At 68.1% G+C, this 57,671-nt stretch carries 46 protein-coding genes (2 of these 46 only partly in view); 14 read left to right on the top strand and 32 right to left on the bottom strand.

Annotated features, from left to right (window positions below):
• The 6 genes from BLS85_RS05890 to otnI form a co-directional block, all read right to left on the bottom strand.
• Nucleotides 1-570, bottom strand: partial view of a sulfite exporter TauE/SafE family protein gene (locus BLS85_RS05890; RefSeq protein ID WP_092783655.1) — the 5' portion only. It extends 198 nt beyond the left edge of the window; only the first 570 of its 768 coding nucleotides appear in the window; its start codon is at nt 568-570; the stop codon falls past the left edge of the window.
• Between the two features lie 61 nt (nt 571-631).
• A complete protein-coding gene (locus BLS85_RS05885) occupies nt 632-1,567 on the bottom strand; it encodes a 4-(cytidine 5'-diphospho)-2-C-methyl-D-erythritol kinase (RefSeq protein ID WP_245699098.1) in 936 nt (311 codons plus the stop codon).
• A complete protein-coding gene (locus BLS85_RS05880) occupies nt 1,564-3,465 on the bottom strand; it encodes a tetratricopeptide repeat protein (RefSeq protein WP_092783652.1) in 1,902 nt (633 codons plus the stop codon). Before BLS85_RS05880 ends, BLS85_RS05885 begins: the two co-directional genes overlap by 4 nt.
• A 57-nt stretch (nt 3,466-3,522) precedes the next feature.
• Nucleotides 3,523-5,154, bottom strand: a complete 1,632-nt coding sequence (locus BLS85_RS05875) for an electron transfer flavoprotein-ubiquinone oxidoreductase (RefSeq protein WP_092783649.1) — start codon at nt 5,152-5,154, stop codon at nt 3,523-3,525.
• A 183-nt stretch (nt 5,155-5,337) separates the two neighbouring features.
• Entirely contained in the window at nt 5,338-5,664 is a 327-nt protein-coding gene (locus tag BLS85_RS05870) for a hypothetical protein (RefSeq protein ID WP_143027100.1), read from the bottom strand.
• Between the two features lie 129 nt (nt 5,665-5,793).
• Nucleotides 5,794-6,579 carry a 2-oxo-tetronate isomerase gene (otnI, locus tag BLS85_RS05865; protein WP_092783643.1) on the bottom strand — a complete coding sequence of 262 codons (786 nt, stop codon included), beginning with the start codon at nt 6,577-6,579 and terminating at the stop codon, nt 5,794-5,796.
• Nucleotides 6,580-6,718: 139 nt separating this feature from the next.
• Between otnI and hemN the strand changes: the two genes are divergently transcribed.
• Nucleotides 6,719-8,071 (top strand): oxygen-independent coproporphyrinogen III oxidase, encoded by a 1,353-nt coding sequence (hemN, locus tag BLS85_RS05860; protein ID WP_092783640.1) that lies wholly within the window; start codon nt 6,719-6,721, stop codon nt 8,069-8,071.
• Nucleotides 8,072-8,120: 49 nt separating this feature from the next.
• Complete coding sequence (locus BLS85_RS05855) at nt 8,121-9,011, top strand: restriction endonuclease (protein ID WP_092783637.1); 891 nt, start codon at nt 8,121-8,123, stop codon at nt 9,009-9,011.
• Nucleotides 9,012-9,035: 24 nt separating this feature from the next.
• Here the strand turns inward: BLS85_RS05855 and BLS85_RS19610 are convergent, their stop codons facing one another.
• Together BLS85_RS19610 and BLS85_RS05845 are read right to left on the bottom strand one after the other, a co-directional pair.
• A complete protein-coding gene (locus BLS85_RS19610) occupies nt 9,036-9,251 on the bottom strand; it encodes a type II toxin-antitoxin system HicA family toxin (protein ID WP_092783634.1) in 216 nt (71 codons plus the stop codon).
• Nucleotides 9,248-9,448: a type II toxin-antitoxin system HicB family antitoxin gene (locus tag BLS85_RS05845; protein ID WP_218128311.1), complete on the bottom strand. Its 201-nt coding sequence runs from the start codon at nt 9,446-9,448 to the stop codon at nt 9,248-9,250. Before BLS85_RS05845 ends, BLS85_RS19610 begins: the two co-directional genes overlap by 4 nt.
• A gap of 189 nt (nt 9,449-9,637) precedes the next feature.
• On the opposite strand from BLS85_RS05845, the gene BLS85_RS05840 reads away from it, so the two are divergent.
• Both BLS85_RS05840 and BLS85_RS05835 read left to right on the top strand, forming a co-directional pair.
• A complete protein-coding gene (locus tag BLS85_RS05840; RefSeq protein WP_092783628.1) occupies nt 9,638-12,493 on the top strand; it encodes a class I SAM-dependent DNA methyltransferase in 2,856 nt (951 codons plus the stop codon).
• 245 nt (nt 12,494-12,738) lie between these two features.
• The gene (locus BLS85_RS05835) at nt 12,739-13,674 is read left to right on the top strand and encodes a tyrosine-type recombinase/integrase (protein WP_092783625.1); all 936 of its coding nucleotides are present in this window, start codon (nt 12,739-12,741) and stop codon (nt 13,672-13,674) included.
• Between the two features lie 4 nt (nt 13,675-13,678).
• Here BLS85_RS05835 and BLS85_RS05830 read toward each other — a convergent pair whose 3' ends face one another.
• Complete coding sequence (locus BLS85_RS05830; RefSeq protein ID WP_092783622.1) at nt 13,679-15,238, bottom strand: pyridoxal-phosphate dependent enzyme; 1,560 nt, start codon at nt 15,236-15,238, stop codon at nt 13,679-13,681.
• 188 nt (nt 15,239-15,426) lie between these two features.
• On the opposite strand from BLS85_RS05830, the gene BLS85_RS05825 reads away from it, so the two are divergent.
• On the top strand, nt 15,427-17,589 hold the full coding sequence (locus tag BLS85_RS05825; protein ID WP_092783619.1) for a tetratricopeptide repeat protein: 2,163 nt from the start codon (nt 15,427-15,429) through the stop codon (nt 17,587-17,589).
• A 193-nt stretch (nt 17,590-17,782) separates the two neighbouring features.
• Here the strand turns inward: BLS85_RS05825 and BLS85_RS05820 are convergent, their stop codons facing one another.
• Nucleotides 17,783-18,151 (bottom strand): hypothetical protein, encoded by a 369-nt coding sequence (locus tag BLS85_RS05820; protein ID WP_092783616.1) that lies wholly within the window; start codon nt 18,149-18,151, stop codon nt 17,783-17,785.
• Between the two features lie 233 nt (nt 18,152-18,384).
• Nucleotides 18,385-18,762: a YrhK family protein gene (locus BLS85_RS05815; protein WP_092783613.1), complete on the bottom strand. Its 378-nt coding sequence runs from the start codon at nt 18,760-18,762 to the stop codon at nt 18,385-18,387.
• A gap of 265 nt (nt 18,763-19,027) precedes the next feature.
• Here BLS85_RS05815 and pgi point away from each other — a divergent pair, with 265 nt between their 5' ends.
• Both pgi and mutL read left to right on the top strand, forming a co-directional pair.
• Nucleotides 19,028-20,704, top strand: a complete 1,677-nt coding sequence (gene pgi / locus BLS85_RS05810; RefSeq protein WP_092783611.1) for a glucose-6-phosphate isomerase — start codon at nt 19,028-19,030, stop codon at nt 20,702-20,704.
• 5 nt (nt 20,705-20,709) lie between these two features.
• A complete protein-coding gene (gene mutL / locus BLS85_RS05805; protein WP_092784039.1) occupies nt 20,710-22,542 on the top strand; it encodes a DNA mismatch repair endonuclease MutL in 1,833 nt (610 codons plus the stop codon).
• Nucleotides 22,543-22,556: 14 nt separating this feature from the next.
• Here the strand turns inward: mutL and BLS85_RS05800 are convergent, their stop codons facing one another.
• Both BLS85_RS05800 and BLS85_RS05795 read right to left on the bottom strand, forming a co-directional pair.
• Nucleotides 22,557-25,739, bottom strand: a complete 3,183-nt coding sequence (locus BLS85_RS05800) for a DUF4062 domain-containing protein (RefSeq protein WP_176793407.1) — start codon at nt 25,737-25,739, stop codon at nt 22,557-22,559.
• A 325-nt stretch (nt 25,740-26,064) separates the two neighbouring features.
• A complete protein-coding gene (locus BLS85_RS05795; RefSeq protein ID WP_092783605.1) occupies nt 26,065-31,233 on the bottom strand; it encodes a diguanylate cyclase in 5,169 nt (1,722 codons plus the stop codon).
• 571 nt (nt 31,234-31,804) lie between these two features.
• On the opposite strand from BLS85_RS05795, the gene gltX (BLS85_RS05790) reads away from it, so the two are divergent.
• Nucleotides 31,805-33,190: a glutamate--tRNA ligase gene (gltX, locus tag BLS85_RS05790; RefSeq protein WP_092783601.1), complete on the top strand. Its 1,386-nt coding sequence runs from the start codon at nt 31,805-31,807 to the stop codon at nt 33,188-33,190.
• Nucleotides 33,191-33,330: 140 nt separating this feature from the next.
• On the opposite strand, the gene BLS85_RS05785 is transcribed toward gltX (BLS85_RS05790), so the two are convergent.
• The 13 genes from BLS85_RS05785 to BLS85_RS05725 all read right to left on the bottom strand — a co-directional run bounded on the left by BLS85_RS05785 (nt 33,331) and on the right by BLS85_RS05725 (nt 43,803).
• A complete protein-coding gene (locus BLS85_RS05785; RefSeq protein WP_143027099.1) occupies nt 33,331-33,582 on the bottom strand; it encodes an XRE family transcriptional regulator in 252 nt (83 codons plus the stop codon).
• A 101-nt stretch (nt 33,583-33,683) separates the two neighbouring features.
• Nucleotides 33,684-35,366, bottom strand: a complete 1,683-nt coding sequence (locus BLS85_RS05780) for a Na(+)/H(+) antiporter subunit D (RefSeq protein WP_092783595.1) — start codon at nt 35,364-35,366, stop codon at nt 33,684-33,686.
• Nucleotides 35,356-35,694 carry a hypothetical protein gene (locus BLS85_RS19415; protein WP_245699097.1) on the bottom strand — a complete coding sequence of 113 codons (339 nt, stop codon included), beginning with the start codon at nt 35,692-35,694 and terminating at the stop codon, nt 35,356-35,358. The genes BLS85_RS05780 and BLS85_RS19415 overlap by 11 nt, the downstream gene beginning before the upstream one ends.
• Nucleotides 35,691-37,154, bottom strand: a complete 1,464-nt coding sequence (locus tag BLS85_RS05770; protein WP_092784033.1) for a proton-conducting transporter transmembrane domain-containing protein — start codon at nt 37,152-37,154, stop codon at nt 35,691-35,693. Before BLS85_RS05770 ends, BLS85_RS19415 begins: the two co-directional genes overlap by 4 nt.
• Before the next feature lie 14 nt (nt 37,155-37,168).
• Complete coding sequence (locus BLS85_RS05765; RefSeq protein ID WP_092783592.1) at nt 37,169-38,803, bottom strand: monovalent cation/H+ antiporter subunit D family protein; 1,635 nt, start codon at nt 38,801-38,803, stop codon at nt 37,169-37,171.
• A gap of 7 nt (nt 38,804-38,810) precedes the next feature.
• Nucleotides 38,811-39,182 carry a cation:proton antiporter subunit C gene (locus BLS85_RS05760; RefSeq protein ID WP_092783589.1) on the bottom strand — a complete coding sequence of 124 codons (372 nt, stop codon included), beginning with the start codon at nt 39,180-39,182 and terminating at the stop codon, nt 38,811-38,813.
• Nucleotides 39,175-39,639: a Na(+)/H(+) antiporter subunit B gene (locus BLS85_RS05755; RefSeq protein ID WP_092783586.1), complete on the bottom strand. Its 465-nt coding sequence runs from the start codon at nt 39,637-39,639 to the stop codon at nt 39,175-39,177. The genes BLS85_RS05760 and BLS85_RS05755 overlap by 8 nt, the downstream gene beginning before the upstream one ends.
• The gene (locus BLS85_RS05750) at nt 39,636-40,223 is read right to left on the bottom strand and encodes a DUF4040 domain-containing protein (protein ID WP_092783583.1); all 588 of its coding nucleotides are present in this window, start codon (nt 40,221-40,223) and stop codon (nt 39,636-39,638) included. Before BLS85_RS05750 ends, BLS85_RS05755 begins: the two co-directional genes overlap by 4 nt.
• 5 nt (nt 40,224-40,228) lie before the next feature.
• Entirely contained in the window at nt 40,229-40,627 is a 399-nt protein-coding gene (mnhG, locus tag BLS85_RS05745) for a monovalent cation/H(+) antiporter subunit G (RefSeq protein ID WP_092783580.1), read from the bottom strand.
• Entirely contained in the window at nt 40,624-40,926 is a 303-nt protein-coding gene (locus tag BLS85_RS05740; RefSeq protein ID WP_092783577.1) for an MrpF/PhaF family protein, read from the bottom strand. The genes mnhG and BLS85_RS05740 overlap by 4 nt, the downstream gene beginning before the upstream one ends.
• The gene (locus tag BLS85_RS05735) at nt 40,926-41,453 is read right to left on the bottom strand and encodes a Na+/H+ antiporter subunit E (protein WP_092783573.1); all 528 of its coding nucleotides are present in this window, start codon (nt 41,451-41,453) and stop codon (nt 40,926-40,928) included. The genes BLS85_RS05740 and BLS85_RS05735 overlap by 1 nt, the downstream gene beginning before the upstream one ends.
• Nucleotides 41,454-41,585: 132 nt before the next feature.
• The gene (locus tag BLS85_RS05730) at nt 41,586-41,825 is read right to left on the bottom strand and encodes a hypothetical protein (protein ID WP_092783570.1); all 240 of its coding nucleotides are present in this window, start codon (nt 41,823-41,825) and stop codon (nt 41,586-41,588) included.
• A gap of 175 nt (nt 41,826-42,000) precedes the next feature.
• Nucleotides 42,001-43,803 (bottom strand): O-acetylhomoserine aminocarboxypropyltransferase, encoded by a 1,803-nt coding sequence (locus tag BLS85_RS05725; RefSeq protein ID WP_092783568.1) that lies wholly within the window; start codon nt 43,801-43,803, stop codon nt 42,001-42,003.
• Between the two features lie 321 nt (nt 43,804-44,124).
• Here BLS85_RS05725 and lexA point away from each other — a divergent pair, with 321 nt between their 5' ends.
• Entirely contained in the window at nt 44,125-44,853 is a 729-nt protein-coding gene (gene lexA, locus BLS85_RS05720; protein WP_092783565.1) for a transcriptional repressor LexA, read from the top strand.
• Nucleotides 44,854-45,283: 430 nt separating this feature from the next.
• On the opposite strand, the gene BLS85_RS05715 is transcribed toward lexA, so the two are convergent.
• The gene (locus tag BLS85_RS05715) at nt 45,284-47,290 is read right to left on the bottom strand and encodes a HAMP domain-containing methyl-accepting chemotaxis protein (RefSeq protein WP_092783562.1); all 2,007 of its coding nucleotides are present in this window, start codon (nt 47,288-47,290) and stop codon (nt 45,284-45,286) included.
• Nucleotides 47,291-47,668: 378 nt separating this feature from the next.
• On the opposite strand from BLS85_RS05715, the gene BLS85_RS05710 reads away from it, so the two are divergent.
• On the top strand, nt 47,669-48,730 hold the full coding sequence (locus BLS85_RS05710) for a TRAP transporter substrate-binding protein (protein ID WP_092783559.1): 1,062 nt from the start codon (nt 47,669-47,671) through the stop codon (nt 48,728-48,730).
• A gap of 44 nt (nt 48,731-48,774) precedes the next feature.
• Complete coding sequence (locus BLS85_RS18630) at nt 48,775-48,996, top strand: hypothetical protein (RefSeq protein ID WP_143027098.1); 222 nt, start codon at nt 48,775-48,777, stop codon at nt 48,994-48,996.
• 69 nt (nt 48,997-49,065) lie between these two features.
• Here the strand turns inward: BLS85_RS18630 and bcp are convergent, their stop codons facing one another.
• The 3 genes from bcp to gltX (BLS85_RS05695) all read right to left on the bottom strand — a co-directional run bounded on the left by bcp (nt 49,066) and on the right by gltX (BLS85_RS05695) (nt 52,521).
• On the bottom strand, nt 49,066-49,533 hold the full coding sequence (gene bcp / locus BLS85_RS05705) for a thioredoxin-dependent thiol peroxidase (RefSeq protein WP_092783556.1): 468 nt from the start codon (nt 49,531-49,533) through the stop codon (nt 49,066-49,068).
• Between the two features lie 92 nt (nt 49,534-49,625).
• Nucleotides 49,626-50,921, bottom strand: a complete 1,296-nt coding sequence (locus tag BLS85_RS05700; RefSeq protein WP_092783554.1) for a citrate synthase — start codon at nt 50,919-50,921, stop codon at nt 49,626-49,628.
• Nucleotides 50,922-51,117: 196 nt separating this feature from the next.
• Complete coding sequence (gene gltX, locus BLS85_RS05695; RefSeq protein ID WP_092783551.1) at nt 51,118-52,521, bottom strand: glutamate--tRNA ligase; 1,404 nt, start codon at nt 52,519-52,521, stop codon at nt 51,118-51,120.
• Between the two features lie 619 nt (nt 52,522-53,140).
• Between gltX (BLS85_RS05695) and BLS85_RS05690 the strand changes: the two genes are divergently transcribed.
• From BLS85_RS05690 to BLS85_RS05680, 3 genes are all read left to right on the top strand, one after another.
• Complete coding sequence (locus tag BLS85_RS05690; RefSeq protein ID WP_092783548.1) at nt 53,141-54,406, top strand: DEAD/DEAH box helicase; 1,266 nt, start codon at nt 53,141-53,143, stop codon at nt 54,404-54,406.
• Between the two features lie 96 nt (nt 54,407-54,502).
• Nucleotides 54,503-54,712 (top strand): cold-shock protein, encoded by a 210-nt coding sequence (locus BLS85_RS05685; protein ID WP_092783545.1) that lies wholly within the window; start codon nt 54,503-54,505, stop codon nt 54,710-54,712.
• Between the two features lie 236 nt (nt 54,713-54,948).
• Nucleotides 54,949-57,135 carry a ComEC/Rec2 family competence protein gene (locus BLS85_RS05680; protein ID WP_176793405.1) on the top strand — a complete coding sequence of 729 codons (2,187 nt, stop codon included), beginning with the start codon at nt 54,949-54,951 and terminating at the stop codon, nt 57,133-57,135.
• A 149-nt stretch (nt 57,136-57,284) separates the two neighbouring features.
• Here the strand turns inward: BLS85_RS05680 and BLS85_RS05675 are convergent, their stop codons facing one another.
• Nucleotides 57,285-57,482: a light-harvesting protein gene (locus tag BLS85_RS05675; protein ID WP_092783540.1), complete on the bottom strand. Its 198-nt coding sequence runs from the start codon at nt 57,480-57,482 to the stop codon at nt 57,285-57,287.
• Between the two features lie 72 nt (nt 57,483-57,554).
• A protein-coding gene (locus BLS85_RS05670) for a light-harvesting protein (protein WP_092783537.1) crosses the window boundary here: on the bottom strand, nt 57,555-57,671 show its 3' portion. The gene runs 87 nt beyond the window's last position; only the last 117 of its 204 coding nucleotides appear in the window; its start codon lies beyond the right edge, outside the window; its stop codon occupies nt 57,555-57,557.

The following is a 57,671-nucleotide window of genomic DNA, read 5'->3' as shown; positions in this document are numbered from 1 at the left end:
CGCCGCCGCCGCCAAGGCTCCGTACAGCAGTCCGCACGGGATGAACCCCAGCATCACGCCCAGTCCGTAGCCGCGCCAGCCCACCGGGTCGCGCATCAGGGGGCGGGCCCGTCGCCCCACATGGTCCGACCACCAAGCCTCTGCCTTGGCGCCGCCGGGCACGCTCACCCGCAGGCGCGGCAGCGCGTAGCCGATGAACAGCAGGGCCGCCACCAGCAGCAGCGCGGCCGAGATCCAATCCAGCAGTCCGGAGCGGTTGATCGCCCCGGCGAGCCCGGCCAGGGCCGCGCCGAGCACCGCATACGTGGTCGTCCGCCCCAGGTGGTAAGGCACCAGCGCCGCGCCGGTCAGACGGTGGAGTTCGCGCATGCGGTTAGCGGGAATGGCCTCCAGGCGCGCCGTCACCTGGGCCAGCACGAACGGTCCGCACATGCCGGCGCAGTGGGTGAAGCCGCCGGCCAGTCCGGCCAGCGCCAGACTGGATAGCAGCCCGCCCTCGTCGCTGATGACCACATGACAATGCGCCAGCCCGGAGGCCAGGACATCCATCAGTTCGGCTTGCGGGTCCATGCCGGGTCAGGTCTCCCGCGTGGGGTCCGTTGCTTTCTTCAGGTGGCGAGATCGGTGCGGGTCAGGCGACCTCCGCGTCGACCCGCGCGTCCAGCGCCCGCGCGTCCGAGACAAGGTGTGTGTGCGCCACCCACCAGTCGGGCTGTTCGCAGGCGATCCGGGCGTGGGCGACCTCCGCTTCCGCGTCCTGCGAGAACAGGGCAAAACAGGTCCCGCCGCTGCCCGACATCCGGGTCAGCAACGCGCCGTCCTGGTCGGCGAGCAGGGCCAGCGTCTCGCCGACCTCGTCGCACAGCGAGCGGGCTGGTGCCTCCAGATCATTCCGGCGGCCGGCCAGCTCGTTGGCCAACGCCACCGCGTTGACCGGCCCGTCACGCAAGGGATACGGCCGGGAAAACTCGCCCGTGCGCTGGCGGAACACCTCCGGCGTCGAAACCGGAACGCCGGGATTGACCAACAGCATCGGCACCGGCGGCAGCGGCGGGGCCGGATCCAGGGTTTCGCCGATGCCGCCGACGTTGGCCGCGCGGCCGAAAAGACAGATCGGCACATCGGCACCGAGCCGCAGCGCGAGACGGAGCATCGTCCTGTCGTTCAGGTCCAGGCCCCACATCCGGTAAAGGCCCCGCAGGGCGGCGGCCGCGTCGGCGGAGCCTCCACCGATGCCGCCGGCCACCGGCAGCCGCTTGGTCAGGGTCAGGCGGGCGTACGGCTCCAGCCCGGCGGCCTCGGCCAGGCGGCGGGCGGCCCGCATCATCAGGTTGTCCTCGGGATCCATGCCCGCCAGCGCGGACGCATGCGGCCCGTCGATGTGCAGCGACAGGTCCTCGGCCGGCGCCACCGTGACAATGTCAAAGACGCCGGCGAAGGCCATCAGGCTGTCGAGCAAGTGATAACCGTCGTCCCGCCGGCCGGTGACGTGAAGATGCAGGTTGACCTTGGCCGGCGCCGCCAGACGGATCGGCGCGGCATCGGGCACGGGGTCGGCGCCGGTCAATGGGCGACCTCCCGCACGACGGTCTCCGCCGGGGGCAGGCCCTCGTCGATCTTGGTCTCAATGGCCTCGATCTTGTCCTCGTTCGGCTCCAGGCTGAGTGCCCGTTCCCACTGGAAGCGGGCTTCCAGGCGCCGGTCGACGCGCCAGTAGGCGTCGCCAAGGTGGTCGTTGATGGTCCAGTCCTGGGGGCGGAGTTCGACGGCGCGTTCCAACTCCCGCACCGCTTCCTCGTAACGCCCCAACAGGTAGAACCCCCATCCCAGGCTGTCGACGATGTACCCGTCGTTGGGCCGCTGGCGCACGGCGTCCTTGATCATGGCCACGGCGCGCTCGATGTGCAGGCCCTGGTCGAGCCAGGAATAGCCCAAGTAGTTCAGCACTTCCGGCTGATCCGGCTCCAACTCCAGCGCGCGCAGGAAGTCCGCTTCGGCGGGATCCCACTGTTTGGCCCGCTCATAGGCGATGCCCCGGCGGTACAGTACGGCCCAGAGCGTCGGATCGCCGTCGGCCATCCGGTCGATGGCCGCACCGTACGCGGTGGCGGCCTCGTCGTACCGTTCCGCGCGGCGCAACAGGTCGCCTTTGTCCACCAGCGGCTCGACCTGATCGGGATGTCCCTCGGCCAGCGCGTCGTAGCGGGCCAGCGCCTCGTCGATGCGCTCCAGGTGTTCCAGGTTTTCGGCCTTATACAACTGGACCACGTAGTCCAGCCCGGGCTGTCCGGAGGCGTCCAGGTCCCCCAGGACCTCGTTGGCGGCCTCGAAACGTTCCATCCGGCGCAGGGTCTCGGCGATGGCCAGCGTGGCGCGCGGGAAGTCCGGCTTGACCGCCAGGGCCAGACGCATCAGCACGATGCCCGTCTCCGACCCCTGACCCTGACCGAGCATCAGCCCAGTGTGGTACAGGGCCTCGGCGAACCCGTCGGTGGCATCGTTCACCAGCATCGGCATGGCTTCGGCGCCGTCCGTTTCCAGTCCGTCGGCGAGACTGGAAATGGCCAGCGGCACCGGCCCCGCCGCCACGAACTCGGACACCATGTCACGGGCCTGGTCCAGCCGGCCCAGGCGGACCAGCATCATGGCCACCAGTTCCAGGGGACGCGCGTTCTCGGGCGGGCCGTCCTCCAGATAGGCGTCGAGGCGCTCCAGCGCCTGCTCGGCGTCCCCGGCCCTTTCCGCCAGCAACGCGGCGTGAAGATCCACCAATCGCCGCGCCGACATCAGGCCGCGCGCCGGGTCCAGGGCCTTCAGCGCGGCCTCCAGGTCGCCGGCGCCCAGGTGCGCCCAGGCGGCCAGGAGGGGCTGCAGAAAGCCATTCAGACCGCGCGGGGGCAGGCCGTCCAGAATGGCGACAGACTCATTCGGCGCGTTCCGGCGCATCGCGTCGGTGGCCAGCAGCAACGGGGCGAAATCTTCGTCCGGCAGAACCTCAACCGTGCGTCGGGCCACCGCCACCGCCTCGTCGAAACGCCCGTCGGCGGCAAGGTAGTAGTAGGCCCGGCGCATCAGCAGGACATTGTCGGGGTCAGCGGCCAGGGCGTCCGCGTAGAGGTCGGCGGCCGCCGGAATGTCCTTGGCGTGCTGCGCGGCGCGGCCGGCGAGGTACTTGCCTAGGGCACGGCCGAAGCGGGCCGCCTCGTCATCGTTCTCGCCGAGGGTCGATCCGGCCCGGGGGGCCAGCGCTGCCTCCGGGCTGAGATCGCCGGCCGCCAGAACCGCGCGTCCGGCCTGACCGCCATCACCGGAGGCCGGCGGTTGGGCACAGGCCGTCGGCACCATGGCCAGGGCCAGCCCCAGCGCGACCACCGAAGCGCGAACCGCCGCCCGGGGTGCGGTCAGCGCGCCCGAACCGGAACCGACCGGATGAAGGCGCGTCCTCAGGGTGCCGTCGTCACGCAAACGCTTTGGTTCCTTTCGTGAAGGGTGTCTCCGGTCCCGGGGCGGGCGGCGCGCGCCCTACATGTTCGGATAGTTGGGACCGTCGCCGCCCTGCGGCACCACCCAGTTGATGTTCTGCGTCGGGTCCTTGATATCACAGGTCTTGCAGTGCACGCAGTTCTGGAAGTTGATTTGCAGGCGCTGGCCGGCGCCGGCCTGATCCTCGACGAACTCATACACCCCGGCCGGACAGAACCGCGCCTCCGGTCCCGCGTACTCGGCCAGATTGATCCGGGTCGGCACCGTATCATCCTTCAGCGTCAGGTGACACGGCTGGTTTTCCTCGTGATTGGTGTTCGACAGGTACACCGACGACAGGCGATCGAAGGTCAATTTGCCGTCCGGCTTCGGATAGTCGATGCGCGGGCACTCGGAGGCCTTTTTCAGGGCCGCGTGGTCCTCGTGGTGGCCCAGGGTCCAGGGCATGGCCCCCCGGAACACATAGGCCTCCAGCGCCGAATACCCCAGGCCGCCCCACAGCCCCCACTTGAACGACGGACGGATGTTGCGGACCTTCTTGAGTTCCTGTCCCAGCCAGGAGGCCTGCACCGCCTCCTGGTAGCCGCCCGCCGCGCCGGCCTTGTCGGCGGTCAGGTGATCGAACACCGCCTCGGCGGCCAGCATGCCGGACTTCATCGCCGTGTGGGTGCCCTTGATCTTGGGCACGTTGAGGAAGCCGGCGGTGTCGCCCACCAGAACGCCGCCGGGGAACGACAGCTTGGGGATGGACTGCCAGCCACCCTCGGCCAGGGCGCGGGCGCCGTAGGCCACACGGCGGGCGTTCTCGAACGTCGGACGGATGGCCGGGTGGGTCTTGAAGCGCTGGAACTCGTCGAACGGACTGAGATGCGGGTTCTTGTAGTCCAGGCCGATGACGAAACCGACGGCCACCATGTTGTCGCCGAAGTGGTACTGGAACGAACCGCCGTAGACGTCGCTGGGCACCGGCCAGCCGATGGTGTGCTCGATCAGGCCCGGCTTGTGAACCGACGCATCGACCTCCCACAATTCCTTGATGCCGATGCCGTAGGTCTGCGGCTGTACGCCCTCGCGCAGATTGAACCGGCTCATCAGGCCCTTGGTCAGGGAGCCTCGGCAGCCCTCGGCGAAGATGGTCTGCTTGGCGTGCAGTTCCATGCCGGGCTCGAACTGTTCTGTGGGCTGACCGTCCTTGCCTACCCCCATGGCGCCGGTGGCCACGCCTTTGACAGACCCATCGTCGTGGAACAGCACCTCGGCGGCGGCGAAGCCGGGGTAGATCTCCACCCCCATGGCCTCGGCCTGCTCCGCGAGCCAGCGGCAGACGTTGCCCAGGCTGACGATGAAGTTGCCCTTGTTATGCATCTGCGGCGGCGCCGGCAGGGGGATGGCCCGGCCCTGGGTCAGGAACAGGAAGCGGTCGTCGCCGGCGGGCTGATCCATGGGCGCGCCCTTGTCGCGCCAGTCGGGGATCAACTCGTCGAATGCGCGGGGCTCGATGACGGCGCCGGAGAGGATGTGCGCGCCCACCTCGGAGCCCTTCTCCAGCACACAGACGCTGAGATCGTTCCCCTTTTCCACGGCCAGCGTGCGCAGGCGGATCGCGGCGGCCAGCCCGGCCGGTCCGGCGCCCACGATCACCACGTCGAATTCCATCGCCTCGCGTTCCATGTCCTTCCTCCCTCCCCTGAGGTCCCGCGCATCAAACGTGCCAACTGTGACACCCCTATAGCACAGGACATCAAAGGGGGACAAAGGGACACGGTCGGCCACCGGCTCGCCGCCGCGCGCCGGGTCTGCGGCCACAGCGGTCGTCAGCGTCGGTGTCCGGGTTCGGCGTGGCGGAGCTTGACGTCAGGACCGCATGGCCTGGACGTGGCTCATCATCGCCTGGGGATCGACGAACCACCCGAGCAGGATGCTCAGCAGCACCAGCACGGCCGCCTCGTCCCAGCGCGTCAGGTGGGGCGCGGTCAGCGACTCGCCGACGAACGCCGCCAGCATGGCCGAGATCATGGCGCCGATCCACAACAGCGAACTGAGCGAGGCCGCCATCAGGTCGTGCGGCAGGGTCGACGCGATCAGGAAGGCGATCGATCCGAACAGGCCCAGACGCAACAGGCTCGCCGCGTTCATGTCATCGCGGTGGCCGTCAGGATGCCCCCTCGCGTTGCCAGACATGGTGTCCTCCTCAGCACGCGGGAACAGCGGCACGTTGGCCGCTCCTCTTTTCAAGATGGGGACGGGGCCTGATCGGATCAACAGGATTCGACGCCGGGCGCCACCATTTCGGGTCGCGCCCCTTGCGCCCTACCCCCCGATCCCCCACGGCCGCGCCCAGCGCAGGCCGGGCAAGGTGCCGGCGCGGGGACGGTATTCGCACCCGATCCAGCCGCCGTAGCCGTGCGCGTCCAGCAGGTCGAACAGATAGGGCCAGTTGATCTCACCCTGGGCGTCGGGCTCGTGGCGGTCGGGCACGCCGGCGATCTGGATGTGGTCAATGTGGGCCAGCGCGCGTTCCAGGGTGTCGGTCAGCGCGCCCCGTTCCATCTGGGCGTGGTAGACGTCGTATTGCAGGCGCAGATTGGGGTGGTCGATGTCCTCAATGACCTGAATCGCCTCCTCCGGCCGGGTCAGGAAATAACCCGGCATGTCCACCGGGTTGATGGGCTCGATCAGGATGCGCACTCCCTGCTCGCGCGCCCGGTCGGCGGCCCAGGCGAGGTTCTCCAGATAGGTGTCCAGGGCCGGCTCCCAGTCCTCCTCCGCCACCACGCCGGCCATGACGTGGAGGCGCGGGCAGTCCAGGAACTCGGCGTAGTCCAGCGCCAGGTCGACGCCGTCGCGGAACTCCGAGTCGCGCCCGGGCAGCGCCGCCAGCCCGCGTTCGCCGGCCGCCCAGTCGCCGGGCGGAGCGTTGAACAGCACCATCGACAGGTCGTTGACCGCCACCAGGTCGCCGGCCTGTTCGGCGGAGAGCTGATAGGGGAACTGGCACTCCACCCCCTTGAACCCGGCGCGCGCGGCGGCCGCGAAGCGCTCGGCGAGGGGAACTTCGGTGAACAGCAGGGAGACGTTGGCGGCGAAACGGGGCATGGCGGCGGGTGTTTCCTGTTGCGTTCCTGTTGACCGGGCCGCCCGGACGGAAAATATAGGTTTTTTCCGGACCCGCGCGGGTTAGAGTGGCGCCCTTCAGGACACGACGGCCCTTCAGGAACCGACGGATACAGACATCATGACGATTCAGGACCTGGCCGCGAAGTACGATCTGCGGCTGCCCCGGTATACCTCCTATCCCACCGCCCCGCACTTCTCGCCCGACGTGGGGCCCGAGACCTATGCGCGCTGGCTGTCTGAACTGGATCCGGCCACGCCGCTGTCGCTGTACACCCACGTCGCCTATTGCGAGGAGATGTGCTGGTTCTGCGGCTGCCATACCAAGATCGCCAAGCGCTACGATCCCATCGCCGATTACCTGGAGGCGGTGCTGGCCGAGATCGACCTGATCGCCGGCCTGTTGCCCGCCAAGATGGGCTTCAAGTTCATGCACTTCGGCGGCGGCAGCCCGACCGTGCTGAAAGCCGAGGACTTCCAGCGCCTGATCACCCACCTGCGCGCGCGCTTCGACATGCTGGACGGCGCCGAGATCGCGGTGGAGATGGACCCGCGCACGGCCACCGAGGATTACGTCAAGGCCATGGCCGCCGTCGGTGTCACCCGCGCCAGCATCGGCGTGCAGGATTTCGACGCGCAGGTCCAGGAGGCGGTTCACCGCATCCAGCCTTATGAGAAGGTGGCCCAGGTCATCGAGTGGCTGCGCACGCACGGCATCACCGACATCAACATGGATCTGATGTACGGCCTGCCGTACCAGACCACCGAGAGCATCGAGCGGACCATCGACCGCGCGCTGGCGCTGAAGCCGCACCGGGTGTCGTATTTCGGCTATGCCCATGTGCCGTGGATGCGCACGCACATGAAGATGATCCCGGAAGAGGCGCTGCCCAGCGTGCCCGAACGCTGGAGCCAGTACCTCAACGGCTCCAAGCGGTTCGAGCACAACGGCTATGTCACGGTGGGCCTGGATCACTTCGCGGCACCCGACGACGAACTGGCGCTGGCCCTGAACAAAAAGGCCCTGCACCGCAACTTCCAGGGTTACACCACGGATACCGCGCCGGCCCTGATCGCCTTCGGCGCGTCGGGTATCGGCTCGTTGCCGCAGGGGTACGTTGGCAACCAGGGCGAGATCGGCGCCTACAAGCGCACGGTGCGCGCGGGCACGCCGCCGATCACGCGCGGGCTGGAGGTCAAGCACGAGGACAAGCTGCGCCGCGCCATCATCGAACGCCTGATGTGCGACATGGGCGTGGACCTGGAAACGGTGGCGGCGGAATACGGTGCCTCGCCCGCCGACTTCGAGACCGAGCTGTCGCAACTCGCCGATCTGGAGGGCGACGGCGTCGTGGTGCGCGACGGCTGGCGGCTGCGCGTCACCGACCTGGGCCGGCCGCTGGTGCGGGCGGTGTGCGCCAAGTTCGACAAATACCTGAACGTGGGCGAGAAACGGCACAGTCAGGCGGTGTAGGGGGGCGATGCCAGCGATTTCGAAGGACATCCCCAAGGAAGGACGCGGCATGGAGCGTGGAGCCGATTCCAATGTCCCATCGTTCGATCAGCTGTTATGGCCCACCCTTGTAGCCGTGAAAGAAATTGGTGGCTCGGCCTCCAACGAGGAGATCCTGGCCCGTGTGATTGATGTCGCGGGTATTTCTGATGACGTTGCGTCGGTCATGCACACCGACGGACGTCGAACAAAGGTTGGATACAACTTAGCGTGGGCTCAGACTTATCTGAAAAAGGTCGGTGCACTTGAGAACAGCTCGCGCGGGGTTTGGGCTCTAACTGAATATGGCGAACATTTGAAAGAAAGTGATGTTTGCAGCATCCCTAACCGTGTGCGGCAAAAGTATAATAAGAACAAAAACGATAGTAAATCACATGATCCCAATAATCCTCGACTGGATCTTCCGGCCAGCCCAGATGAGATCGAGGGCAGCGATCAAGCAGAGTCCTGGAAGGATAGCCTTTTATCGGCGATCAGGGCTATGGAACCGGCAGCCTTTGAGCGCTTGGCTCAAAGGCTTCTCCGCGAATCTGGTTTCGTCCGCGTCAACGTTACTGGTCGCTCTGGCGATGGTGGAATTGACGGCGTCGGTGTTCTTCGTTTGAATTTGTTGAGTTTCCACGTCCTGTTTCAGTGCAAGAGGTATTCCGGCTCTGTCGGGGCCAGGGAAGTTCGTGATTTTCGGGGCGCCATGATCGGCAGGAGCGACAAAGGACTTCTCATCACTACGGGAACTTTTACAAGTGAAGCAAAAAAGGAAGCGGCGAGAGACGGAGCTCCTCCACTTGAACTTATTGACGGTGATAATTTGTGCAAAATGATGAAGGAGCTGAAGCTGGGCGTAAGAGTCGAATTTATTGAAGCCGTTGTTGTGGATGAAGAGTGGATTCAAAAGATTTAAAGAGAAGAATAAGCATTAAACCGACTAAAGGTCGTTTCGCTTTAGGCCAGTCCGCTTCGCGATTCGGGCGAGCATGCGAGGACCGATTTCTTCCCGATCATGAAACGCGAAAACGAAATCTGACCACCCGTCTTTTTCCAGCACTCGGTGCGACCCTCGCGCCCCACGTTTGAGGCGCCATCCGCTTCTCAACAATGCGGCATATACGGCGCGGGCGGATTTGGACGGCCAAGCGGTCATGCCGATTGCGCGAACAAGGGATCGATCTCCATGACCGCCTCCCCATGTTCCAGCCGATCCGCCATCACGCGCAAAGCCAGTGCCTTGGCGGCCGTGATGGCCCGTGCCCGCGTCTCGCCGTAGGCCATGACCCCGGGCAGGTCCGGGATCTCGGCGATCCAGCGGCCATCGGCCTCCTGTTCGGTCTCCAGGCGCATGGCGATTCCCTTTCCTGGTCACGGCCCGCCAATCCTACCACCGTCCGCCGCGAAACTGTATGGGGTCCGGCGCCCGTCCTCCAGGCCGCGCGGCGGGTCCCGCGCGCCTACCGCCAACGCTGCTTCCCGATTGACCGCGCCGGCCGCGTTGGCTCCAATGGGCACCGCAAGCCGAGCAGGGATCCAGGGATGACGCCGGAAGACTTCGTGACCCGATGGGCGGTCGTAACGGGCGCGCAGACCGAAAAGGCGGTCGCGCAGAGCCATTTCCTCGACCTGTGCCGGCTGCTCGACGAGCCGACGCCGACCGAGGCCGACCCCAGCGGCGAGACCTATGCCTTCGAGATGGGCGCCACCAAGGCGACCGGCGGCAACGGCTGGGCCGACGTCTGGAAGTCCGGGCATTTCGCCTGGGAATACAAGACGGCGGGCAAGGACCTCGACGCCGCTTTCGCGCAGCTTCAGCAATACGCGGGCGCGCTGGGCAATCCGCCGCTGCTGGTGGTCAGCGACATGCAGACCATCCGCATCCACACGGCGTGGACCAACACGGTCACCGAGGTTCACACCATCCACCTCGCCGACCTGCTGGAGGCGGAGCCGCGCCGGCGGCTCAAGGCGGTGTTCTCCAACCCCGATGTGCTGAAACCCGGCCTGACCCGCCAGGCCCTGACCGAGCAGGCGGCGGAGCGCTTCGCCACGCTGGCGCGGCGCCTGCGCGAACGCGGCCACGACGCCCAGCGGGTGGCGCACTTCGTCAACCGCATGGTGTTCTGCCTGTTCGCGGAGGACGTGGGCCTGTTGCCCAACCGGGTGTTCCAGCGACTGCTGGACTCCGGGCGCCAGCGCCCGCACACGTTCGAGGCCATGGCGCGGGAACTGTTCGGCGCCATGCGGACGGGCGGCGTGGCCGGTTTCGAGGCCGTCGACTGGTTCAACGGCGGCCTGTTCGACGATGACGACGCCCTGCCGCTGGAGCGCGACGACATTCTCCTGTGCCTGGAGGTGGCCCGCCTGGACTGGGCGGAGATCGACCCGTCGGTCATGGGCACGCTGTTCGAACGCGGCCTCGACCCCGACAAGCGCAGCCAGCTCGGCGCCCATTACACCGACCGCGACAAGATCATGCTGATCGTCGATCCGGTCATCGTCGAGCCGCTCGCCGCCCGCTGGGAGGCCACCAAGGCCGAGATCGCCGCCGCCCTGGACAAGGCCGACCGCGCGCGCGGCGCGGCGGCGCGCACCAAGGCGCGCAACACGGCCGCTGCCCTGTACCGCGCCCACCTGGACCGCCTGCGCGGTTTCCGGGTGCTGGATCCGGCCTGCGGGTCGGGCAACTTCCTCTATCTCGCGCTGCTGGCGTTGAAGGACCTGGAGCACCGCGCCGGCCTGGATGTCGAGGCCATGGGCCTCCAGCGCGAACTGCCCGGTGTCGGGCCGGAGTGCGTGCGCGGCATCGAGATCAACCCGTTCGCCGCCGAACTGGCGCGGGTCAGCGTCTGGATCGGCGAAATCCAGTGGATGCTGCGCACCGGCTACGCCTTCGGCCGCGACCCGATCCTGAAGCCGCTGGACACGATTGCCACCCAGGACGCGATCCTGGACCTTGAGACCGGCACCGAACCGGTCTGGCCCGAGGCCGACGTGGTCATCGGCAACCCGCCCTTTCTGGGGGGCAAGCGCCTGCGCGACGTGCTCGGGGACGCCTATGTCGACGGCCTGTTCGACCTGTACCGCGACCGCGTCCCCGCCGAGGCCGATCTGGTCTGCTACTGGTTCGCCAAGGCCTGGGCGGGCATCCGCGCCGGGCGGTTCGACCGCGCCGGGCTGGTGGCCACGAACTCGATCCGGGGCGGGGCCAGCCGCCGGGTGCTGAACCCCATCGTCGAGGACGGCGTGATCTTCGAGGCCTGGGACGACGAGCCGTGGGTGATCGAGGGCGCGGCGGTGCGCGTGGCGCTGGTCTGTTTCGCCGAGAGCCCGCCCAACGGGCACATCCGCCTCGACAACCGCGACGTGACGCGCGTCCACACCAACCTGACCGCCGGCGACCTGGACCTGACCCGGGCGCGCCGGCTGGCGCAAAACCGCCATGTCGCCTTCATGGGCGACACCAAGGGCGGCGCCTTCGACGTTCCGGGCGCGCTGGCGCGGGACTGGCTGGCGCTGCCGCTGAACCCGAACGGGCGGCCCAACGCCGACGTGCTGCGCCCGTGGGTCAACGGCATGGACATCACCCGCCGGCCGGCCGACAAGTGGATCATCGATTTCGGCTGGGAGATGTCGGAGCGCGAGGCGGCGCTGTACGAGGCGCCGTTCCAGCACGTCCTGGAGACGGTCAAGCCGATCCGCGCCACCAACAGGCGGGAGCACTACCGGACATATTGGTGGCGGCATGTTGAGCCCAGGCCCGGGATGCACAAAAAGCTCAAGGACCTTCAGCGCTTTATTGTTACGCCGGAAGTTGCGCGCCATAGAGTTTTCGCTTGGTTGAGCTTCCCGACCTTGCCGGACCATAAACTCCAGGTTGTTGCGCGGGATGACGATACTGCGTTTGGCATTTTATGCAGCAGGTGGCACGAGGTCTGGTCGTTGGGAGTTGGATCCTGGCATGGCGTCGGGAACGACTCGCGGTACACGATCGGAACGACCTTCGAGACCTTCCCGTTCCCGGAGGGCCTGACGCCGGACATCCCGGCCGCCGAGTATGCCGCCGATCCACGCGCCCAGGCCATCGCGGCGGCGGCGCGGCGGCTGGACGAGGTTCGCCGCGCGTGGCTCAACCCTCCCGACCTTGTCGAGGCGGTGCCGGAGGTCGCGCCGGGCTTCCCCGATCGCCTCGTGCCCCGCGACGACAGGGCCGGCGCCCTGCTGAAAAAGCGCACCCTGACGGCGCTGTACAACGAACGGCCGGCCTGGCTGGCGGATGCGCACGCCGACCTCGACGCCGCCGTCGCCGCCGCCTATGGCTGGCCGGCGGAGATCGGCGAGGACGACGCCCTGGCCCGCCTGCTGGCGCTCAATCTTGAGCGGACGGAGGGCTGACACGCCCGCGTCGGACGGGACGCGGCGCCGAAAACGGCACGCCGTCGTCAGCCTTCAGGGAACGGTTGCCGCGCGCCACGATGGCCCCGGTACCGAAGCTCCCGACTCATTCGATGACACCTCGCGGCGGCACTATAAAATAGTTGCAATAATGACCTGTGGCACTTTTGCTATTGGGACTCGCGACATCATTGTATACAATTAAATGACGCCCCTTCTTGATATTGACCTTCGCGTGCTTTCCCATGGACTTGAGTCTTATCGTCGAGGACTTTCTGGCCTCGGCCCACAACCGCGGTTTGTCCGACCATACCGTGCGGGCCTACCGTCAGGACCTGACCGCGTTTTCCCGCTGGGCGCGGGCGGCACAACCGGAGCCCGTGTTCGGCCGCGACGCCGTGCTGGACTGGGTCGCCGCGATGCGCGCCGAGGGCTACGCCGCCGCCACCATCAAGCGCCGGCTGGCCTGCATGAAGGTGCTGTGCCGCTGGCTGGAGGATGAGGAGCGCCTGGAGACCAACCCGTTCCACCGGCTGCGCCTGCCGGTGCCGTTGCCGCGCCGCCTGCCCCGCAACCTCAAGCGGGAGGAGGTGAGCGCGCTGCTCGACGCCCCGCCGCACCGGTCCCCCCCGGCGCCGGACGACGCGGACGGACAGGCCATGGCGACATTGTCATTGGCCCTGGAACTTCTGTTCACCACCGGCATTCGGGTGGGTGAGTTGTGCGCCATCCGGCTGCCGGACATCGACCTGGAGGCCGGGACCATCGCCATCAAGGGCAAGGGCAACCGCGAACGCCACGTGTTCCTGGTGGACGACACCATCACCGCGCAGGTCCGCGCCTATGTCCACACGCGCCGTCCGGCGGTGCCGGGCCTTGACGCGCTGCTGCTGACCCCGCGCGGAGTGGCGGCGGATCCCAACCACATCCGCCGCCTGTTGCACCGGCATGTCGAGACTCTGAACCTGTCGCGGCGGATCACGCCGCACATGCTGCGCCACACGGCGGCGACCGAACTGCTCGACGGTGGGGTCGATATCCGCCTGGTGCAGAAGCTTCTCGGGCACGCCAGCATCTCGACCACCGAGATCTACACCCACGTCTCGGACGCCACGCTGCGCACGCGCCTGCGGGCGGTCAATCCTCGGCAGCGGTTGAGAGCACGGCAGCAAGAGGGGTAAGCCTCTATCCCGCCCCCAGCATGCGGCCGACGGCCTCGTCCTCCACCGGACGGCAGGTCACGACACTGCCGGGGTCGGCAATGATCCCCTCGAACCGGGCGCGGTCGTCCGGCCGCGCGAACTCGAAGCCCATCAACGCCCGCCCGATGGTCTCGCCGGTGTAGCGGTAGTTGAAATAGCAGATGCTGGCGACGTCGGAGGCCTGGCGCAGGAAATCCCGCAGCGCGCCGGCCCGCTCCGGGAAGTGAACCCGCAGCAGAAGCGGATCCCGGAACAGATCGGCGACGTAGGGAATGACGCCGTAGCGGATATCGGCGTGGCCGGTGACGTCCTCGAACGACAGGCCGTGCGCGGCCAACTGCTCGTGCAGGTGGTCGATCTCCTGCGGCGTGCCCTGAAACGCCAGCACCGGCCACGCTTGGGTCTCGTCGGTCTTGCCGTACAGGAAGGCGGCGATGCTCACGTCCGGCACGTGGTCGAGCAGGCGCAGCAGGCCGCCTCGCTCCTCCCCGATGCGGAAGCGGAAGTAGCGGCGGGTGTGGGCGCCCACCGCCGCCCCGCCGGCGATCAGCGTCAGCTTGCCGAAGTCCATGTTGGCGCCGCACAGGATGACGGCGACGCGCCGGCCCGCGATCTCGTCCGGGTGGTCCTCGGCGAACCGCACCAGCCCGGCCAGCCCCATGGCGCCGGACGGCTCCGGGATGACGCGGCGCAGCTCCCACAGCGTCTGGATGGCGGCGCAGACCTCGTCGTTGGTGACGGTGACCACCCCGTCCAGCGCGTCCCGGCACAGCGCGAAGGTCAGGTCGCCGGGCCGGGTGACGGCGGTGCCGTCGCAAAAGCGGTCCACGTCGGGCAGGGTGACCGGCTGGCCGGCCGCCAGCGAGGCCTTCATGCTGGCCTGATCGACTCCCTCGACGCCGATGATGCGGGCGTGCGGATAGTGCAGCTTCAGCCAAGTGCCGACCCCGGCCGCCAGACCGCCGCCGCCGATCTGCACGAACACGAGGTCGAACGGCCCCTTGCCGGACAGGATCATCTCGTCGGCGATGGTGGCCTGCCCGGCGATGGTATAGAGGTCATCGAAGGCATGGATGAACACCATGCCGTGCCGTTCGGCGTGGGCGTGGGCGGCTTCGGCGGCCTCGTTGTAGGTGTCGCCGACAAGCTGGACCTCCACGTCCGGGCCGCCGTGCAGACGCACGGCCTTCTGCTTCATCTCCGGGGTGGAGCGCGGCATGAAGATGCAGGCCGGCACGCCCAGCCGCCGCGCGCTCAGCGCCACGCCCTGGGCGTGATTGCCGGCGGAGGCCGCGACCACGCCCCTCGCGCCCGCTTCCTCCACCATGCGGGTGGTGCAGTTCTGAGCGCCGCGCCACTTGTAGGCGTTGATGGGCGACAGGTCCTCGCGCTTGATCCAGGTCTCGAAGTGGGGGCTGAGCGGCAGGCTCTCCAGCGGCGTCGGCTGGCCGACGCGGTACACCCGCTCGCGCGCCTTCAGCACCTCGGCGATCAGGGTGGCGGTCAGGGCGGCGGGGTTCGGATCGTCCGGGGATTGGGGCATCGATTGGCGGATTCCTGTCCGGGGGGCGCGGATCGCCCACCATAGTCCGCCCCGGCCGGCCGGAGAAAAGGGTTTGTTGGGGGGCGGCGGGCGAGAAGCCCGCACCCGCCCACACACTGCATCATCGGTTGACCGCCGCGGGCGTCTCGGGCTAATGCGGGAAGGTGGGCCGCGCGAGGGGGATCACGGTGGGCACGCTGACCGACAACCTGGGGAATGTCGCCGCGCTGTGCGTGGGTGGCGCGGCCGTGGCCGTGGCGGCCTCCACAGGGACATTGGGTCTTGCCCCGGGCGCCCTGGAAACGACGGCGGCGGCGGCTGGCGGCCTGATCGGCGGCGTGCTGGGGCGCAAGGACCGCTTCGGGCCGGAGACCGCACGGGTGCTGACGGCCCAGCGCAAGGCCGTGCTGGAGGGGTACGCCGCCTTCGTGGCGGCCGAGGGCGACGACTGGGCCTTGAGGGCGGATCTGACCGCCGCCGACAGCGCCCTGGCCGAGGCCCTGAAGGGCTGTGTGCTGGACCGCCAACGGCTGGCCAAGGCGGCCGTCTCGCCCGAGGGCTTCGCCGAGGCCGCCACGGCGGCGGTCATGGAGGCCCTGGGCAAAGAGCGCCCGGATCTGTTCGGCCCGGAAAAAGCCAAGACCCTGCCCTATGCCTTCGCCCGCGCCGTCATCACCGCCGGGCTGGCGGCGGCATGGCAGAACCGGCGATTCTACGACGCCCTGGAACCGGCCCTGATACTGGAGATGGCGCGCGGGATCGGGGTCCTCGACGAGCGGACCCGGCGCATGGAGGCCATGCTCGCCGATCTGGTCGCGCGCGGCGGCACCGGCGAAGCCCGCGAGTTGCTGGAGAAACTGGCCACGGGGTTCGAGGCCGAGAATCCGAAGGCCGGCCTCGCCGACCTGGAAACCTTCCTGACCGCCAAGGTGGCGGAGTACAAGGGCCTGCGGGAGCGCCTTGCCGCCCTGACCGAGGCCGACGAGCGGGTGCAAAACATCGTCGCGGCGGCGCAGGACGCCATCGACCGGGGCGCCTTCGACGAGGCCGACGCCCGGCTCGCCGACGCCGAGGCGATACAGCAGGAGGAGCGCACCTTGCGTGAGGTGCGCCAGCAGGTGCAGATTCGCGCCACCCGCGCCCAAACCAAGCTGCTGGCCGGGGATGCCGACGCCGCCCTGGCCCATTTCCAGGCCGCCGCCCGGATGCTCGATCCCTTCGACCCCGACGAGGGGGCGCGGGCGCGAGACACGTTCTTGCAGCCCCTGCGCGACCATGGGTTGCGGTTTGGTGGCGCCGGCCTTGCTGGCGCGGCGACTCTGGCGCGGGAAACGTTGTCGCACTGGACCGAAGCAAGGCACGCCTCGCCCTGGGCTCGGACGCAAGTCTGGCTTGGCCTTGCGCTGCAAGAGCAAGGTGGGCGCACCGCCGGACCGGACGGCGCGGCGCTGCTGGCCGAGGCCGTGGAGGCGTATCGGGCCGCCCTGCGAGTGTATTCCGAGGCCGGCCATCCGTTGGACTGGGCCACGACCCAGAACAACCTGGGCAACGCGTTGCGGAACCAGGGCGAGCGCACCCCCGGGCCGGCGGGCGCGGCGCTGCTGGCCGAGGCCGTGGACGCGTACCGCGCCGCCCTGCGGGTGTATTCCGAGGCCGACCATCCGCTGAACTGGGCCGCGACCCAGAACAACCTGGGCAACGCGCTGAGTGTCCAGGGTGAACGTATGCCATGTCCGGACGGCGCGGCGCTGCTGGCCGACGCCGTGGACGCGTACCGCGCCGCCCTGCGGGTGTACACCGAGGCCGACCATCCGCTGGACTGGGCCACGACCCAGACCAATCTGGGCGTCGCGTTCAGCAACCAGGGTGGGCGCACCCCCGGGCCGGCGGGCGCGGCCCTGCTGGCCGAGGCTGTCGATGCCTACCACGCCGCCCTGCGGGTGTATTCCGAGGCCGACCATCCGCTGGACTGGGCCATGACCCAGACCAACCTGGGCGTCGCGTTGAGCAACCAGGGTGAGCGCACCGCCGGACCGGACGGCGCGGCGCTGCTGGCCGAGGCCGTGGACGCGTACCGGGCCGCCCTGCGGGTTTACACCGAGGCCGACCATCCGCTGGACTGGGCCGGGACCCAGAACAACCTGGCCACCGCGTTGCAGAACCAGGGCGGGCGCACTCCCGGGCCGGCGGGCGCGGCCCTGCTGGCCGAGGCGGTGGACGCGTACCGCGCCGCCCTGCGGGTCTACGATCCGGAACACACGGGCTACTACTTCGAAAAGTGCTTCGCCGCCCGCGACCGCGTTGCCGCCCGCCTGCGCGCCCTCGACGGCGACGACGAAGAACCGGTCTAGCGTCGTCCTGCGGGCGTCGCGTCATCCCGAAACGTCCGAAGGACGCGAGGGATCTCCATCCGGATCGAGCCTGCGTCCCGGCGGCATGCCCATGCGGGGGATCCCTCGGCCGCTCCGCGTCCTCGGGATGACGTCATGCCGCCGGCGTCACGCGCGCCACGGCGTTCCGGCCCCGGCCGCTCACCCCGCCCCCCTACCGCGTCAGTACGCCCAGGAAGCGCTGGAACCGGTCGCAGGTGCGGTTGATGGGCGGCGAGACGTTGCAGCCGCAGGCGAAATAGTCCCAATCCACCGTGGCGCAGTCGCGGCCGCGCAGCCGCTGGCGCACGCCCCGCGCGGTGCAGATCTCCTGGGCCTCCCGCGCCGAGTCCATGGGCTGGAAGCTGCCGCCGGGACCGACGTAGTAGAAGATCGACGCTTCGGACTCGTGCCAGACGAAGGTCGGCTTCTTGCTCCGCGTCGTGCATTCGGTGATGTCGGTGGCCGACGCGACCCCCGCGACTCCCCCCGTGATACCCACCGCGACCAGCGCGGCGACGGTCCAACCCAGTCCACGACCCATGAGATTTTCCCCTCCTGCCGGCTGTTCAGCCCTTGGCGGGCCCCATGACACCGGCTTCGCTGATTGTCGACCCATCCCTCTCGCGCCCCACCCGGCTCTCCGACGACACGATGCGGGCGCGGGGGCCGGACGAGGCCGCAGGATCGAGCAAAACATACCAGAAATGAGAGGCGATCTCCGGTTTTTCTGTGTGACGGAATGAAGGCACCAGCGAGACGCATCGCCGCCCGCCCCTAAATCCTCAGCGTCCGGCCCCGGGGGGTGAACGCCGTCAACGCGACCCGCGCCTCCTCCGACAACGCCCGCTCCAGGGAGCGCCGGGTGTGGCCATCATGCAGCATGTGCGCCAGCCGCACCGACGGCTTGGCCGTGAACAGAACGCTGCCGACCACGAACAACCAGATGGCCGGGACCTCGGTCCGGGGCCAGAAGAACAGCACGCTGCCCACGGTGAAGGTCAGCCCGGCCAGGAAGTCGACCGTCAGGTGGCCGAAGGCGTACAGGTCATGCAGGCGCTGCAACCGGTCGCGGGCGGCGTCCAGCGCCGCGCCGTTCGGGTCCGGCGCAGCCCCGCCGGCGGTCTGGTGGTTCTCTGTCGTCGTGTCGGTCATGAGCGTCTCTTTGCTTCTCCTGCATCAGCCGATCATTGGCGGGACAGGCAGCACCACCGCCGGAGCGGCCGCGGCCTTTCCCGGTGCTCGCCATGGATGGTCGGGATTTGGGAGCGACGGCTGCCCCGCGAAAGGGGGCGCGACGCCCGATACCAAGGCCACACGGTTCCCACGCGGCATCAACGGCGTTAGGATGATTGCCGGCTCACCCGATCCCGACAACATCCGCTCCCGATCCCGATCCCTCTCGCCGCCTGGAGGTCCCATGCCGCGCGCGCGCAAATCCGCTGCTCCGTCCGCCGCTTCCCTCACCGACTCCCCGGCCTGGGCCGCGCTGGCCGCCCATCGCGACGCCCTCGCCGGCACGACTATGCGGGAGATGTTCGCCGCCGATCCGGATCGGCACGCGCGGTTCTCGCTGCGCCTGGGCGAGGTGCTGCTGGACTATTCCAAGAACCGCATCACCGAGGAGACGGTGCGCCTGCTGCTCGACCTCGCCGCCGAGACCGGGGTGGAGGCCAAGCGCGACGCCATGTTCACCGGCCAGGCCATCAATACCACCGAAGGCCGGGCGGTGCTGCACGTCGCCCTGCGCAACCGGTCCAACCGGGCCATCCTGGTGGACGGCGCCGACGTCATGCCGGAGGTCAACCGGGTGCTCGACCAGATGCGCGACTTCTGCGCGGCCGTGCGCGACGGCACCTGGACGGGCGCCACCGGCAAGCCGGTCACCGACGTCGTCAACATCGGCATCGGCGGCTCCGACCTGGGGCCGGTCATGGTGGCCGAGGCGCTGAAGCCCTACTGGCACGACCGCATCCGGCCGCATTTCGTCTCCAACGTCGACGGCACCCACATGGCCGAGACCCTGCGCGGCCTGAACCCGGAGACCACGCTGTTCCTGGTCGCCTCCAAGACCTTCACCACCCAGGAGACCCTGACCAACGCTCACACCGCGCGGCGCTGGCTGACGGCGGCCCTGGGCGAGGGCGCGGTGGCCCAGCACTTCGCGGCGCTGTCCACCAACGCGGCCGCCGTCGAGGCGTTCGGCATCGACACCGCCAATATGTTCGCCTTCTGGGACTGGGTCGGCGGGCGCTATTCACTGTGGTCGGCGATTGGGCTTCCCGTTGCCATTACCATCGGCTTCGACCGGTTCGTCGATCTGCTCGACGGCGCCCACGCCATGGACGAGCACTTCCGCACCGCCCCCCTGGGCGAGAACATGCCGGTCATCCTGGCCCTGCTGGGGGTGTGGTACACCAACTTCCACGGCGCGGCGGCGCACGCCCTGCTGCCCTATGACCAGTACCTGCACCGCTTTGCCGCGCATTTCCAGCAGGTGGACATGGAGAGCAACGGCAAGCGCGTCACCCTGGATGGCGCATCGGTGACCTATGACACCGGCCCGGTGATCTTCGGCGAGCCCGGCACCAACGGCCAGCACAGCTTCTATCAGCTCATCCATCAGGGCACGCGGCTGATCCCCTGCGACTTCATCGCCCCGGCCGTCAGCCACAACCCGATGGGCGACCACCATCCGATCCTGCTGTCGAACTTCTTCGCCCAGACCGAGGCGCTGATGAAGGGCAAGACGGAGGACGAGGCCCGCGCCGAACTGGAGGCGTCGGGCAAGTCCGCCGACGAGATCGCCGCCCTGTTGCCGCACAAGGTGTTCCCGGGCGACCGGCCGACCAACTCCATCCTGGTCAAGCGGATCGACCCGCGCGTGCTGGGCAAGCTGGTGGCGCTGTACGAGCACAAGGTGTTCGTCCAGGGCGCGGTGTGGGGTGTGAACAGCTTCGACCAGTGGGGCGTCGAATTGGGCAAGCAACTGGCCAAGGCCATCCTGCCCGAACTGGCGGGCGACGGGCCGGTCTCGGGCCATGACGCCTCCACCAACGGCCTCATCAACGCCTACAAGGAGATGCGGGACTCGTGACGGGCGTGATCCGGGCGCTTCCCGAAACCCTGGTCAACCGCATCGCCGCCGGCGAGGTGGTGGAGCGGCCGGCCAGTGCGGTCAAGGAACTGGTGGAGAACGCCATCGATGCCGGGGCGTCCCGCGTGGACGTCACCCTGTCGCGCGGTGGCAAGGCGTTGATCGCGGTGGTGGACGACGGCCGGGGCATGACCCCGGACGACCTCGCGCTGGCGGTGGAGCGCCACTGCACCAGCAAGCTGACCGCCGACAGCGACCTGACCGACATCCGCACCCTGGGCTTCCGGGGCGAGGCGCTGCCGTCCATCGGCTCGGTGGCGCGGCTGGCGATCACCAGCCGCCCGCCGGGCGCCGATCAGGCGTGGCGCATCGCCGTGGAGTCCGGTGCCGTGGGCGCGGTGGAACCGGCCGCGCACCCGCCGGGCACGCGGGTGGAGGTGTGCGACCTGTTCCACGCCACGCCCGCCCGCCTGAAGTTCCTCAAGGCCGACCGCACCGAACAAAACCACGCCGCCGACATCCTGAAGCGGCTGGCCATGGCCCACCCGGAGGTGGCGTTTTCCCTGTCGGACGGCACGCGGGGGCTGCTGAAGGCGCCGGCGCTGACCGGCGGGCTGTTGGACGACCCCCACGCCGCCCGGCGAGAGCGGCTGGGCGCCGTGCTGGGCCGCGACTTCGCCGCCAACTGCGTGACCGTGGACGTGGACCGCGAGGGTGCGCGCCTGACCGGCCATGCCGGGCTGCCCACCTTCCACAAGGCCACGGCCCAGGACCAGTTCCTGTTCGTCAACGGCCGCCCGGTGCGCGACCGCCTGCTGCACGGGGCGATCCGGGGCGCCTATCAGGATTTTCTGGCGCGCGACCGGCATCCCGTGGTGGCGCTGTATCTGGACCTCGACCCGGCCGCCGTGGACGTGAACGTGCATCCCGCCAAGACCGAGGTGCGCTTCCGCGACGCCGCCCTGGTGCGCGGGCTGATCGTTTCCGGGATCAGGCATGCTTTGGCCGGGGCCGGGCATCGGGCGAGTACAACGGTCGCGGCGGGCGTGCTGGGGCACGCGCGGCCGGAGGGCAGGGAGGAGCGGCCGGCGCCGCGTCTGGCGCTGGGCGGCGGCGCGTGGCGCGGCGGCCTGCGGCCGGCGTCCGACACGCTGGAGACGGCACGGGCGTGGCAGGCTCCCCCACCCGACGCCGGGTTCGCCGAGGCGCCCGCCCCAGTGGCCCAGGCGATGCCGGACGCGGAAACCGACGCGCCCGACGCCCCACTGGGCCGGGCGCGGGCGCAACTGCATGCCACGTATATCGTCGCCGAGACCGTCGACGGGCTGGTGATCGTCGATCAGCACGCCGCCCACGAACGCCTCGTCTACGAACGCATGAAGGACGCGCTGGCCAACGGCGGCATCGCGCGGCAGGGCCTGCTGCTGCCCGAGGTGGTGGACCTGGACGAGGGCGCCGCTTCCCGGCTGGTCGCCCGAGCCGACGAACTGGCCGACCTGGGCTTGGTGGTCGAGGGCTTCGGCCCCGGCGCCGTGGTGGTGCGTGAGGTCCCCGCGCTGCTGGGGCAGGTCAACGCCGCCGGGCTAGTCCGCGACCTCGCCGACGAACTGGCCGAATGGGGCCAGACCCTGGCGCTCAAGGACCGCATGGCCGATGTTTGCGGCACCATGGCCTGCCACGGCTCGGTGCGGGCGGGCCGGCGGTTGAACGAGGCCGAGATGAACGCCCTGCTGCGCCAGATGGAGGCCACGCCGCATTCCGGCCAGTGCAACCACGGCCGCCCGACGTATGTGGAACTGCGGCTGGCGGATATCGAGCGGTTGTTTGGGCGGCGGTAGGGGGGATGAGATCCCTATGCGTCCGGGATTTCGGCGCCCGGGTCAGGGCCGGGCCAGAGAAGCTGCTGGGCCTCCGGGATGGTCTCGGGCTGGCCCTTTGCGACGCGGGTCTCGCGGATGAAGGCGTCGATCTCGTCCTGCAAGGGCAGCGTGTAGTCTTGCGCCGGATCGCACGCGGGCACCGGCGGCGGCGTTTCGCCCAGCGCCCGCAACAGGGCCTCCGCCCGCTCCAGGTGCCAGCGGCGGACGAACGGGTCGCCGTCGGCGACGGCCCAGGTGTGGGCACGGCGCGCCTCAATGACGGCCTCTTCGGGTCGGTTGAGCGCGTGCCACAGATGGGCCACGTCCAGCGCGTCCCGGTCCCGCACGCCTGTCAGGCGTTCGGCCCTGTCCAGGGCGCCGGCGCGGTCGCCGCATCGCAGATTGGCCAGGGCAAGACAGGCCTCCAAGCCCGGGTCCGTCCGGCCGACCTCACGGATCATCCGAAGGGCGCCGTCGAATGCCTCGGCCGCGTCCGTGAAAGCGCCCCGGTCCAGGGCCCAGCGACCCCGAAAAACCAGCAAACTTTGGCGAGCCTCCCAGTGGCGCCCGGCCCGTGCCGCCACCTCCGCGCGGGAGAGGTCGTCTTCAGTCAGCGTCCCCGCCAGAAACCGGCTCCAGGCTTCTAGCCCTTCAAGGCTCCCGGGACGGTACAGCGCACGATCCGTCGGTGGTCGCAGGGCCCGCAGCCGAGCCAACCATGACGCCGCGTCCCGGGGGCGGCCCAATCCCAGCAGAAATTCGGCGAGGGCGAGCATAGACATAAAAAGACTGTCCGGACCCACGGCCCCGACCAGATGATAGTTCCGCCGGGCACAGGCCCAGGCGCGGCGCATGTCATTCACCGCCTGATACCTGAGAACTAGGTTATTGAGACAGACCCGGACGTTGACGGCGTCGCCGTGCCGAAGGGCGATCTCCAGGGCGTTCCCTTGTTGATGCAAGGCCTCACAGTGCAATCCCAATTCAGAGAGGGCAATGGACGCATCATTTGTGAGGGAGGCCGCCACCATGTCGTCCAGTTCCTCGGGATGCCCATCCCACCCACGCGGGAAAAAGGGCGCCAGCAGGCCCAGGATCTCGGCCTCCGCGCCAAGGTTCCAGCTCATTGCGGTACTGAGGTCACCTTGGAATATATTGGCCGCTTCCTTCAGCCGGCCCATGCGGCACAGCACGCGGACCATTTCGATGGCGTCAGCCAGATCCGCCAGGGTCTCCGCGTTCTCGAAGGCGGGCTTGGGGCGGCTGTTGAAATGATCGACCACGTGTTGGCCGAGGGTTCGTGTTTCGTCTTCGTCCAGGCGCCCGGCCACGACGCCCCGCACCACGGGATGCAGGTCATAGCGGTTGGTGTGGGGATCGTGCTGCAGAAATCCGCGTCGCTTCAGCGTGCCGACCTTTTCTTTCAGACGGGCGGGCGCAGCGCGCACCGCATCCGACTTCTGCCACGCGGTGAGGGCGCGTTGATAGGCCGCTTTCGCAGCTCGCTTATTCTTACGATTCGCGGTGCGCCAAAATTTTTCGTTTTCAGGGTCGATGGGTTCCCCTGGTCGACCGGGGTCGATGGCGGTCAGGGTTTCATACTCAATGGCCGTGGACAAAAGGGACATCGCCCCCAACAGGGTCCGGCCCTCGTCCGGCAAGGCGCGAAGGCCGCTTTCCAGAATGTGATTGCGGCGCTGTTTCAGGTCGAGCGATCCAAGGTTCAGGGTCTTGCCGCCCTGGGGGTCCTCCGCCCAGGCATCGAAGTTGCCGGGTGCCGACAGATGCTCGTTGATCAGGCCCGCCAGCACCCCGATGACCAGGGGGTGATTGCCGCAGTTTTCTTTCAGATAGCGCTGCATCTTTGCGCCGCTGCCCGAGACCCCGCAGGTGCGCAACAGGGCCTCGGCGTCCTCCGGGCTCAGACCCTGGAGGAGAACGCGGTCCACGCCCGGCAAGGGTTGATGCGCTGGGTTCAGAAGGGCTCGTGGCGTCAGACGCGACGACACCAGCACGCGGGACGGCGCCGCCGCCGTCAATCGGCGCAACAGGTCGTCGTCCTGGGGGCGAATGGCGTCGCACGGATCCCGGTTGGCGATGGGGTCGGCGGGGGTCTCCACGTCCTCGTCGCGCAGGTGAGGGGCGTCCGATCGATTGTAGGCGACCAGGACCCGCTCCAGGCCGTCCAGCACCAGCAACAACGGCCGCGCGTGTAGTTCCGTCATCAGCCGGTCGGCCAGATCCGGCGCCGGGGTCTTGCGCAGCGTGTCCGGATCCACGCCGGTCATGTAAGCCACCGCATGGCGGCAGAAATCCACCAGGGTCGCGCCGCGTTCATAAAACGAATACCAGAAGCGGCCGGCCCAATCATCGCGCACCGTCACCGCGCGCTGCCCCACCCAGTGCCACGTCAGGATGCTCTTGCCGCTGCCGCCGATGGCCTCGATCAGCATCAGCGGCGGCGCGTCAGCGTCCATGGCGCCGGCCCAGGCGTCGAGAGCCCGCAGTTCCTGTTCACGCCCGAGGAACCGATGAGAGCCGATGTAGTCCGGCACCGCGTGGAACGCGGGCGGGTGCGGCGCTCTGGGCGAGGCACTGGCGAGGGCGACGGGGTCCGGGGCGGCGGCACGGGGTTCCAGATCAGAGGCAAGGTTGCCAATGGCGGGTCCGACCTTCTCCCCAAACTCTTCCAGGCTGTTGAAAACGACGTAGACACGATGAAGCCGGGATCCGTGTCCCATCTGCTTGGCGCGTTCCCTGAAGGCCTCAAGTTTGCGCCGCTTCTCGCCGTCCAACTCAACATTGGCCGGCTCGACCCGGTGCTTCTCTCCCATGATGAACAGCAGGATGGGCCGATTCAGGTCCAGCGCGCGGTTGAACTCCAGCTCCGTGATGGACAGGTCATCCGGATTGCGCTCGGGGTCGGGCGGAATCTGGCCGTATTTGTGGCTGATGACGCCGATGTAGGCGGCGGCGTCATCGATCATCCGCAGGGACTCCGTCAGCACGTCATTCGGGCTGGCGGTGGCGCCCTGAACCTCCATGGCGACCGGATAGAGGCGACGCCCTTCAATCGCCTGGATCGCCTTGGCGCGGTGCTCTTCAAGGTCGGTGAAGGTACTCGACACCATCACGCCGAGGTACTGGCGGGGCCGTGAGGCTTCGGAAGACGGCATATGATACTCGGCGCTATCGAGAAACGGGCGGGTAACGCCGCTCAGTCTGCCACCCGGATGGGTTTGGAGCAACGGCCGGGTGGCAAGCGGCGGCACCCACACGCCTCCCGCGCCGGCCCGGAACGGGCAGCATCCGGGCGCGTTAATCCGATCGCCGGGCGGCCTTGTCCCTGGTCCGCCGGATCGGCTTCCGGTCTGATTCCGGCCGACGATAGAATTGACTCGTCCGGCTCTGGGGCACTTTGGGGCGGCGTTGATTCTGAGCCGTTCGTTTGTCTCGCTGTAGCGCCCCTTCGGGGCGCGCGGCTCCGCCGCGTCGGCGCGGTCACACCACCCGGCCCCGCTGGTGCGACCGAACCTGATTGCGGCCGTGTTCCTTGGCTGCATACAGGGCTTCGTCCGCCCTTTGGAACAGCGAGGCCGGGGGGTCGGCCGGGTCCAGCGCGGCCACGCCGGCGCTGGCGGTCAAGGCTTCGCCGACATCCGGCAGGCGGGTGGCCGCGATGGCCGCGCGGATGTCTTCCATCAGCGTGCGGGCGCCGTCCAGGTCGGTCTCGGGCATCAGGATACAGAATTCCTCGCCGCCCCAGCGCGCCACGGTATCGGCGGAGCGCACCCGCGCCGTCAACACCCGCGCCACCGTTTCGAGCACCCGGTCGCCGCAGGCATGCCCATAGCGGTCGTTGAACCGCTTGAAATGATCGATGTCGACGATTGCCATGCTCAGCGCCTTGTCGTAGCGCTTGGCCCGTTCCAGTTCCTTGACGAGGGTTTCGTCGAAGAAGCGCCGATTGCACAGGCCGGTCAGGGCGTCGGTGGAGGCCATGCGCTGGATGATGGCGTTCTTTTCCAGCAACTCGCGGTTGGCTTCCTCGGTGATGTCGTTGGCGCGGCGGAGTTCGACGGCCTGGGCTTCCAGTTCGATCTGAATCTTGGTGACAGACTCGTACGCCTCGGACAGTTCCGACATTTTCTCCTGCAGTTCCCTGGTTCGTTCCGCCACCCGCGCCTCAAGCTTTTCGTAAAGACGGGCGTTTTCCAGCGACACCGCGATCTGACCGGCGAGCATGTCGAGGACGGCCACCCGCTGCTCGGTGAACGCGTTCGGCGTGACCCGGTTCTCCAGGTACAGCAGGACAACCACCTCGTCCCGGGCGCGGATCGGCAGGCACAGGGCGGAGCGGATGTGGTGGCGTTCCAGCGGAACGTCGAAACCGGCCCGCCCTTCGGGCGCGCGCGCCGGCACGATCACGGTCTCGCGGGTGGCCCTCACGCGGTTGACCAGGGCCAGGGGCAGCAGCCCCTCGGTCACCGGACCATCGGCATCGGGACGCACCCGGGTTGGTTCGCCGGCTTTCTTCTCGGCCCACAGCGTGATGTCGCTGCCGGCTTCGGTCCGCAGCAGCATGCCCCGATCCGCCCCGGCGTTTTCGAGAACGGTCTGCATCATGCGGTCCAGCAGCCGGCTGAGCACGATTTCGGCGCCGATGGCCTGGGATGCCTTCAATACGGCGCCCAGGTCCAGGTCCAGGTGGGTGATGGACTCCCGGGGCTCGACCTCGCCGGCGCGCTCGCCGCCCGGCCCGATGCCCCCGTCGATGGTCAACAGGGGGCCGTGCCTCGCCTTCATGTGCGCGACCTTGGCCCCCGCCCCCCACGATGCATAGGCGCGGGTCGCGTCGCGAAGAGCCATGGCGCCAACCTGGAGGCGGCCCTCTTCCAGGCAAACGCGCCCCAGCCACTCCTGGATCACGGCCTGATCCCAGAGGTAGCCGTGCCGCTTGGCCCCATCGATCGCGGCGTCGAGCAGGTCCAATGCGCCGTTGCGGTCTCCGTCCAGCCAGGCCAGGAGCCCGGCCATGGCGGCATGCTTGTGGGCGAAATTCATCGGCCCGTGTTCCGCCCACTGGCGCATGTCCTCGACCTGGGCGTCCATGGCGGCGCGGATCTCGCGGCGTTGATCCGGCGTGGGCGGCGCGTCGGCGTCGCGCAGCATCATCACCCGTCCCATGAACCCGAAGAACTGGAACACCGGCACGATGACGATGCCGTTGCAGGCCGCGAGAAACTGTCGGCCCGTCTCCACGTGATCGGGAATGCGCGCCTTGTCCTCGAACGTGACCGCCAGGATCAGCTTGCACAGGTGATACAGCAGCACAAAGGTCTTGTCGGGCTCGTCAGGACCCGGCGCGCTGACCCGCTCGTCGAAGATCTCGCCCTCAAGCGCGACCGGATCGGCCGAGCCCGCGCGCAGACCGCGGACGGTCTGCTGGAATAGGCGGGTCCAGCGCCCGATTTCATGATGCCCGCAATCGTCTTCGATCACCGCGAGGCGTTCGGCCATGGTGGCTTCGACCTCGGCCAGCCGCGTGCCGACCCACAACGTATGATGGCAGTAAACGTGCGAGTTCAGTGACGCATACAACACGTCGCCATGGCTGTACGCCTGACGATACCCCTCCATCAAGGGTGCCAGGGTTTCGGTCAGGTGGTGGCGCCAGTGATGCACGAACAGATAGACGTTCAGATACAGCCGGCCCTTGACGTGTCCGGCCTTGAAGCGATCAGCCAGTTTGAACGCCAACTCACCGAAGGCCTGTCCCTGCTCATACTGGCGGGCCACCACGCACAAGGCCATGGCATAGGTGGAATAGCCGGCCACCGCGTCGGCGCTGTTGCCGTGCCTGACGAACCATTCGACCTGCTTGAACACCATGCACAGGAACAAGGTCGGCTCCGAGTTGAACGTCGGGCCAGCCATGGCGTTGCAGATGCGCATGAACCGATGCGCCGTGGGGTCGGTCATCTCGGGCAGCGAGGCCAGATCCTCGATGGAGCGATCCGCCATCACCGCCTGAACCCGCCCAAGGCCGGCGCCGATGTCCTCGCCAGTCGGGTGGCGCGGGAATGACACCCCCAGCTCTTCCAGGAACGCGAGGCCGATATCGATGGATTCAGCCATGGCGCCATCGGCGTTGGCCCTGAGGATCTGGTATTGGACCACCAGGGTTTTGTCCAACGGCGTGGCGGCGTGATCCAGTACCGCCTGAATGATAGCGTCCAGAACGTCGGTTTGGTGGGTGATATAGGCCCCGGCCACGGCTTGCTCATGCAGGCCAAGGGTCAGGGTGTAGGCAACGTCCCAGGGGGCCTCTGGCAACAGCGCCAAGCCCAATCGCGCATACTCCAGCATTGGCCCGAAGCCGCCGGTGGTGGCGGCCTTCCGGCTGGCGAGCAGGGCCAGACCGGCTACCTCCAGGCGCTCCGACGGGTCGTCCAGCAGGGCCCGCGCCCACTGGAAGTGATACATCAGTTGAAAGACGTGATCGTCGATGGCGAGGTCTGACAGGGTGTCGCGCAGAGTGCGCCCGATCCGCAGGTGCGCGGCCGTGCGCTCGTCGCGGTCAAGCAGGGCGAGCGCGGCTTCCTGGATCCGGTCGTGGACGAACCGGTAAGAGGCATCGGGATGCTCCACCGAAGGGCGACCCGTCGCCCCGATCCCGGCGTGCCGCCCGGTGGGCTCCACCAGTCCGGCGTCCATGGCGTGGGCCATCGCCCGCACGGTTTGGGTCAGCGACTGATCGCTCAGCGCGGCCAGGGTCTTCAGGCCGACGCCGGCATCGGCGCAGGCGTTCATGACCAAGACCCGCTTGGTCGCCTCCGGCAGGGAGTGCAGCCGTTCGACCATCAGGTCGGCCACGTTCTCGGCGGCGGCCATTCGCTCGACGCAACCGGGAGACCAGTCCCATCGGCCCCGCCGATGATCGAAGGCCAGGCGGCCGCCTCGGATCAGGGTTTGAAGGAACTGGGTCAGGAAGAACGGATTGCCCAGGGTCTTGTCGAAACAGACACGGGCCAGGTCCGCGACATCCTCGACCGGTCGGCGCAGGCATTCGGCCACCAGGTCGGTGACGGACCCTCTCCCCAGCCGGGAGAGATGGACGGTGGACAGCCCGACCGGGGCTTGTTCGAGATCGGCCATGGCGTCTCGCAACGGATGGCCGGCCTGAACCTCGTTGTCCCGGTACGTGCCGACGATCAGCAGATGATGCAACTCGTCGTCGCGGCCGAGGGCGGCCAGGGTCTGCAACGAGACGACGTCGGCCCACTGCAGGTCATCGAAGAACAGCACCAGCGCCCGACCGTGGGCGGTAAAGGCCTGGAGGAGCTCACGAACAATGAGGAAAGCGCGGGCCTGGGCCTCGTGAGTCGGGACTTGCTGGGCCTTGGTCGCGGGGGGCAATAGGGTCGCGAGGCCGGGAACCAGTTCCGCCGCCAGCGCCGCGTTTTCGTCCAGGCGCCGAGGCAGGCTGTCACGGAACGCCGCGACCGCCTCTTTGTCCTGGGCCAGCATGTCGGAGACCAACTGCCCCAGGGTCTCGCGGATGGGCAGGTACGGCACGGAACTGGCGGACGGATCCAGCTTGGCGGACACGAATCGGTCGGTCGATCCGTCCAAAGCGACTTCCAATTCGCGGACCAGCCGGGTCTTGCCGCTGCCGGATTCGCCGGCGATCAACACCACCTCGAACCCACCCAGGCGGGCGCGGTCGTGGGCGATCCGCAGCGTCGCGATCTCCTGGTTTCGGCCGTGGGCCCGCGCCGGCGGACGCAGGTCGCTCGGAGGGTCCGCGGCGTGTAGGCGCACGGTCTCAAGCGGCTCGTCCGTGCGCGCTTGGGCCAGCAGAGCCTCCAGGTCGGCTCGCAAGCCGAACGCGCTCTGGTAGCGGTCGTGGGGGTCCTTGGCCAACAGCCGGCCGACCACGGCGGCCACCGGTCCGGGGACCCGTGGGTCGAGGTCGGACACATCGGGGGGCGGTCGGGTCAGGTGAGCATGAACCACCTCCAACGGTTCTTGGGACCGAAACGGAACCTCCCCGGTCAGGCCTTCAAACAGCATCACGCCCAGGGAATACAGATCGCTGCGGTGATCGATGGGAGAGCCGGTTCGCCCCGTCTGTTCCGGCGAGATGTAGGACAACACCCCCACCAAGTCCTCCGACTCGGCGGAATAGGGCAGACCGGGGTCGCGTCTCACCGCCACCGCCGCATCCATGAGGTGCACATTGTCCGTTTCAGCGGACCACAGGAAGCTCGTCGGATTGACGTTGCGATGGACGATCCAGGCGCCATGCAGATCCTGAAGGGCGTCGGCGATGTCCACGGCCCAGGACAGGACCCGCGTCCAGGGAATCGGAGCCTCCCTCAGGGCCTCTGACAGCACCCGGCCCGGTTGATCGTCGAACACGATGGCCCTGGCCCCATTGAACAGGCCAAGCGCGTTCGGCCGCAGGATGCGGTCCCCATCCCCCAGCGAGAGAACCTGGAATTCCCGCTCCAACGCCTTGTGACAGGCTTGGTAGGTCGCTTCCGGGAGATCGTCGGCGTTCATCGCCTTGACGATGACGCGTTGTCCACGCTCGTGATCAAACGCCCGCAGATACCGGAACAGGTGGCCTTGGTAGATCAGGTCCTCGACTGCATACTGTGGCATTGTCTTGGGTCTGAGGTTGTTGCCGGGTGGAAGGGTACGCGAGCGGAAACGGACCTGGGATTATACTACTGCTGTGCCGAGCTTCGACTCAAACCAATTATGGGCACTCGCATGACGTTGTCGGAAAAGAAATGATTAATCGCGACGCGGATTTATTCTGTGGTTGGCTATGGAACGGTCGGGCAATTTCGATGCGGAAACGATCGCCGCCTGGCTGAGGTGTGCGCGCATGGGTCGGTGCCACGCCGCCAAAACGACCGATGCGACATCGCCTTGAACGCGATAGGGCCGCCGATGCCGTCGCTCTGGGGCCGGGCAACGACGGCCTATCTTCTCGACATCGGTACGCCGAATGACTCGTTGCCACCCCTTTTGACCGCCCGCAAGAGCCAAAGGGTCAGAATCGGCCCGACGCATCTCGCCTTGCGGACCGATCCGCCCCTTTGGGGGCGCCACTCCTCGCAATAGCTCGACACCTTGGCGGATCCCTTGCTGCGCCTGCCCTCTGGCGTCCCGGGCGCGGTCGTGCGACAACCGCCGCCGTCCGTCCCCACTGACCGAGCCCGCCGTCATGTCCACCGTCCGCGTCCGCTTCGCCCCCAGTCCCACCGGCCGCCTGCATGTCGGCAACGCGCGCGCCGCCCTGGTCAACTGGCTGTTCGCCCGTCGGGCCGGCGGCGTGTTCGTGCTGCGCTTCGACGACACCGACGCGGAACGCTCCCGCCCCGAATTCGTCGAGGCCATCCGGGAGGATCTGCGCTGGCTGGGCCTGACCTGGGACGAGGAGGCATTCCAGTCCGCCCGCGCCGACCGCCATGCCGAGATCGTCGGGCGCCTGACGGCCGAGGGGCGGCTGTACGCCTGCTATGAGACGTCGGAGGAACTGGAGTACAAGCGCCGCCGTCAGCGGGCGATGGGCCGGCCGCCGATCTACGACCGTGCCGGGTTGTCGCTGTCCGACGACGAGCGCGCCCGCCTTGAGGCCGAGGGCCGCCGGCCGCACTGGCGCCTGAGACTGGATCACGAGGACATCCGCTGGGACGATCTGGTGCGCGGACCGTGCCACTACGACTCCGCCCACCTGTCCGACCCGGTCCTGGTGCGCGAGGACGGCACGCTGCTCTACACCCTGCCGTCGGTGGTGGACGATATCGACATGGGCATCACTCATGTGGTCCGGGGCGAGGACCATGTGGTCAACACGGCGGTGCAGATCCAGCTTTGTCGCCTGCTGGGCGGGGAGCCGCCGGCCTATGCCCATCTGTCGCTGCTGACCGATGCCGGCGGCGAGGGCCTGTCGAAGCGCCTGGGCAGCCTGTCGCTCGCCGATCTGCGCGCCGACGGCCTGGAGCCGATGGCCGTCAACGCCCTGCTGGCGCGTCTGGGCACATCGGACGATATCGCGCCGGCTTCCAACCTGGCGTCCCTGGTTGACGGCTTCGACCTGTCGCACTTCGGGCGGGCGACGCCGAAGTTCGATCCGGCCGACTTGGCGCGCCTGAACGCTCGGCTGCTGCACGCCATGCCCTACGAGACCGCGCAGCCGCGGCTGAGGGCGCTGCGCGCCGACGGTGGCGCGGCGTTCTGGGAGGCGATTCGCGGCAACCTGGACCGGCTCGCCGACGCCGGGGAATGGCACGCCGTTGCCTTCGGCGACATCGTCCCGCGCGCGCGCGCGGCGGAAGATGCGGGCTTTCTGGGCACCGCCCTGGAGGCCTTGCCCGAGGAGCCATGGGACGGGGCCACCTGGGGCGCCTGGACCGGGGCCCTGAAGGCCGCCACCGGGCGCAAGGGCAAGGGGCTGTTCATGCCGTTGCGGCTGGCCCTGACGGGGCTCGATCACGGTCCGGAACTGGCGGCGCTGCTGCCGCTGATCGGGCGCTCGCGAGCCGCCGGCCGTCTGGAGCGGGCCGCCGCCGCTGCCGGATCCTCGCGGGATCATACGAAGTCCGTTTGATCCGTTCGCAAATGCGTAGGTTGGGGTGAGCGCAGCGAACCCCAACATCGGTCGGATCCGTTGGGGTTCGGTGCGTGGCACTTCACCCCAACCTACGGAAATCCGGTCGAAGAACGCGAACCAATCAAGCGGTTTTCGGATCAGATCAACTGAAGCGAGATCGACCGTCCCAGCGCCCGCGCGGCGCGGCCCAGCACCGACAGCGACACGGTGTCGGCGTTCGGATCCAACAGGTGGTCCAGGTCGTTCTGGCTGATTTCCATGCGTCGGGCCATGGCGTCGCGGGACAGGCCCTGCTCTTCCATGGCCTCCACGAGCTTCGAGGCGAGCACGCGCTTGATGGCGCGTTCTCCCGGAAGGTCCCACGGATCGGGGTCTGGGGGTCGTTTCATGGTCAGGTCGATGTCTCCCAGCGTTTGTCGGTCATGCGATACCCGCGTGATGGGGTCGCGCGGAGCGGGGGGCGGCGCCAGCCTCCGCGTCACGCCTCCGGTCACAGAAAGAACAGCAGCAGATACAGCAGCAGGAATAGCGCCACCATGCCCGCCGAGGCGTTGATCGGCCAGGCGCGGCCCAGGGCGCCGTACGGGCCGTGGGTGCGCGCGATCAGCGCGATCAGACCGCCGATGCCGCGCCGCGCGGCGCCCAGTCCGCCGGTCCACACCGGCCCCACCGTGCGCAGCAGGAAGTTCGCTGTGGCCGGCCCGGCGACCCGCCACATCCAGTCCCAATCCAGGGTGAGGGTCAGGGTCCGCTTCATCAGCGGCAGCAGGATGAAGAACGCCAGTCCGGAGAACAGCAGCAACTGAAGCTGGGTGACCACATGGGCGCCAGTGTAGGACTCGTACTCGACCGGGTACGGCAACAGCATGTACAGCGGATCCGGCCACACGCCGATGAAGATGCACAGTCCGGCGAACAGCAGCATGGCGAAGATCATCGGCAGCGGCGCTTCGTCCGGGCGCAGGCCGCTGTCCTTCTGGAAGAACACGAACCAGGGGAACTTGATGCCGGCATGCAGGAACACGCCCGCGCTGGCCGCCTGCAACAGCATCCAGGCCCACATCATGTGCTCGTCGGCAGCACCCTGGGTGATCATCGACTTGGTGACGAAGCCGGAGGTCCACGGGAACGCCGAGATGGCCAGCGCGCCCACGATGCCGCAGAACGCGGTGATCGGCATGGTCCGGAACAGCCCGCCCAGATCGGTGCATTTGCGCAGGCCGGTCATGTACAGCACCGAGCCCGCGCTCATCAGCAACAGCGCCTTGTAGATGATGTGGGCGAAGGCATGGGCGGCGGCGCCGTTCAGCGCCATCTCGGTGCCGATGCCGATGCCGCAGACCATGAACCCGACCTGGTTGATGATGGAATAGGCCAGGATGCGCCGCATGTCGTTTTCCAGCAGCGCGTAGATGATGCCGTAGAACACCATGTAGAGGCCGACCCAAATCAGGATCTCGGTGCCCGGGAAGCCGCGCAGCAGTACATAGACGGCGGTCTTGGTGGTGAAGGCGGACAGGAAGACGGTGCCGCTCCACGAGCCTTCCGGATAGGCGTCGGGCAGCCACGCCGTCAGCGGTGGTGCCCCGGCGTTGATTAGGAAGCCGATCAGGATCATCCAGGTGGCCCAGGAGTCCGCCTGCATGGCGGTGAAGTCCGCCGAGCCGGTGGCCGTGATCTGGCCGGTGATCCCGGCCATCAGCACCACGCCGCCCAACAGGTGGATGAAGACATAGCGCAAGCCGGCGGCGCGGCTTCTGTCGGTGTTCGACGACCAGATGACCAGCGTCGAGGCGATGGCCATCAGCTCCCAATAGATGAACACGCCCAGCAGGTCGCCGGAGAACACCACCCCCATGGCGCCGCCAGCGTAGACCAGGGCCGAGGCACTCTCCAGGACCTTCTTCTGCGGCAGCGCGTAAAGACCGCCGACCACGGCCATCAGTCCGAAGATGGTGCCGAACAGGCGCGACAGGGCGTCGGCCTCCACCAGTTCCAGGGTGTAGCCCAGGTACTCGACAGAGGAGGCGACGCCGTCGGGCAGCGTCCAGACATGGGCGAGGCCGATCAGCGGCGCCAGCAGCGTCATGGCCATGCGGCCGCCGCGCGGCAGCATCGGCAGCAGCAGCCCGCCCAGGATCAGGAACAGACCGGGGGAGACGTTACCCAGCATCGTAGTACGTGTCCTTGCGCTTCAGGGCCACGCCCAGGCCCTTGGCGAACAGCACCATGGCGACACAGCTCAGGAAGCCGAACCAGGCATGGAAGCCGAACCAGCCATCGACGCCGAAATGCGGATGCAGGTGGACGAACACCTCGGCCAAAACGGTCAGCGCCAGCACGATGCCGAACCCCCACCACAGGATCCGGATGCCCTTCGGCGTGACGAACCAGGGCTGCTTTTCGTCGGGCGCCCGGGTCAGCGGCATGGTGCCGCACGGCGGCAGTTCGGTCACCTGAACGATGCGCGGCGCGTCGGTGCCCGTGTCGGTGTGGGTCACGGTCGTCCTCCCACAAGCTGTTCGGCCAGGGCCAGGAAGGAATCCGGGAAGAAGAACAACAGCAGGCTGCCCAGGGCGGTGAAACTCAGCGCCACGACGATGGGTGTCGGCGCCTCGCCGTGGTCGTGCTCCGGGTCCACCGGGGCCGGCCGGGTGGCGAAGGCGCGATGGACGATGGGCAGGAAGTACGACGCATTCAGCACCGTGGAGGCGAAAATGACGGCGATGGCCGCCCACGCCTGGGCGTCGTAGGCCCCGGACAGCATGAACCACTTGGAGACGAAGCCGGCCGTCGGCGGCACCCCGATCATGGACAGCGAGCCGATGAAAAAGGCGCCCATCGTCACCGGCATCTTCCAGCCGATGCCGTCAAGCTGGCTGATCTCGGTCTTGTGCGCGGCGGTGTAGATGGAGCCGGCGGCGAAGAAAAGCGTGATCTTGCCGAAGGCGTGCGCCATGATGTGCAGGGCCGCGCCCATCACCGACAGCGGCGCCAGGATCAGCGCGGCCAGCACCACATAGCTCAACTGACTGATGGTGGAATAGGCCAGTCGGCGCTTCAGGTTGTCCTGCCGCAGGGCGACGAAACTCGCCGCCAGGATGGTGAACCCGGCGAAGGCGGCGATCCACTCGGTGCCGGCGGTGCCGTTGAGCAGGTCCAGCCCGAAGACGTAAACCACCACCTTGACCACCGTGAACACGCCGGCCTTGACCACGGCGACGGCGTGCAGCAGGGCGGAGACGGGCGTCGGCGCCACCATGGCCGCCGGCAGCCAGCGATGGAACGGCATCACCGCCGCCTTGCCGATGCCGAACACGAACAGCGCCAGCAGCACCAGCACCGGCCAGCCCTCGATCTTGCCGGCCAGCAGCCCGCCCGGCACGAAATCCAGGCTGCCCGCCAGCATCCAGCAGGCGATGATGGCCGCCAGCTGCAGGCCGATGGACGTGCCCATCAGGATGCCCAGATAGACGCGTCCCGACCGTTTGGCCTCGTCTGTGCCCTTGTGGGTGACCAGCGGCACGGTGCTGATGGTCATCAGTTCGTAGAACAGGAACAGCGTCAGCAGGTTGCCGGCGTAGGCGATGCCCATGGCCGAGACGATGGCGACGGCGAAACAGGCGTAGAAGCGGGTCTGGGCGTGCTCGTTGTTGCCGCGCATGTAGCCCACGGAATAGATCGTGGTGACGATCCACAGCAGGCTGGCGATCATGGCGAAGATCTGACCCAGCGGCTCGACGGAGAAGGCCAGTGGCACGCCGGGGATGACCTCCCACAGGGTCAGGCCGGGACGCGCCCCCACCAGCACCGGGCCGAGCAGCGAGAACACCATGGCCCCCAGGGCGAAAGCGACCAGCAGGGTCGCGCCCTCGCGTACGTTCGGCCAGCGGCCGAGCACCAGCGTCAGCAGCGCCGCCAACGCCGGCAGGATCAGGCTGGCGCCGATGGTTTGCGTCATGTCGAGGCCGAAAATCACAGGTCCACCCCCGGCGCATGGGCGCCCTGTTCGGCTTCGGGGACATGGCCGCCGCCGTGCCCCGGTCCATGGTCGGCCCCGTAGCCGTGGCCATCATCGAACAAGGGATGTTCCCAGGTCGGTCCCTCGCCGGGCACGTAATTCAGGATGAAGTCCGCCGCCGCCTCGGTCAGGCCGACGCTGTAGGTCGTCTCCAGCCCGAAATAGATGTTGGCGAGGGCGAGGATCCACAGCGGCGCCAGCATGACCAGGGGCGCCTCGCGCACCTTGGGCGCGTCGGCCGGCGCGGCGCGGAAATAGGCCACCTCCAGCACCCGCCAGATGTAGATCACCGCCAGCAGCGAGGACACCAGAACGGCTGTCACCATGACCCAGTTCTGGGCCTCCATGGCGCCCTTCACCAGATACAGCTTGCTGATGAAACCCGACGTGCCGGGCACGCCGATCAGGCTGAGCGCGGCGATCACGAACGCCGCCATGGTGACCGGCATGCGATAGCCCAGGCCGTCCAGGCGGCGGATGTCGCACGCGCCGATGCGCAGGATGACCGCGCCCAGCGCCATGAACACCGCGCCCTTGATCATGGCGTGGTTGATCATGTGCACCAGCCCGCCCGTCATGCCGGTGATCGAGGCCATGCTGATGCCCAGGATCATGTAGCCCACCTGGGCGATGGACGAGTAGGCGAACAGCCGCTTCAGATTGTACTGGAAAATGGCCACCGCCGAGCCCGACAGCATGGCGAGGATGGCCAGGATGCTCACCACCTGGGTTTCCGACATCGCCGCCGGCAGGGTCTGAAAGGCGTCGATGGGCCCCAGCACGGTGAAGAAGATGCGCACCAGGACGTAGATCGCCACCTTGGTCGCCGTCGCCGCCAGGAAGGCGGTGACCACCGACGGCGCGTGGGTGTAGGCCCCGGGCAGCCACTTGTGCAGCGGGAACAGCGCCAGCTTCAGCGCCAGCCCCACGGCCAGGAACGCGATGGCCACCGAGATGGTCCGGGTCTCCCCCACCTCGGGGATGCGTCGGGCGAGATCCTCCATGTTCAGCGTGCCGGTCATCATGTACAGCAGACCGATGCCGATGACGTAGAACGTGGCGCCCAGCGAGCCCAGGATGAGATAGCGATAGGCCGCCGTCAGCGCCCTGGGATCGCGGCCCATGGCCACCAGGGCATAGGTGGACAGCGACGAAATCTCCAGGAAGACGAACAGGTTGAAGACGTCGCCGGTGGCCACCATCCCCAGCAGACCCGTCAGGCACAGCAGGAACAGGACATAGAACACCGGGATCTGGCCGCGCGGGATCTCCGCCTCGACGCTGGGACCGGCGTAGATCAGCACCAGCGTGGCGATGCCCGTCACCAGACACAGCATGAACGAATCCAGCGGATCGATGACGTACTCGATCCCCCACGGCGCGGCCCAGCCGCCCATCTCGTAGTTGAAGGCGCCGTTCGCGGCGACGGCGCCGACCAGGGCGACGGCGATGGCAAAGGCGGCGCCGCTGACCGCCAGCGCGAACAGCCACGCCAGCTTCGGCGGCCGCAGGAACAGACACAGGGGCGCGGCGATCAGCGGCAGCACGACCTGAAGCGCGGGCAAATTCTGGCTCAGCAGGGAGGGCATCGGCGGCTCAGGCCTCCCCGTCCATGCGGTGTTCAAGCGCCAGCACCTCGTCCTCCTCCAGCGTGCCGAAGGACTCGCGGATGCGCACCGCCAGCGCCAGCCCAAGCGCCGTGGTGGCGACACCGACGACGATGGCGGTGAGGATCAGCACGCTCGGCAGCGGGTTGGAGTACAGCGTCGTCCCCGCGCCGACGATGGGGGCGGTGCCGCCCTCCACCGCGCCCATGGTGATGTACATCAGGAACACGGAGGTCTGGAAAATGTTGAGGCCAATCACTTTCTTGGCCAGATTGCCGCGCGCGATGACGGTGTAGAACCCCGCCATCATCAGCACGATGACGATCCAGTAGTTGTACAGGCCGAGAACGGTCTCAAGCATGGCCGTCCTCCTCGGCGTCGGGGTCGGCCGCCGCCTCGCGCTGGGCGTGGCGCTCGACGAAGGTCAGGAAGATGGTGACCATCACCGCCCACACCGTCAGGCCGACGCCCAGTTCCACCAGAAGGATGCCCAGGTGCTGGCCGTGATGGGGATCGTGCGCCAGCATGTTGTAGTCGAGGTATGTGCCGCCCAGCAGCATGGTGGCCACCCCGACGCCGGCGTACAGCAGCACGCCGAGCGCGCACATCGGTGTCGTCACCCACTCCGGCGCCACCCGGCGGGCGCGCGCGGGGCCGAAGATCAGCGTGAACAGAATGAAGGCGACGGCGAAGATCACCCCGGCCTGAAACCCGCCGCCGGGGCCGTAGTCGCCATGGAACTGCACATACAGCGCGAACAGCATGATCGGCGGCATCAGCAGCTTGGTCGAGGTGCGCAGGACGGAATGGGTCCTCATGGCCGCGTCTCCCCCGTGTCGGATCCGGGAGACGCCGGGTCGCGCCGCTTCCGCCGTCGGCTTCTCAGTCCGCCCAACAGCACCATGACGCCCATGCCGGCGGTGAAGATCACCGTGGTCTCGCCCAAGGTGTCATAGCCGCGATAGCTGGCCAGCACGCTGGTGACCATGTTGGGCGGGCCGACCTCGCGCGGGCTGTCGACGATGTAGCGCGGGGCCACATGCTGGTGGATCGGCGCGTCCGGATCGCCGAAGTGGGGCATGTCCAGGGTGCCGTAGATCAGAGCCGCGCCCGTGACCGTGACCACCGCCAGCGGCAGCAGGGCGTGACGGCGGGGCCGGGGGCTCTCCTCGCGCGCGGTCAGGGCCAGGGTGCCCAGCATCAGCACGGTGGAGATGCCGGCGCCCACGGCGGCCTCGGTGAAGGCCACGTCCACGGCGTCCATCACCACGAACAGGGCCGCCGACAGCAGGCTGAAGATGCCGGACAGCATGACCACCGCGAACAGATTGCGGAGGTGGATCATGGCCAGGGCGACAACCACCATGAACGCCAGAAGGACGATGTCGATGACCTGTTCCATGGCCGCTATCGCCTCCCGCCGTCGCGTGCGTCGCGGATGAAGGCGTCGTCCTCCGCCGGGTCGTCCGGGTTCAGCGAGCCCTCGGTTGGGCGGCCGTCGCGGGTCCACGGCTTCAGGCCGTCCAGCAGCGCGGCCTGCACCAGGGCATGGGTGGCCACCGGACTGGTGAACAGCAGGAACACCAGGATCAGCACCAGCTTGATGCCCACCAGATCGGCCCCCAGCCCGGCCTGGAGCAGCAGGCCGAGCAGGATCAACCCGGCGCCCAGGGTGTCGCCCAGGCTGGCCGCGTGGATGCGGGTGAAGACATCGGGAAAGCGCAGCAGGCCGACCCCGGACAGCAGGCAGAAGACGCCGCCGGTGACCATCAACGCCCAACTCAGGATGTCGAGAACGAGGCTCATCGGCGGCCCTCCGCGCGGGGGGCGGCGGGCCGCGGCTCTTGTGGCCCCGCCAGACTGCTGTACTTCACGAACTTCAGCACGGCGATGGTGCCGGCGAAGTTGATGAGGCCGTACAGAAGGGCGATGTCCTCGAACTCCGGACGGTCTGTCAGGAAGCCCACCAGCACCAGCACCAGCACGGTCATGGTGCCGAAGGCGTTGACCGCCGCGATGCGGTCATAGACCGTTGGGCCGCGCACGGCCCGCGCCAGGGCCAGCGCCATGGTGACGAGAACGAACACGCTGGCCGTGGCTTCCATCAGGCGCCCCCCGTGGTCGGGTCGGTGGTTCGGTCGGCTTGGGCGGGGCGGTCCAGCGAGCCCTCCACCCAGTCGGCGCGGCGGTCCATCTCGCCGCCGAACAGGTCATGGATGCTGCCCGGCTCCAGCGCGTGGACCAGAATGTGCCCGCCGTCCACCTGCACCGAGATCGTGCCCGGCGTCAGGGTGATGGAGTTGGCCAGGATCACCTTGCCCAAATCGGTGCTCTGGCTGACCGGCACCCAGGTCATGCGCGGCGCGATCCGATCCGGATTGAGCACGCACCGTGCCACCGCCAGATTGGACAGCACGATCTGCCACAGCAGCCACGGCCAGTAGGCCAGCGCCCGCAGGACCACGGCGACGGGGACGCCCTCGTGGTCCAGGCCCTCCATGCGCCAGGCGACGAACACCGTCAGCGCCGCCGACGTCACCCCCAGGCCCAGCAACAACGGGTCGTCCCAGTGGCCGGACAACAGCAGCCACAGGACATACAGGCCGACAAACAGGCTGAGGGCGTGCTTCACCGGGGCACTCCGGGGCGGGGAAAGGGCGACATCGATCCGGGCTTCGGCTTACCCGAGCCCGCCGGGCGGTGCAACCCCGAGCCCAGCGGGCGACCAAAACCATCGAGTCCGGCGGGAGGCGGCGACCCGCGCCTACTCGCCCTGACGGCTGATGGCGTCCGTGCCAGCGTCCTTGGCGCCCATGGCGTTCAGCGCCCGGACCACCTTGGCGCAGCGCACCCAGGTCGTCTTGCCGCCATTGAGGACTGTCGTGACGGCCTTTTCCGACAGCCCGGTGAAGCGGGCGAGGCCCTTGGCGTCGGCGTTGGCGGCGGCCGCCAGATCCTTGCCGCTGGCGAGGACGAACTGTCCGCGTTCCTTGATGTTGGCCATGACTCGTCGGTTCCTGATGAGGGGCGCCGCATGCCCGCGCGCCCGGGTTGGCGAGGAAGGGCGGGACCATAGCCCGCTTCCCGCCGGGACGGAAGCCCTGTCGGCCGACGCCGGCCGGCCTCATGAAGGCCGGACACCACGGGACCGGACAACCAAAAAACGAGACCCGCTGACGTCACGCCGCCGCCAAGGCCTGCTCCAGGTCGGCGATCAGGTCGGCGGCGTCCTCCAGCCCGATGGACAGCCGCACCACGTCGTCGCCGGCCCCGGCCGCCGCCCGCTGTTCATCCGTAAGCTGGCGGTGGGTGGTGGACGCCGGGTGCAGGATCAGGCTGCGGGTGTCGCCGATGTTGGCGAGGTGGCTGAAGACGTTGACCCCCTCCACCACCTTCACCCCGGCCTCGAATCCGCCCTTCAGACCGCAGGTGAACACAGCCCCCGGCCCGCCCGGCAGGTACTTTTCCGCCAGCGCCCTGTAGGGCGAGTCCGGCAGGCCGGCGTGTGACACCCAGGCCACCTTGGGGTGACCGGCCAGATACTCGGCCACGGTCTTGGCATTCGCCACATGCTGGCGCATGCGCAAGGGGAGGGTCTCGATCCCCATCAGGGTCAGAAACGCGTTCTGCGGGCTCAGCGTCGGGCCGAAATCGCGCAGGGCCACCGCCCGGGCTTTGGTCGTGAAGGCGAAATCCCCGAAGGTCTCGTAAAAGGTCAGGCCGTGATAGGCCGGCTCCGGCTTGGCCAGGGAGGGAAACTTGCCGCTCTTCGCCCAGTCGAAGCGGCCCGATTCGACGATGGCCCCGCCCAGGGCGTTGCCGTGGCCGGACAGGAACTTGGTGGTCGAGTGGGTGACGATGTCGGCGCCCCACTCGATGGGACGGCACAGGGCGGGCGTGGCCATGGTGTTGTCGACAATCAGCGGAATGCCGGCCTCGCGCGCGATCTCGGCGACCCGCTCCACGTCCACGACGATGCCGCCGGGATTGGCCAGCACCTCCAGGAAGATGGCCTTGCAGTTTTCGGTCAGGGCGCGGCGGAAGTTCTCCGGGTCGGTCGGATCGACGAAGTGGCAGGTCCAGCCCAGTTTCTTGAACGACAGCCCGAACTGGGTGATCGACCCGCCGTACAGGTTGCGGGCGGCGAGGAACTCGTCGCCGGGCTCCAGCAGGGTGAAGAAGGTCAGGAACTGGGCCGCGTGGCCGGAGGCGGCGCAGCAGGCGGCGCGCCCGCCCTCCAGGTTGGCGATGCGCTCCTCCAGCACGCAGACGGTGGGGTTCGACAGCCGCGCGTAGACATGGCCGAAGTTGTGCAGATTGAAGCGGCTGGCGGCCTGGTCGACGTCGTCGAACACATAGGACGTGGTCTGATAGATGGGGGTGGCGCGGGCGCCGGTGGTCGGGTCCGGGGCCGCCCCGGCGTGGATGGCGCGGGTGGAAAAGCCGTAGTCGGTCTTGCCGGCCGCGCCGGCGCCGTGGCCGGGGGCGCGCTTGGCCCGCGAACTGATGACGCCGGAGTTCACCCCGTACCAGCCCAGTTCGCCACCCAGACGGCCGTATTCGATCTTCGGGCAGCGGTCCATGATGGCGGTCAGGCCGGCGGCTTCGGCGCGCTTGGCGGCCGCGTCGTTGCGCACGCCGAGCTGCATCCACACGACCTTGACGCCCTTGTCGGCGGCCACGGTGATGGCCTCGTCCACCACCCCGCCGGCGGCCTCCGAGCCCCGGAAGATGTCCACCATGTCGAACGGCTCGGGCACGTCGGCAAGGCTGGCGTAGACCGTCTCGCCCAGGATGGTGTTGCCGGCCTGGGTCGGGTTGACCGGGATCACCCGATAGCCCTTCTCGATCAGGTACTTCATGACGAAGTAGCTGGGCCGGTTGTAGTTGGCCGAGGTGCCGACCATGGCGATGGTCTTCACGTCGGCCAGGATCTGGCGGATCAGGGCGTCGGGATAGGTCAGCGCGGTCTGGTGCGTCATGGCGAGGCGGAATCCTGTGCGCGAGCGGAACGAGCGTCCACTCAAGCGCGGGACTGGGTGTGGGTCAATGGGGTGGCGCCTTGTGGATGGGCGGCCGAGTTTCCGGCATACAAGCTGCGGATGACCCCGTCCTGAGCCGCTCGCCCCATCCTGTGTTCACCATGACCGCGCCGGCCTCTTGACCTCCCGCTGGAACCAAAGTAGAACGAAAGAAGGTCGTACCGCCTTTGTTCACCCTTGACGGTGGGCGCGGGCCAATGCGGACGGCCGCCGGGCGACGCGAAGGGCAGGGACAGGAAAGGCAGGGAAGGGCAGCACCCCATGTTGACACGCAAGCAGCACGAGCTTCTCGTCTTTCTGGACCAGCGCCTTGGCGAGTCCGGGGTCGCGCCCAGCTTCGAGGAGATGAAGGACGCGCTCGGCCTGCGCTCCAAGTCCGGCATCCACCGCCTGATTTCGGCGCTGGAGGAACGCGGCTTCATCCGCCGGTTGCCGCACCGGGCGCGCGCCCTGGAGATCCTGCGCCGGCCCGGCGAGGCCGTCCCGGCCGAGAGTGCGGCCGGTGCCCGGCCCCCGGCGGCGCCCACCGGTGGCTTCGATGCCAAGGTCATTCGCGGCGATTTCGGCGGTCACGCCCTTGCCGGGGCCGCCGTTCCCGACGCCCTTGAGGCCGTGCAACTGCCGCTTCTGGGCAAGATCGCCGCCGGCACGCCCATCGCCGCCCTGTCCGACACCTCCAACCTGATCGACGTCCCGGCCGGCCTGCTCGGCCGGGGGGATCACTACGCCCTGACGGTGGAGGGCGATTCGATGATCGGGGCCGGTATCCTGGACGGCGACACGGTGCTGATTCGCGGCTGTGACACCGCCGAATCCGGAACCATCGTCGTGGCCCTGGTGGACGGTGAGGAGGCCACGCTGAAACGCCTGCGCCGCAAGGGGCAATCCATCGCGCTGGAGCCCGCCAACCCGGCCTATCGCACCCAGGTCCTGCCGGCCGACCGGGTCAAGGTCCAGGGCCGGCTGGTGGGGCTGCTGCGGCAGTACTAGAGCAAATCCCGGGCGATCCGGACCAGATCGCGACCACGATTTGCATCACGATCAAGTCAACCCGCTTATTCACTTGGCTCCGGCAACCCCAACATGTGTGCCAGAGCGGGATTGCATCGCACCATATCGGAGTCTGCCGGAGCCAAGTGAATAAGCCTTCAATTCAATAGGGCGCGTTGCGTGAGTCAGACCCCACGCAACGCGCTCGAGCGGGGTGCGGAAAAACACCTGGGCCCTCTTCAGCACCGCACGCGGGTCAGGACCGTCGCACGTCTCTCGTCGAGATCCCTCGCGTCCTCCGGACGCGTCGGGATGACGCGTATCGCCAAGGAATAGGGCGTCATCCCGAACGCCCCAAAGGGCCGGAGGGATCTGGGGAGCCAAGACAACGACGGTTCGGCGAACGGGTCACGGCATCGGCCGGACGGTCTCAGTCGGTGGCGCGGACATCCCCAAGGAAGCGTTCGACGAGTCCCTTCAGGTGCGTGGACTGCTCGTTCAGCGACTGGGTGGCCTGGAGCACGGTCTCGGCCGCCGAGCCCGCCTCGCGGGCCGCGTCGGTCACGCCGACGATGGTCTCGGAGACCTCGGTGGTGCCCTGGCTGGCCTGCTGGACGTTGCGCGCGATCTCCTGCGTCGCCGCGTTCTGCTCCTCAACCGCCGAGGCGATGGTGGAGGTCACCTCGTTGATGCGGTTGATGATGTCGGCGATGGATTCGATGGCCGACACGGCGGTTCGGGTCTCGGTCTGCACGGCACCGATCTGACGGCCGATATCCTCGGTGGCCTTGGCGGTCTGGCTGGCGAGGCTCTTGACCTCGTTGGCCACGACCGCGAAACCCTTGCCGGCGTCGCCGGCCCGGGCGGCCTCGATGGTGGCGTTCAGCGCCAGCAGGTTGGTCTGGTCGGCGATGTCGGTGATCAGGTCGACCACCTCGCCGATCTTCTGCGCCGAATCGGCCAGCCCGGAAACGACGTCGTTGGTCCGCCGGGCTTCCGCCGCCGCCTGACTGGCGATGTCCGTCGACTGTTGCACCTGACGCCCGATTTCGCTGATCGACGAGGACAGCTCCTCGGCCGCGGACGCCACCGTCTGGACGTTGGTCGAAGCCTCCTCGGAGGCGGCCGCGACCGTGGTCGCCTGGGAGTTGGTCTCCTCGGCGATGGAGGCCATGGTCTGCGCCGTGGTCTGCAGTTGTGTCGCCGCCGAGGAGACGGTCTCCAGCACGGCGCCGACCTTGCTGTCGAACTCGGTGTTGATCTGTTCGATCCGCTGCGCCCGCGCGTCCCGCCTGCGCGCCTGCTCCGCGGTCTCGGCGGCGAGATCGTCGGCCTTCTGCATGCCGTCCTTGAAGGTCTGCACCGCCTTGGCCATGTCGCCGATCTCGTCTTTGTGGTCCTGGGCCGGAATCGTCGCCCCGTAGTCCTTGTTGGCGAGCCGCCCCATGGCCGCGGTCATCGCCTGGATCGGCCCGCTGATGCCGGCGCCGATCATCCACGCGGCGGCGACGCCTATGACGAGCGCGCTCACGGTCAGGATCAGGCTGATGACGATGGTCTGGCCGATGGACTGCTCGGAGCGGTCACCCAGGACGGCCTGTTCGCTGCGCACCTCGGCCTTGAAGTCGTCGATGCGCCCGGCGATGGTCGGGCCAATCGTATTCAGCGTGTTGACGATGATGTCGTTGCGTTCGGTGAGGCGGTCGCGCAGGGTCCCGAGCTCTTCGCGGTAGGTCAGGCCCAGGTCCCTGGTTTCGGCCGCCAGGGAGACCCGCTCCGGGTCGGACAGCATGCCCGCCAGCTGGTCCAGCCGCTTGGCGTAAGCATCGAGGTGTCCCACTGCGTCCTGGTAGGCCGCGTCTTTGCCGTTCTGAAGAAACGCATAGGCCGAGAGGCGGGCCAGCAGGAAGCGGCGCAGGCTGAGGCCGCAGATGTAGGCGGCCGCGGCGTCGTTGTCTTCGTTCGCGGTGCGCATGATCGTGTCCAGCGCTTCCTCCGCCGCGCGACCCACGGTCTGCAGCGTCGAGACCACCTCGTCGCGCTGGGCCTGCAACGCGGTAACCCGGCCGAACGCGCTCGTGTACTCATCCAAGCGATCGGAGATCTGTTCCAGCAGTTCCAGGGCTTCCTGATCCCGCGTCAGGCGGCGCGTGGTCGCGATGGCGTCCTGCGTCTCGGCGGCCCGTTCGTTGACCCGCGCAACGGATTGGGTGCTGCCGTCGATGACGAAGTCCTTCACGCCCAGGCGCATCATCAGCATGTTCGCCTGAACCTGCCCGATTTCGTTGCCGGACTGGGTCAGGTCCCGATAGTCCTCGAAATCCGTGTCGACACCCGACACCGAAAGGACCGTGCTGACGCCGAGGATGGTCAGGAGGACGAGGATGACACCGAATCCCCCGTACAGCTTGGTGCCAATGCGGATTGACTTGAGCATTTGCGGCCTCGTTGTTTCTGTCCGGCAGAGCGTCGCCGGGTGTGTGGTCCCGCGAGAAGGAGAGGTGACACCACTGACTAGGAGCGTTAGCGTACAAATAACCTAAAAAGGCGAGATGCCTTTGGCAGGACCTATGGTCGCTGGAGGACCATTTCAATCTCGATACTATGGAAAAGTGGGCCGACGGCCCCTCTCCGGAGGGTTCCGGCGGGCGCACGGCACTCCTCCGGAAGAAGCGGCGCCCGTAAAAGGCGCGTGCGCATGAATGAGCCCGTATCCCGATGATGTTGAAGAGCTGCCCCGATCGGCTACGATGCGGTGCCATGCAACCGGCGCCGGGGCTTCAACCTGGGCGCACCCATCCGGAGGGACCGTCCGATGACGATATCCTGGAGGGCCACCGTCGCGGCGGCCGCCCTGATCACCGCCACGGCGATGGCGCCCGGCCTTCTGAAGGCGCAGGAGGTCACCCTGACCGTGCATCACTTCCTCAGCGCCAAGGCCACCAACCAGGCCGCGTTCCTGGAGCCCTGGGCCGAGCGGATTGAGGCCGAGTCCGGCGGGCGCATCGCCTTCGAGTTCTTCCCCTCCATGACCATGGGCGGTGCCCCGCCGGAGCTGTACCAACAGGCGCGCGACGGCGTGGCCGACATCATCTGGACCGTGCTGGGCTATACGCCGGGCGCGTTTCCCCATGCCGAGGTGTTCGACCTGCCCAGCGTCCACGGCGGCAGTGCGGTGGTCACCAATCTGGCCATTCAGGACCTGATGGATGATTTCCTGGCCCAGGATTTCGAGGACGTGCATCCGCTTCTGGTCCATGTCCACTCCGGGCAGGCACTGCACACCGTCGACACGCCCGTGCGGACGCTGGAGGACGCGGCCGGCCTGAAGCTGCGGGTGCCGTCCCGCACCGGCACCTGGATGATCGAGGCCATGAACGCCGAACCGGTTGGCATGCCGGTGCCCGACGTGCCCCAGGCGCTGTCACGCGGGGTGCTGGACGGGGCCTTCATTCCCTTCGAGGTGGCGCTGCCGTTGCGGGTCATCGACATCGCCCGTCACCACACCGAACTGGCGGGCGGACACCGCTTCGGCACCACCACCTTCCTGCTGGCGATGAACAAGGACCGCTACGAGGCCCTCCCCGACGACCTGCGGGCGATCCTGGACGCCCACACCGGGCCTGATCTGGCGCGCGAGGCCGGTGCGATCTGGGACGCGGTCGAACCGCGCGTCATGGAGATGGCGGCTGCCAACGGCAACGAATTGATCACGGTGTCCGAGGCGGAGACGGCGCGCTTTCTGGCGACGTTCGAGGCGGTCGAGGACCTCTGGGTGACCGACGCCACGGAACGTGGCATCGACGCTCGGGCCCTGCTGGAGGCCGCCAAGGCCGCCGTCGCCCGCCACGAAGCGGCGGAGACGAGGGCGGATTAGAGCAAATCCCGAGCGATCCGGACCGGATCGCGACGACGATTTGCTTGGAAAAAGAATGGCCGGAGCAAATCCCGAGCGATCCGGACCGGATCGCGACGACGATTTGCTTGGAAAAAGAATGGCCGGAGCAAATCCCGAGCGATCCGGACCGGATCGCGACGACGATTTGCTTGGAAAAAGAATGGCCGGAGCAAATCCCGAGCGATCCGGACCGGATCGCGACGACGATTTGCTTCAATTGCAAAGGGCTAGGGCACGTTAGGTGATTCTAGATTAACGCAACGCGGTGTGGCGGCGACGATAGGCCATGATCGAGGACGAGGCGGGCCCGCGCCTCAGTCCAGGCCCCGCACGGCCTCCAGCACCGCCTCGGCATGGCCGGCGACCTTCACCTTGGGCCAGACCCTGCGCACCACGCCGGCGCCGTCGATGAGGACGGTGGTGCGCTCGATGCCCATGTAGGTCTTGCCGTACATGCTCTTTTCCGTCCACACGCCGTAGCGTTCGCAGACGTCGCCGTCGGCGTCGGAGGCGAGGGTGAAGGGCAGGTCATGCTTGGTCTTGAACTTATCGTGCTTGGTCACCGGGTCCTTGGAGACGCCGACGATGACCGCGCCGGCCGCCTCGAAGTCGGCCAGTGCCTCCTTGAACGCGATGGCCTCCTTGGTGCAGCCGGAGGTGTCGTCCTTGGGGTAGAAGTACAGCACGACCGTCTTGCCCTTAAGATCGGCCAGCGACACGTGGCCGCCACCGTCGGTGGGCATGGAGAAGTCGGGCGCGGGCTGGTCGGTCTCGACGGACATGGGCGTCTCCATTCCAAACAAGAAGGGCGGGCCGCCAAAGGCTGCCCGCCCCATCATGTAGGGATCCCGTGGCGATAGACCAGGGACTCGGCCTACCGATCATCCAGGGGCACGAACTGCCGCTGGGTGGGGCCGGTGTAGAGCTGCCGCGGCCGGCCGATCTTCTGCGCCGGATCCACGAACATCTCGTTCCACTGCGCCACCCAGCCGGTGGTGCGGGCGACGGCGAACATGCCGGTGAACATCGAGGTCGGAATGCCCATGGCGCGGAAGACGATGCCCGAATAGAAATCGACGTTCGGGTACAGCTGGCGTTCGACGAAGTACTCGTCTTCCAATGCGATCCGCTCCAGTTCCATGGCCACATCCAGAAGCGGATCCTTGATGTCCAGTTCTTCCAGAACCTCGTGACAGGTCTGGGCCATGATCTTGGCGCGCGGGTCGTAGTTCTTGTAGACGCGGTGGCCGAACCCCATCAGGCGGAACGGATCATCCTTGTCCTTCGCCCGCTTGACGCACTCGTTCACGCGATCCGGCGTGCCGATCTCCTCCAGCATGTTCAGCACGGCCTCGTTGGCGCCGCCATGGGCGGGTCCCCACAGCGAGGCGATGCCGGCGGCGATGCAGGCGAACGGGTTGGCACCGGACGATCCGGTCAGGCGCACGGTCGAGGTCGAGGCGTTCTGCTCGTGGTCGGCGTGCAGGATCAGGATCCGGTCCAGGGCCCGGGCCAGCACCGGATTGACCACATAGTCCTCGCACGGCACCGCGAACATCATCTGCAACAGGTCGGCAGCATAGCGCAGGTTGTTGCGCGGATACATCAGCGGCTGACCCATCGAGTACTTGTAGGCCCACGCGGCGATGGTCGGGACCTTGGCGATCAGCCGGTGCGAGGCGATCATGCGGTGATGGGGGTCGGACAGGTCCGTTTGATCATGGTAGAACCCGGCGAGGCCGCCGACGACACCGCACATCACGGCCATGGGGTGGGAATCGCGCCGGAACCCCTCCAGGAACTTGTGAATCTGTTCGTTCACCATGGTGTGCATGGTGATGGCCTGTTCAAAGGTGTCGAACTCCGCCTTGTTGGGCAGGTCGCCGTTCAGCAGCAGATAGGCCACCTCAAGGAATCGGCAGTTGGGGGCCAGATCCTGGATGGGATAGCCCCGGTGCAACAGGATGCCCTGGTCGCCGTCGATATAGGTGATGGCGGACTCGCAGCTTCCGGTCGAGGTGTATCCGGGATCGTAGGTGAACATGCCGGTCTCGGCGTAGAATTTGCGGATGTCCACCACGCTCGGCCCCACGGTTCCGTCCAGGATGGGCAGGTCGTAGGTCGCGCCGGTGCGGTTGTCGGTGATGGTGACGGTATTGTTTTTCGTCATGTCGGCTGGTCCTTCCGAATCGATGGGGCCCGCCACGGCGTCAAGCAACGTGATGCCGCCACTCGCCAACACGCCCCAAGGGCCGAACCGACGGCGAAACGCGGTTTCGTGCCCGTCGTCATGTTGCCCGCCCGTGGGCCGAATTCAAGCGTCGGCGGCGCGATCCCCCAGGTTTCTCAGAATTGTCGCGCTGGTCTCAGGCCTCCCCGTTGTTGCCCAAGCAGTCGTCCACGCGGGCCAGGGTTTCGTTCCGTCCCATAATCTCCATGACCTCGAAAATGGGCGGCGAGACCGTGGAGCCGGTCAGGGCGGCGCGCAGCGGCTGCGCCACCTTGCCCAGCTTGAGGCCCCGGTCCTCGGCCACGGCCCGGGCGTCGGCCTCCAGGGCCTCGCGGTCCCAGGGTTCGACCGCGCCCAGGCGGTCGCGCAGCAGCGCCAGCGTTTCGGCGCCATCGCCGGTCACCTGCTTCTTCGCCTTGTCGTCCAGCGCCAGCGGCCGGGGCCGCACATAGAACGCGGCGCTGTCGGCCAACTCGACCACGGTTTTGGCGCGTTCCTTCAGGCCCGCCATGCCGGCCAGCAGGCGCTGGCGGCCCTCCTTGTCCACCGGCTGGCCCAGGCGGCCGGCGATCAGGTCCACCAGCCGGGCATCCGCGGCCTGTCGCAGCCAGTGGGCATTGAGACTCGTCAGCTTGACGGTGTCGAACCGCGCCGCCGAACGCCCCACCCCGTCCAGGTCGAACCAGTCGCGGGCCTGGGCGTCGCTGATGATCTCGTCGTCGCCGTGACCCCAGCCCAGCCGCAGCAGGTAGTTGCGCATGGCCTCCGGCAGGAACCCCATGTCGCGGTAGGCCTCGGTGCCCAGCGCGCCGTGGCGCTTGGACAGCTTGGCGCCGTCCGGGCCGTGGATCAGCGGGATATGGGCGAAGGCCGGCGGCTCCCAGCCGATCAGGCGGTAGAGCTGCGACTGGCGGAAGGCGTTGGTCAGGTGGTCGTCGCCGCGAATGACATGGGTCATGCCCATGTCGTGGTCGTCCACGACGACGGAGAGCATGTAGGTCGGCGTGCCGTCGGAGCGCAGCAGGATCATGTCGTCAAGCTGGTCGTTGGCCACGGTCACCCGGCCCTGCACCTGATCCTCGATCACCGTCTCGCCGTCGCGCGGGGCCTTCATGCGGATGACGGGGGGCACGCCCTCGGGCGCGTCGGCCGGGTCGCGGTCGCGCCAGCGGCCGTCATAGCGCATGGGCTGGCCGGCGGCCTTTTGCGCCTCGCGCATCGCCGCCAACTCCTCCTGGGTGGCATAGCAGCGGTAGGCCTTGCCCTCGGCCAGCAGGGCATTCGCTACCTCGGCATGCCGCGCGGCGCGGCTGAACTGGAACACCGGCTCCTCGTCCCAGTCCAGGCCCAGCCAGCGCAGGCCGTCGAAGATGGCCTCCACCGCCTCCGGGGTGGAGCGGGCGCGGTCGGTGTCCTCAATGCGCAGCAAGAAGCGCCCGCCGTGATGGCGGGCGTACAGCCAGTTGAACAGCGCCGTGCGGGCGCCGCCGATGTGCAGGAAGCCCGTGGGCGAGGGTGCGAACCGGGTGACGACAGTCATGGGTCCTCTGTGTGGGTCTGGAATGTCAGGGGTGGGGGCGCGCGACGCGGCGCGCCCGGAAAATCCGATGGTGGAGATCGTGTATCATACCCCGGCGCGCGGCGCAGCAGGGTCGGCGGGTTGAACGGCGCTTCTTCGGTCGCGCTGGCGTGAAGACGCACGCCGGGCGGGCTGCAAGTCCCGTCCGGCCGCTGTGTACAGTCGCAAGCCAGTGCCCGGGGAATAGGTGGAATTCCACCAGTGGTGGAGTCAACCCCTCGCGCCGCCGCGATCAACGCCGGCCGGCGCGGTCCGACAGGCGCCGGTGCGTTTCATCGGGGCAGCCCCTTTTTGAGCCACGCGCTATTTCGTTTGCTTTTTTTGGGGGAGTGTGAGCTTATGTCCGAACAATAGCTGTCAAGGGATATGGGGCGGTCACGACGACATCGCTTCTTCTCTTATGGCTCAGCGTCCGGTTTTCCAAATGTCCGCAGGTTCGGGGCTGTCGTGCCGGTGCACGACGTTGGGTCCCGCCCCCAGGCGTGGCAACGGATTGGACGCCCTCAGACATTCGCCAGGGGCCGACACCTCAAGGCCAAGCAAGGCCCTCCGTCGCGTTCTGGCCAACGAAAGCGTCCGATTGATCCAGTTCACTGACCTCGGCCTCGCCGAGCCTCTCCTTCGTGCCATTGCAGCCGAAGGCCACATCCACCCCACCCCCATCCAGTCGCGCGCCATTCCCCTCGCCCTGTCCGGGCGAGACGTTCTTGGCATTGCGCAAACCGGAACCGGCAAGACGGCGGCCTTTGTCCTGCCGCTGCTGGACCGTTTTGCCCGGGCTTCGGCGCGCGCGGCGCCCGGGGGCTGCCGTGCCCTGATTCTCGTGCCGACCCGGGAACTGGCGGCGCAGGTCAGCGCCACCATCCGCGCCTATGGCCGCGACCTCTCCATCACTTCAACCGTGGTCATCGGCGGCGCCAAGCCCGGCCCGCAGGTGCGTGCCCTGGCGCGAGGGGTCGACATCATCGTCGCGACGCCGGGACGCCTGATTGATCACCTGGACAGCGGCGCCGTCCGGCTGGATGGGGCGGGCACGGTGGTGCTCGACGAGGCCGACCATATGCTCGACCTTGGCTTCCTGCCGGCCATCCGGCGCATCATGAAGGCGGTGCCCAAGCGTCGGCAGACGATGCTGCTATCCGCCACCATGCCGAAAGCCATCCGGATCCTGGCGTCCGAGTTCCTGAACGATCCGGCCGAGGTGTCGGTCGCTCCGGCGGCGCGGCCCATCGAAACCATTGACCAGTCCGTGATGCACGTCGCGGCCGTGAGCAAGCGGGATGTGCTCGTGGATGTTCTTGGCCGCCATCAGGTCGGGCGGACGATCGTGTTCACCCGAACGAAGCGGGGCGCCGACCGGGTGACCCGGCATCTGGAACAGGCTGGCCTGTCGGCCATGGCCATTCACGGCAACAGGAGCCAGCCCCAGCGAACCAAGGCCTTGGCTGAATTCCGGGGCGGGCAGGTGGCCATTCTCGTGGCGACCGACATCGCGGCGCGGGGCATCGATGTCCCCGATGTCTCCCACGTGATCAACTTCGACCTGCCCAACGTGCCGGAGGCCTATGTGCACCGCATCGGCCGCACCGCGCGAGCGGGCAAGTCTGGAACCGCGATTTCGCTGTGCGATCCCACGGAACAGGGCCTGTTGCGGGACATCGAACGCCTGATCGGGTCGTCAATCAATGATCCCGGGGGCCATGGGCATGATGTCCGTCCGTCCCCGGCCTCTCCGTCACCGCCATCGGTGCGGGGACACCGCTCCGACAGCCCCGGGCCATCCGGCCCAAGACGGCGAAAACGCCGGCGGACATCCGGTCCGGCGGTCGCAGGGGTCGCCCGCTGAACGCCTGCCGCGGCAGGATGACGCGTGCGGGCGCCACCCCGCCTCCGGGAAACCCCCAGAGCAAACTTTCTATGACAGCAAGAAGGAGAGACCGACATGGATACCGGTTCGGTCAAATGGTTTAACAGCGCCAAAGGTTACGGTTTCATTGCCCCGGATGGGGGAGGCCCCGATGTGTTCGTGCATATCAGCGCCCTTGAGCGTGCGGGGCTCGATGGTTTGGCCGATGGTCAGGTCGTTAGCTACGATGTCGAGGTTGATAGTCGGCGAGGCAAATCCTCGGCGGTCAATCTCAAGCTTGGCTGATGAAAAGCCTGCGGTTCTGAGCAGAGCTCGTTGATAGGAGTTGCTGGCCATTGGTTTGGTCAGCAATTCGCTTTTTTATTAATGTGAAAACGACTTCTAATACACCCGAATTTATTTACTGGTGCCGCGCGGCGCCGCGCGTCCTCCCTCCAGCACGATGAGGACCGCAGGTCTCGCCCCCCTGATCCGTCATGCTATACTGTCGCCCGTGTTTCGCGACAAAAGGGCGCGCGCCCATGATTCCCCGCCGGCCGCACAGGCCGTCCCGCGCCGTCGCCGTGCCATGGACCGGCGCGCCCGCATGGGCGGCGCCGTTGCAGGGGCTCGCCGCCACGCTGGAGGCGGAGCGGACGCGCTGGCCGTTGTGGCTCCCGGTGGCGCTGGGGACGGGGATCGCCGCCTATTTCGCCCTTCCGGAGGAGCCGCCGCGCCTGACTGGCGCCGTGCTGGCCGGCGGGGTGCTTCTGCTGGTGCTGGTGGCGCGGCGCGCGGTGTGGATCAGCGCCCTGTTGGCCGCCCTGGTGGCGCTGGCTATCGGCTTCGTTGTCGCCCAGGAGCGCGCCCACGGTGTCGCCGCGCCCGTGCTGACCGAGCGACTCGGGCCGGTCCAGACCACCGGGCGGGTCGTGTTGGTCGAGTCCCGTCCGCACGGCCACCGCGTCACCCTGGCCGACGTGTCGCTGGCCGGCCTGCCCCCCGACAGGACCCCGGCCCGGGTGCGCGTGACCCAGACGCGCGGCCCGCCGCCCACGCCGGGGGCGTGGATTCGGACCCGCGCCATCCTGTCGCCGCCGCCGCGTCCGTCGGCGCCTGGGGCTTATTCCTTTCCGCGCCGAGCCTGGTTCGAGCGTCTGGGCGGGGTCGGCTTCGCGGTCGGCGATTGGGCACCGGTCGCCCTCGCCCCGGCGCTGACATGGCTCCAGCGACTGGCCGCCGTGCGCGAGCGGGTGCGTCTGGAGGTGGCGGCGCGGCTGCGATCCGGGCTGCCGGGCGAGACCGGGGCGCTCGCCGCCGCGCTGGCCACGGGCGAGCGGGGCGGCGTGCCCGAGACCGTTCTGGAGAATTTCCGCATCGCCGGGCTGGCCCACCTGCTGGCGATCTCGGGCCTGCACATGTCGATGATCGCCGGCCTGCTGTTCGTCGGCGGGCGGGCGGTGCTGGCCGGGGTGCCGGCGCTGGCGGCGCGCTGGGATCTGAAAAAGCCGTGCGCCCTGCTCGCCCTGGCGGGGACCGCCGTCTATCTGATGCTGGCCGGGGCCACGGTGCCCACCCAGCGGGCCTTTCTCATGACCGGACTCGTGCTGGTCGCGGTGCTCGTGAATCGGGTGGCGATCTCGCCCCGGCTGGTGGCCTGGGCCGCCGTGGCCGTGCTGTTGGCGCAGCCTCAGGCCCTGCTGGGCCCGTCGTTCCAGATGTCCTTCGCGGCCGTGCTGGCCCTGGTAGCCACCTGGGAACTGGCGGCGCCGCGACTTGCCACCCGGCGGCGATCCGACGGGGCGTGGCCGGATCGCCTGGGGCGCGTGGTGCTGCTGTATCTGGCGGGCGTGCTGCTGACGAGTCTGGTGGCCGGCGCGGCGACGATGCCCTTCGCCGCCTTTCACTTCAACCGCGTGGCCGTTTTCGGGCTGGCGGCCAACATGCTGGCGGTGCCGGTGATGGGGCTGTGGGTCATGCCGTGGCTGCTGGCGAGTCTGCTGCTGCTGCCGCTGGGGCTGGAGGGAATGGCGCTGGCGCCGCTGGGCTGGGGACTTGACGCGGTGGCGAGGTCTGCCGCCTGGGTGGCCGGCTGGGACGGGGCGAGCCGCTGGGTGCCGGCGATGCCGGCGTGGGGGCTGGTGGCGGTCGCCGGCGGCGGGTTGTGGCTGTGCCTGTGGCGGCGGCCGTGGCGGCTTGTGGGAGTCGCGGGGCTGGTCGCCGGGCTGGCCAGTCCTTGGACGCAGCCGCTGCCGGACCTGGTCATCAATGACGACGGTCGCGTGCTGGCGGTCCGGGGCGCGGACGGCGGCCTGATTCTCTCCCCCGGGCGGGCGGACGGGTTCGCCCGCGCCGTCTGGGTGGCGCGCCTGGGGGGCGAGAGCGCCGAGTCGTGGCCGGCGCCGGGCGCTGCGGCGGCGGACGGCCGGCTGCGCTGTGATCCGCGCGGGTGCGTGCTGCGGGCCGGCGGGGTCGTGGTGGCCCTGGCCTGGCATCGGGCGGCGCTGGGGGAGGACTGCGCGCGGGCCGATGTGGTCATCAGCCCGTTGCCGTTGGGGGCGGGATGCGAGGGTCCCGGCCTGGTGGCGGACCGGGCGGCGCTGTTCCAGGGCGGCGTGCATGCGTTGTGGCTGCGGGATGGCCGGGCGCGGGTGGAGACGGTGGCGGCCGGCGAGGGCCGGCGGCTGTGGTCGGGCGCCGGGGCGTCCGCTCCAGACGAGTCCCCGTAAATGCGTCTCCACAAACGCGGTCCCAGAAACGCGACACCGCCCGACGTGGCGTTTCGCCACCGGGCGGTATCGTCGAGGCAGACAGGAGTATCTCCGAATCGACCGGGCGCGGCGGGGTCAGCCTCCCCGCGCGCCGGGTCGAGTCGTCATCAACCCATCCAGGCGGTGGCGTAACGCTCGCTGCCGAACAGGATGGCGAGGTGCAGGACGATGCCCAGCACGGTCAGGCCGACGAAGGTCACGGTGAGGCCTTCAATCGGCTTCACGATCTGCCAGAAGCGCCAGTCTTCATTGAAGAAGTTGGGCACCTCGATCTTCTCGTCTTTTTTCAGGCAATTCGGAAGCATCTGCAGTCTCCGGAATCCGGTGTTTTCGTCTCAACGGCTGTGGCCGGTCACGGCCTGACAGCCCCGGCGCAATCAGCCGGCGGTCGGGCCAGGATACCAGGGCATCCAGGACCACAGCAGGAAGTGCGCCAGCAGGCAGATCGCGAAGAAGATCTGGCCGCCACGCTGGAACATCGCGTGGAATGCCTT

The sequence above is a fragment of the Rhodospira trueperi genome (assembly GCF_900101965.1).
GTDB classification, from domain to species: Bacteria; Pseudomonadota; Alphaproteobacteria; order Rhodospirillales; family Rhodospirillaceae; genus Rhodospira; species Rhodospira trueperi.
The sequence above is the reverse complement of the archived record's forward strand: the minus strand, read 5'-3'. Positions and strand labels throughout refer to the sequence as shown.

Coding starts and splice junctions, on each gene's coding strand:
- BLS85_RS05815 (WP_092783613.1), bottom strand. CDS start 18,762: ATGACCGACACGACGACAGAGAACCACCAGACCGCCGGCGGGGCTGCG.
- BLS85_RS05680 (WP_176793405.1), top strand. CDS start 54,949: ATGATTCCCCGCCGGCCGCACAGGCCGTCCCGCGCCGTCGCCGTGCCA.
- BLS85_RS05800 (WP_176793407.1), bottom strand. CDS start 25,739: ATGCCGTCTTCCGAAGCCTCACGGCCCCGCCAGTACCTCGGCGTGATG.
- BLS85_RS05840 (WP_092783628.1), top strand. CDS start 9,638: ATGACGCCGGAAGACTTCGTGACCCGATGGGCGGTCGTAACGGGCGCG.
- BLS85_RS05875 (WP_092783649.1), bottom strand. CDS start 5,154: ATGGAACGCGAGGCGATGGAATTCGACGTGGTGATCGTGGGCGCCGGA.
- BLS85_RS05785 (WP_143027099.1), bottom strand. CDS start 33,582: ATGAAACGACCCCCAGACCCCGATCCGTGGGACCTTCCGGGAGAACGC.
- BLS85_RS05675 (WP_092783540.1), bottom strand. CDS start 57,482: ATGCTTCCGAATTGCCTGAAAAAAGACGAGAAGATCGAGGTGCCCAAC.
- BLS85_RS19610 (WP_092783634.1), bottom strand. CDS start 9,251: ATGACCGCTTGGCCGTCCAAATCCGCCCGCGCCGTATATGCCGCATTG.
- BLS85_RS05730 (WP_092783570.1), bottom strand. CDS start 41,825: ATGGCCAACATCAAGGAACGCGGACAGTTCGTCCTCGCCAGCGGCAAG.
- BLS85_RS05740 (WP_092783577.1), bottom strand. CDS start 40,926: ATGGAAGCCACGGCCAGCGTGTTCGTTCTCGTCACCATGGCGCTGGCC.
- BLS85_RS05725 (WP_092783568.1), bottom strand. CDS start 43,803: ATGACGCACCAGACCGCGCTGACCTATCCCGACGCCCTGATCCGCCAG.
- BLS85_RS05715 (WP_092783562.1), bottom strand. CDS start 47,290: ATGCTCAAGTCAATCCGCATTGGCACCAAGCTGTACGGGGGATTCGGT.
- hemN (WP_092783640.1), top strand. CDS start 6,719: ATGACGATTCAGGACCTGGCCGCGAAGTACGATCTGCGGCTGCCCCGG.
- otnI (WP_092783643.1), bottom strand. CDS start 6,579: ATGCCCCGTTTCGCCGCCAACGTCTCCCTGCTGTTCACCGAAGTTCCC.
- gltX (WP_092783551.1), bottom strand. CDS start 52,521: ATGACTGTCGTCACCCGGTTCGCACCCTCGCCCACGGGCTTCCTGCAC.
- BLS85_RS05830 (WP_092783622.1), bottom strand. CDS start 15,238: ATGCCCCAATCCCCGGACGATCCGAACCCCGCCGCCCTGACCGCCACC.
- pgi (WP_092783611.1), top strand. CDS start 19,028: ATGCCGCGCGCGCGCAAATCCGCTGCTCCGTCCGCCGCTTCCCTCACC.
- BLS85_RS05835 (WP_092783625.1), top strand. CDS start 12,739: ATGGACTTGAGTCTTATCGTCGAGGACTTTCTGGCCTCGGCCCACAAC.
- BLS85_RS05870 (WP_143027100.1), bottom strand. CDS start 5,664: ATGTCTGGCAACGCGAGGGGGCATCCTGACGGCCACCGCGATGACATG.
- BLS85_RS05685 (WP_092783545.1), top strand. CDS start 54,503: ATGGATACCGGTTCGGTCAAATGGTTTAACAGCGCCAAAGGTTACGGT.
- BLS85_RS05700 (WP_092783554.1), bottom strand. CDS start 50,921: ATGACGAAAAACAATACCGTCACCATCACCGACAACCGCACCGGCGCG.
- BLS85_RS05780 (WP_092783595.1), bottom strand. CDS start 35,366: ATGCTGGGTAACGTCTCCCCCGGTCTGTTCCTGATCCTGGGCGGGCTG.
- lexA (WP_092783565.1), top strand. CDS start 44,125: ATGTTGACACGCAAGCAGCACGAGCTTCTCGTCTTTCTGGACCAGCGC.
- bcp (WP_092783556.1), bottom strand. CDS start 49,533: ATGTCCGTCGAGACCGACCAGCCCGCGCCCGACTTCTCCATGCCCACC.
- BLS85_RS05750 (WP_092783583.1), bottom strand. CDS start 40,223: ATGGAACAGGTCATCGACATCGTCCTTCTGGCGTTCATGGTGGTTGTC.
- BLS85_RS05770 (WP_092784033.1), bottom strand. CDS start 37,154: ATGACGCAAACCATCGGCGCCAGCCTGATCCTGCCGGCGTTGGCGGCG.
- gltX (WP_092783601.1), top strand. CDS start 31,805: ATGTCCACCGTCCGCGTCCGCTTCGCCCCCAGTCCCACCGGCCGCCTG.
- BLS85_RS05845 (WP_218128311.1), bottom strand. CDS start 9,448: ATGCGCCTGGAGACCGAACAGGAGGCCGATGGCCGCTGGATCGCCGAG.
- BLS85_RS05855 (WP_092783637.1), top strand. CDS start 8,121: ATGGAGCGTGGAGCCGATTCCAATGTCCCATCGTTCGATCAGCTGTTA.
- BLS85_RS05755 (WP_092783586.1), bottom strand. CDS start 39,639: ATGAGGACCCATTCCGTCCTGCGCACCTCGACCAAGCTGCTGATGCCG.
- BLS85_RS05760 (WP_092783589.1), bottom strand. CDS start 39,182: ATGCTTGAGACCGTTCTCGGCCTGTACAACTACTGGATCGTCATCGTG.
- BLS85_RS05795 (WP_092783605.1), bottom strand. CDS start 31,233: ATGCCACAGTATGCAGTCGAGGACCTGATCTACCAAGGCCACCTGTTC.
- BLS85_RS05710 (WP_092783559.1), top strand. CDS start 47,669: ATGACGATATCCTGGAGGGCCACCGTCGCGGCGGCCGCCCTGATCACC.
- mnhG (WP_092783580.1), bottom strand. CDS start 40,627: ATGAGCCTCGTTCTCGACATCCTGAGTTGGGCGTTGATGGTCACCGGC.
- BLS85_RS05765 (WP_092783592.1), bottom strand. CDS start 38,803: ATGCCCTCCCTGCTGAGCCAGAATTTGCCCGCGCTTCAGGTCGTGCTG.
- BLS85_RS05820 (WP_092783616.1), bottom strand. CDS start 18,151: ATGGGTCGTGGACTGGGTTGGACCGTCGCCGCGCTGGTCGCGGTGGGT.